This is a genomic window from Streptomyces sp. HNM0575 (genome assembly GCF_012726265.1).
Classification (GTDB): Bacteria; Actinomycetota; Actinomycetes; order Streptomycetales; family Streptomycetaceae; genus Streptomyces.
This window is the reverse complement of the sequence record NZ_JAASAG010000001.1, coordinates 171,133-228,803: the sequence shown is the minus strand read 5'-3', so window position 1 is coordinate 228,803 and position 57,671 is coordinate 171,133. Positions and strand designations below refer to the sequence as shown.

The window sequence follows — 57,671 nt, the reverse complement described above, 5'->3', positions numbered from 1 at the left end:
CGAGAAGAAGCGGTACTCCATGGAGACCTGGTTGCCGTCGGTCATCTGCGTCGGCTCGCTGCGACTGGGCTCTTCGTTGAGGTCGTAGCCGGAGGTGAAGAAGACCGTGGGCCGGTTCTCGTCCTTGTGCAGCAGGGAGATCCGCTGCTTGAAGGTGCCCTTCTCGGGGTGCCGGTGGTCCACCGGCTGTTCGTAGTTGAGGATGAAGAAGCGGTAGCCGTCGACCTTCTTCTCCTTGATGAAGCTCATCCCCTTGATTGCGAGGATGCGGTCCTTGATGTCGGTGTCGGCTGCTGTGGCGGCCGACATCGACGCACTGCCGGCGCCCGCGGTGCCTATGAGCACCGCCAGCGTCAGCGTCCATCTGAGCGTTCTTCGCATGCGCTCTCCCCTGGATCCGTCAAAGGTCGCAGCGAACCTACCGGCAGGGATGGCCCGCCGCCAGATCTGCCGAGGCCGCAGGAGATGTCGCATGCGTCATAGCCGTCGCCGCCCGCCCGATGTCCGGGACCGGTCCCCGGCACAGGTCATAGGCTGCCTGCCATGACCGACTGCCGCCCCCAGCCCCCTCCCCTGGTCACCGGACCGCGCGACATGGCGCTGCTCTCCTTCCACGACGCGGGGGAGCTGCCCGAGGACGCCGAGTTCGAGGACGCGCCCATGGGTTACGCGCTCGTCGTCCTCTGGCACGAGGGCCGGGTGCTGATGGTGTACGAGCGGGAGCGCGAGTGCTGGGAGCTGCCCGGCGGCGGCATCGAGCCCGGCGAGTCGAAACGTGACGCTGCCGTGCGCGAACTGCGGGAGGAGACGGGCCAGTTGCTGGAGCCCGGCGCGCTGCGGTTCGTCGGCCACACCCGTACGGCGCTGGGCGCGTCCCAACGGGTGCTGTACGGCGGGGTGTTCACGGCGCACACCGGCAGCCCCCGCGCGTTCACGCCCAACAGCGAGGTGTCCGCGGTGCATTGGCGCGAGGGCCTGGAGCCGCTGCCGGGCGGCGGCACGGTGCAGACGGTGGACGAGTACATCGTGGAGCTGTGCAGGGACTGAGCCCCGCCTCCCCACCTTCCCGCCGCCGCTCCCCGCAGCGCCGCAGCCCCGCCTCAACTCTCCCGCGGCCCGGCCGGCCCGTCACTCCTCGACCCTCAACTCCTCGATCCCCGCGGGCTTCTTCGCGTCGTCGGACGTGACCGAGACCCGCACATGACGGAACCGCCCGCCGCCACCCGGGGCGTGCCAGTGCCTGCCGTCCGCCGACACCTCGACCCGGTGCCCCGCGGGCTTGCCGCCGTCCCACTGCGGCTCGACGGAGGCGCCCTTCCCGGCCGTACGTCCCAGGTGCACGGTGAGCGAGCCCTTCTTGCCGTCCGGCGTCCACGACGTGGCCGAGTTGCCGTCGACGGCGGCGCCCGCGTACATCCCGGACTCCTCCGAGGTGGCCTCCGCCTTGCGGCACCTCGCCAGGTTCCGCGTCGGCTGCCGGTCGGGGCGGCGGGTCTTGAGCACCACGGGCGCGTCCCGGCTGACGACCTGCTCGCCGTGCGGCGTCTCCAGCGTGAAGGGCTCACCGCGGGTGAGCCGCACGGTGGTGTGCTGCGCGCCGAGTTCGACGTCGTACGTACGGCCCTGCCAGCGCTGCCCCTTGAGCGTGACGCCCCGGCCGAGCTGCGGCGGCAGCATCGGGTCGAGCTTCAGCTTCCCCTCGCGCAGCCGCTGCCCGGTCAGTCCGTGGGTGAAGACCTGGAGGAAGCCGCCCTTGCCGGTGACGAAGTCCTGCGCGGGCTGTCCCGAATGCGGGTCGGCCGCACCGGCCTTCTCGCCGCGCGCCTCGGAGAAGAGCGCGAACGGGCTGCGTACGAACGGCTCGATGGAGCGCTTGAGATACGTGTACGCCGAGCAGCCCGGCTCGTCGTTCTGCGCCGCGTCCACGGCGTGCACGGAGTCGGTCATCGCGGGCCCGTCGGGGTCGCTGCGGGAGGCGTAGTAGTCGAGGGTGCGGCGGGCGTCGCCCTTGGACATCGGCCACTGAAGGGGGTATTGGAGCAGCACCGTGTCGGCCTGCTTGATGGTGGAGCCGTCGTATCCGTCGTACTGCTCGAAGACCTTGTTCTTCTTGTCGTAGGGGATGCGCAGCTTCGAGGCGATCAGCTTCCAGCTCTCCGGTGCCTTCTCGCCGAGCAGGCGGGCGGCGCGGGTGGCCCGGCGGAGGGAGGTGGCGGCGCCGGCGTTGGTGAAGACGCCGTCGTCGACGCCGTTGCTGTACTCGTCGGGGCCGGCGACGTTCCTGACCGAGTAGCTGCCGTCGCCGTTCTCGTGCACGCGGCTCGCCCAGAACTCGGCGATGCCCCTGAGCACCGGCCAGCCGCGTGCGCGCAGCCACTTGGTGTCGCCGGTGGCCAGGTAGTGCTGCCACGTGGCGAGGGCGATGTCGCTCTGCAGGTGGTTCTGGGTGCGGCAGTGCGGCGGGTCCCAGCTGTGGCACTCCTTCCACAACTCGCCGTCCCTGCCGGTGTTCCAGCCGTAGAAGAGGCCGTCGTAGCCGAGCTTGCGCGCGTTGGCACGGGCGCCTGCGCGGGTGCGGTAGCGATAGTCCAGCACGGACTTGGCCAGGTCGGGGTGGCCGGAGAGCAGACCCGGGTACATCCACGTCTCGGCGTCCCAGAAGATGGAGCCCGCGTAGTTGTCGCTGGTCAGCCCGGCCGGGGCGATGCTGTCACCGCTGCCGCGCCTGGTGCTCGCCAGCAGCCCGTACTGGGACGAGCGGAGCCACTTCTGCAACTCGGGGCGTCCGGCGACCTGGACGTCGCTGCGCCACAGCCGCTGCCAGGCGGCGGTGTGCGCGGCGTGCGTACGGTCCCAGCCGCGGGCGGCGGCGCTGCGGGAGGCGGCGAGGGCGCTGCGCTCGGGCGCACGGGAGGTGTTCGCGGTGTCCACGCCGACGTGCTTGGTGAACTCGTACGTCCTGCCCCTGCGCGCGTCGAAGGAGAGGTCCTGCCTGGCCGTCAGCTTCCTCGCAGGCTTGGCCTTACGTTCACTTGTCACACGTACGCCCGGTCCGGGGCGGAGAGTCGAGGCCACGGCTCCGTCGGTCTTCGTGCCGTGGGTGCGGAAGGCGACGTCCATGGTGCGCTTGCCGTGCGCGCCGCCGCCGGTCCCGGAGACGCGGCGGGCACCGCGGCCGTCGAGGACGTCGGTGACGCGGGCTTCGCCGCTCCAGTGCGGGCGCATGGTGACGCGTACGGCGCCGGAGTGCGGGTGGTTGCGGTCGGCGAGTACCTCGTAGGAGAGGTCGGTGGCGCGTCCGTCGCGCGCGGTCCAGGTGAGCGAGGTGCGTACGACGCCGCGGCGCATGTCCATCGACTGCCGGTAGTGCGAGATGCGGCGGGCGGGGGTGCCGGAGGAGAAGGTCTCGCCCTTGGCGCCGCGGGTGGCCACGTTGAGCGTGGTCCAGGTGGGCAGTGCCGCGATGGCCTGCTTGTTGTCGGCGGTCTTCTGGTTGTGGGCGTAGAGCCCGGCTGCGAACGAGCCGTCGTAGCGCGGTGTGAACAGCGGCCAGCCGGACTTCTCGCCTCCCGCGCTGTAGCCCGAGCCCGACGGTGCGATGCGCTGGCCGAGATAGCCGTTGCCGACGTAGGCGCGGTAACTGCCCCCGGGGTCCGGCCGGTTGGAGGTGAGGACCCAGCCGCCCCGGCCACCGTGTCCGGACGGCGGGGCGGCGGCGGATCCGGCACCCGGGGGCGCGACGGACGACGCCTGCGGCACGGCGGCCACGAGGGTCAGGGCGAGCAGCGGCAGGGCCAGGCGCACAAGGCGGCGGTCGGGTCCGAACATGCAGCGAAACTAAAGTTGTGAATACATGCAGTCAACGCTGCACGCTTTACGTCAAACTTTTGAACTCGGGATGCCGTCCGTGCTTACGCCGCCCGCGTCCGTACCGCTCCCGCCGCCGGAGCCCGCGCCCCCGGGCGACCCCGCCGCCGCCTCCGTACCGCCCGCGAAGGTGCGCCACAGCCGCGCGTACTTCCCGTCCAGCGCGAGGAGTTCGTCGTGCGTGCCGTCCTCCACGACGCGTCCGTGGTCGAGTACGACGACCCTGTCGGCGCGCGCCGCCGTGGTCAGCCGGTGCGCGACGACGAGCGTGGTGCGCCGCACCGACAGCCGGTCGGTGGCCTGGTTCACCAGCGACTCCGTCGCCAGGTCCAGCGCCGCGGTGGCCTCGTCGAGCAGCAGGACGTCCGGGCGTACCAGTTCCGCGCGGGCGAGCGCGATGAGCTGCCGCTGCCCCGCGGAGAGGTTGCGGCCGCGCTCGGCGACCGGATGCAGATAGCCGCCGCTGAGGGTCGCGATCATCTCGTGCGCCCCGACGGCCCGCGCCGCGGCCTCGACCTCCGCGTCGCCCGCGTCGCTCCGCCCGTAGGCGATGGCGTCGCGCACCGTGCCCGGGAAGAGGTACGGCTCCTGCGGCACGACGCCCAGCCGGTGCCGGTACGCGGGCAGTTCGAGCGTCCGCAGGTCCGCGCCGTCCACGAGCACGGCGCCCGCCGTCGGGTCGTAGAACCGGGCCACCAGCTTCACGAGGGTGGACTTGCCCGCGCCCGTCTCACCGACGAAGGCGACGGTCTGCCCTGCCGGGACGGTCAGTTCGATGCCCGACAGGGCCTCCTCGTCGTGCTTGCCGCCGTCGGCCGCGGCGTAGCGGAAGTGCACGCTCTCGAAGGTGATCTCGCCGCGCAGCCCGCCCGGGTCGACGGGGCTCTCGGGCGCCGGCGTCGTGGTCTCCTCACGCAGCAGCTGCTGGATGCGGCCGAGCGCGACCGACGCCTGCTGATAGCCGTCGAAGACCTGCGAGAGCTGCTGCACGGGCGAGAAGAACAGCTCGATGTAGAGGAGGTAGGCGACCAGTCCGCCCGCCGTGAGCGTCCCCTCGTCGATGCGCCCCGCGCCCACCACGAGCACGCCTGCGGTGGCGAGCGACGCGAGCAGCTGCACGAAGGGGAAGTAGACCGAGATCAGCCACTGCCCGCGCACCCGCGCCTGCCGGTAGCCGTCGCTGCGCTCGGCGAACCGCGCGGAGCCGCGGCGCTCGCGCCGGAACGCCTGCACCATGCGCAGCCCCGCGACGGACTCCTGTAGGTCGGCGTTGACGACGCTGACCCGCTCCCGCGCCAGCTCGTACGCCCTGACGCTGTGCCGGCGGAAGTAGACCGTGCCGACGATCAGCACCGGCAGCGTCGCGAAGACGACCAGGGCCAGCTGCACGTCGAGCACGAACAGCGCGACGAGGATCCCGAGGAAGGTGAAGACGGAGACGACGGCGGTGACGAGGCCCGTCTGGAGGAACGTCGACAGCGCGTCCACGTCGGTGGTCATCCGCGTCATCACGGCGCCCGCGAGATGCCGCTCGTAGTAGTCGAGCCCGAGCCGCTGGAGCTGGGCGAAGATCTTCACGCGCAGCGCGTACAGGACCCGTTCGCCCGTGCGGCCCGTCAGCCGCATCGCGCCGAACTGCGCCGCCCACTGGAACACCACGACTGCGAGGGCCAGCGCCGACGCCGTCCAGACCGCGCCGAGCGCCCCCTTCTCCACGCCGTCGTCGATGCCGTCGCGGATCAGCACCGGCAGTGCCAGGCCGAAGGCCGCGTCGAACGCGGCGAAGAGCAGCGCCAGCGCGAGCACCGCACCGAAGCCGTGCAGCAGCCGGCGCAGCCCGTACGACTTCTCGGCGCGCTCGGCACGCTCCTCGTCGACCCCGGGCACGTCATCGGCGGGCGGCAACGCGGCCACGCGGGCGAGGAGTTCGGGACTGCCGGAATCCCCCAGAGCCTCCGGCCTGGGAGGTGCCCCCGAGCCCAGCTCGGTGGCGAAGCCTCCCGCGCGTCCGGCCTGGGCGCCGGCGAGGTCGCTGCGGCCCGGCGAGGGGACGCCGCCGGGCGAGGAGCCGTTCTCGCGCACCCACAGCTCGGGCGTGACGCCGCTTTCGGGCGCGGACACGGGGGCGGTCGGGGTCGCAGTCGTGACCGCGGCCGTGACATCGGCCGTCACCTCGGCGGTCACCTCGGCCGTCACCGCGGCGGTGTCCGTACGGGCGGCGACCGCCGCCCCGCCGTGCACTCGCCCCGCGGGGTCGCGCTCGACCTCGCCCAGCTCGTCCGGGTCGGTCAGCAGCCGGCGGTAGAGCGCGCAGCGCTCCGTCAGCTCCTCATGGGTGCCGACGTCGGCGAGCCGCCCGCGGTCCAGTACGGCGATCCGGTCGGCGAGGGCCAGCGTGGACTGCCGGTGCGCGATGAGCAGCGTCGTACGCCCCGCCATCACGCTGCGCAGCGCCTCGTGGATCTCGTACTCGACGTGCGCGTCCACGGCGGACGTCGCATCGTCCAGCAACAGCAGCCGCGGATCGGTCAGTACGGCACGTGCGAGGGCGATGCGCTGGCGCTGACCGCCGGAGAGGGTCAGGCCCTGCTCTCCGACGGCGGTGTCGTAGCCGTCGGGCAGCTCGGCGATGAAGCCGTCGGCCTGTGCGATGCGGGCAGCGGCGCGGATCTGCTCGTCGGTCGCGCAGGGTGCGCCGTAGGCGATGTTCTCGCGGACGGAGTCGGAGAAGAGAAAGCTGTTCTCCGGCACGAGCCCGATCGCGGAGCGCAGCGAACCGATCGTCAGGTCCCGCACGTCGTACCCGCCGACCCTCACGGCGCCGCTCGTCACGTCGTAGTAGCGCGGCAGCAGCATGGCCAGCGTCGACTTTCCGCTGCCGCTGGAGCCGACGACGGCGACCGTCTCGCCCGGCTCCACCCGCAGCCGGAAGCCGTCGAGCACGGTGCCGCGGCCCGCGCCGCCCGGCTGCTCGTCCCGCCGCCCTTCCGGCCCCGTCTCCGGTTCCGTGGCCCGTTCCGCGCCGGGTTCCGTGTCGGGTTCCGCGTCCGGCCCCGCATCCGACTGCTCGTCCCGACGCTCGTATCCGAAGCCGACGTCGTCGAACTCCACGGACGCCTCGGCGTCCGCGGGCAGTTCGTGCGCATCGGGCCGCTCGCTCATCTGCGGCTCGGTGTCGATGAGTTCGTAGACCCGCTCGACACCGGCCCGCGCCTGCTGCCCGACGGTGAGCATCATCGCCAGCATCCGTACGGGCCCGACGAGCTGGGCGAGATACGTGGAGAACGCCACGAACGTGCCGAGCGTGATCTCTCCCTGCGTCGCCATCCAGCCGCCCAGCGCCAGCATCCCGACCTGGCCCAGCGAGGGAACGCTCTGGAGGGCGGGCGTATAGCGGGAGTTGAGACGCACGGTGCGCAGCCGGGCCGCGAACAGCTCGCGGCCGATGTCCCGCAGCTTCCGCTTCTCCTGCTCCTCCTGCCCGAAGCCCTTCACCACGCGCACGCCCGTCACCGCGCCCTCCACGACGGATGCGACGGCACCGGCCTGCTGCTGCGCGTACCAGGTGGCGGGGAAGAGCCGGGTGCGGCTGCGGTCGGCGATCCACCACAGCGCGGGGAAGACGGCGAGCGAGACGACCGTGAGCAACGGGGAGAGCACGATCATCACGACGAGCGCCACCGCGAACAGCAGCACGTTGCCGATCATCATCGGCAGCATGAACAGCAGGCTCTGCACCAGCTGGAGGTCGCTCGTCCCGCGCCCTACGACCTGTCCCGTCGACAGCTCGTCCTGGCTGCGCCCGTCGAGGCGGATGATCGCGCGGTACATCTCCGTACGCAGGTCGTGCTGCACGTCGAGGGCGAGCCGGCCGCCGTAGTAGCGGCGCGCGTAGGTGAGGACGTAGACGGCCGCGGCGGCGAGCAGCAACAGCCCGATCCACAGGGCGAGTCCGCCCTCATCGGCGACGACGACGTCATCGATGATCACCTTGGTCAGCAGCGGCACGAGCGCCATGACGCCCATGCCGGCCAGCGAGGCGCCGATGGACAGCACGACGGAACGCCTGTAGCGCCAGCAGTACGCCGCGAGGCGCCGGGCCCAGCCCTGCGGAGGGCGGGCGGCGGAGGAGGCTGGCGGGGCGTCCGGGTCCGGTACGGGGGCTTCCGGGTCCGGTACGGGCGAGGCCTTCCGTTGCTGCGGCTGCCGCTCGTGCCGCGGGTCCCGCCCGTCCTGATCGCGCGTCCGCTCGCCGGCGGCCTCCGGATCCGCACCGGCGGTGCCGGTGCTCTCCGAGCCTGTGTCCGAGCCGGTGTCCGAGCCAGTCCCCGTCGTCACCCTGTGCCCTCGCTTTCCGTCCCCCGCCGCACTGGGTGCGCGGGGGTGCGTCCGTGAGCTTCTGCCGAAGGCTCCAACGTCCCGGGACCTGCCGTTTCATCCCACCGCAACATTTCCCGTCGAAGTCCGGACTTCAGTCCTAGGTCCATGGACCGGGAGCGAGTCGGGGGCCGGGCGCTCCCCGCGGCTGAAAGAAAGAACCGGGGCGGCCCGGAGAGCGGGGGGCTCTCCCGGCCGCCCCGGCGGGGACGTCCATGGAATGCTGACAGGTGGCACCCCCCACAGGGCCAGCGCTGTCGCTCGTCATGTGTCGTCCCCATCCCGCGGGACCGCAGTGGGGAGTCTGTCGTGAACTTTCACGAGATGCACATCGACCGACCAGATTCAGTAACGTTGTGTGTTAAACCACATCCGGACAGTTACCGCTTACCGAATGTGAGTGCGATCACACTCACCGCTTCCACCAGCCAGGTTCTCCCGGCCCGAAGTGGCCCTGACAGCCACGGTGTGCGAGCAAGCGCATACACACCGTCTCCAATACGGCTGGAAACAGTACGGTGTGCGTCTCTCGAACCACTTGTCGAGCCGTGGCCGCGAGCAAGCGTGCCCGCCCGTAGTGCGCAGGTCCGGTCCCGTCGCCCGCTACTCCCCGGCCGGCCCGCCCGCAGCCCGGCCCGCAGCCTGGTCCGCCTCCCGGCCCTCCGCGATCTGCCGGGCCATGACCGTCGTCAGTTCGTACGCCGTGTGCGAGGCCGCCACCGAGGTCATCTCCGCATGGTCGTAGGCGGGCGCGACCTCCACCAGGTCCGCGGAGACCAGACGGCAGCCGGCGAGACCGCGGATGATCTCCAGCAGTTCGCGTGAGGTCAGGCCGCCCGCCTCGGGCGTGCCCGTGCCCGGTGCGTGCGCCGGGTCCAGCACGTCGATGTCCACCGAGACGTAGAGGGGCCGGTCGCCGACGCGCTGCCGCAGCTGGTCCGTCACCTCGTCCACGCCGCGGCGCATCACGTCGGCCGAGGTGACGATGCCGAAGCCCATCCGCTCGTCCTCGTCCAGGTCCTTGCGGCCGTAGAGCGGGCCGCGCGTACCGACGTGCGAGACCGCCGAGGTGTCCAGCAGCCCCTCCTCGAAGGCCCGCCGGAACGGGGTGCCGTGCGTGTACGCCGCCCCGAAGTACGTGTCCCAGGTGTCCAGATGGGCGTCGAAGTGGAGCAGCGCGACAGGGCCGTGCTTGCGTACGACGGAACGCAGCAGCGGCAGCGCGATGGTGTGGTCGCCGCCGAGCGTCATCAGCCGGGCGCCGCCGTCGAGCAGTCCGTCGGCCGCCTCCTGCACGGTCTCCACGGCCTCGCCGATGTCGAACGGATTCGCCGGGATGTCCCCGGCGTCGGCGACCTGCGCGAGGGCGAAGGGCGAGGCCTCCTGTGCCGGGTTGTACGGGCGCAGCAGCCGGGACGCCTCGCGGATCGCGTTGCCGCCGAAGCGTGCGCCGGGACGGTAGGAGACACCGGTGTCGAAGGGGACGCCGACGACGGCGACGTCCGCGGTGCCGCCGGTCTCGTCGAGGCGCGGCAGCCGCGCGAAGGTGGCGGGCCCCGCGTAACGCGGTACGCGGGAGCTGTCCACCGGCCCGACGGGCCGCTGACGCTCTCCGGGCTCTCCGGGCTCTCCGGGCTCTCCGGGCTCTCCGGGCTCTCCGGGCGGGTCGGCTTGCTGGTCGGCTTGCTGGTCGGCTTGCTGGTCGGCTGTGCTCATGGCGCGAGATTAGACGGCGGGGAAGCCGCCCTTCGTTGGACGTAAGCGGGAGCGCGGGCCCCCGACTTGTCCGCCGCGTACAGGTGTGACGCGTACAGGTGGGAGGGGAGCCCGGCGGGAACGAGCGGGTGCGCTCCGGATCCTGGACGCCGCCGCCCGGCCGCCCTTCCAGGGGTGACAATGGCCGCATGCCGATATTCGCGCCCGCCGCGGCACCGTCCAGATCCGAGCTGACCGAGCATCTCGTGCGCACCCGTATCGCAGGCGATGTGGCCACACCCCGTGAGAACAACCTCTCCCACTACCGCAAACTCTCCAACGGCGACCGCCACTACTGGCTGGGCCTCGAACTCGGCGACCGCTGGGAGGACGAGCAGGACGTGCTCGCGGTGATGGCCGAGCGCTGCGGCGTCGTCGACGACCCGGACCACCGCAGCGGCCAGGACACCATCGACCCCGAGATGACCGCCGGCGCCCTGGACCGTGCCGCGGCGGAGCTGCGCAAGGCGGCAGAGGGGCGCAGTCGCGTGCTCTTCGCGACCGGGCACCCGGGTGCGCTGCTCGAAATGCACGGCGCGCTCGCGGAGTCGCTGCACGAGGCGGGCTGCGAGATCGTGCGCGTACCGCTGGGCACGTACACGGACGACGGCGTGGTGGTGCAGTTCGGCGGTGTGGCGGTGCTCGAGCGGGGCGCGTCGCTGTGGCACACCCACTCCCCCGCTCCGATGGCGGCCGTGCTGGACCAGCTGCGGCGGGCCGGCGAGCAGCCGCCGGACCTCGTCGTCGCCGACCACGGCTGGGCCGGGTACGCCGGTCAACAGGGCATCCCCACCGTGGGCTTCGCGGACTGCAACGATCCCGCCCTCTTCCTCGGCGAGGCCGAGGACACCCTCGCGGTGGCCGTTCCGCTCGACGACCACGTCACCGATCCCCGCTTCTACGAGCCGCTCACCGCATACCTTCTGGCGGGCGCACGACCCGATACGGAGTGACCGACGCGGCGGGGGCCGCAGCGGGGACCGGCCGCGCGAAAACCGATTGCCCCGCACCGGCCGTCCGCCTAGCGTCGTGACCATGTCCGCAGCCTTCCAGGCGATCATCAACGGTGTGCGCGCCGAGGCGCGGCTCTCGTGCTGGTCGCCCCAGCTCGTCGTACGCCCGCGCGCCCGGCGCCAGGCCCTGGCACTCCGCCAGGACGCCTGACGAGGCGCCCCCTCCGGCTTCGGTCCGGCAGCGGACCGTCTTCCTGCGGCTGACAACTCCGGGCCGCCGGCCTCCGGTTGACCCTCACGGTCATCGGCTTCCGGCCTGCGGCTTTCCGGCTTCCGGCTTCCGGCTTCCGGTCCCGAGCGGACCGTACGACCCGGCCCGTACGACCCGGCCCGGATCGCCTGCCTTCAGCCGCGGCTTGCGCAAGTCCCCGGCCCGCCTCCCCCTCGCGTCCCGGCATGTGCCCAGGGCCTCCGCTGTCCCCATCGACCGGACAGGCCCGGCAGACCACCGCGCACACGTGCGTCCGCACGCGTGTGTCCGCACGCGCGCACCGCCTTCGCAGGGCTCACGCCTGCCGCGCGTACCGCCGCGCCTGTCCTCGCACACCAGAGGACTTCGCCGTGGCACGCCGCCGCAAGACGCTCTCCCAGAACTTCCTCCACGACCCCGCAGCGGTACGGCGCATCCTCCGCGCCGCCGCGCTCGCCCCCGACTCCCTGATCGTCGAACCCGGCGCGGGCGAAGGGGTGTTGACGCGCCATCTGGCCACCGCGGGCCGCCGCGTCATCGCGTACGAGATCGACCCCCGTCTCGCCGCGAGGCTCGGCCGGCGGCTCGGCGGCCGGCCCGGACTCCGCCTGGTGCAGGGCGACTTCCTGCGGGCCCGCCCGCCGCGCGAGCCGTTCGCCGTCGTCGGGAACATCCCCTACTCCCGCACGACCGCCATCGTGCGCTGGTGCCTCGCCGCGCCGCAGCTGACGTCGGCGACGCTGCTCACACAGTTCGAGTACGCCGTCAAGTGCACCGGCGGCCGGGGATACAGGGCCGGTGCGCAGCGCCGAGGAGGAGGGCGCTGGCCCCTGACGACGGTGCGCACATGGCCCGAGTTCGAGTGGCGCCGGCTGTGCCGGGTGGGCCGCGGGTCGTTCACGCCGGTGCCGCGCACCGACTCGGCGGTGCTGCGCATCGACCGGCGCGAACGGCCGCTGCTGCCGCCCCAAGTGCTGCCCGCCTACCGGGAGTTCGTCGCCAACGGCTTCACCGGCGTCGGCGGTTCGCTCGCGGCGACGCTCTCGCGGCGGCACCGGACGTCACGCGTCCGGGCGGCCTTCGACCTCGCCGGCGCCGACCCGTCCGCGCCCGTCGGGCTGGTGACCCCGCAGCAGTGGCTGACGCTCTTCACGCGGCTGCACGGTCCGTACGCGGACTGAGCCCGCGAAGGGAACACCCGGTGGCGCGGCGGCAGATGGCGCCGGGGTCACCCGGGGCTCGGGGCCTCGGGGCCTCGGGGTCACCGGCGTCACCGGCGTCACCGGGGGGGGCACTGGATCAGCCGGATCGCTTCTCGTCTCGCGGCACCCGTACCACGCCCTCCTGGATCACCGACACCGCCAGCCGCCCGTCGCGCGTGAAGATGCGGCCGCTCCCGAGGCCGCGCCCGCCCTGCGAGGTCGGGCTGACCTGGTCGTAGAGCAGCCACTCGTCGGCACGGAACGGCCGGTGGAACCACATCGCGTGGTCCAGGCTCGCCCCGACCACGTCGCCGACCGCCCAGCCGCCGCGCCCGTGCGCCAGCAGCACCGAGTCCAGGAGGGTCATGTCGGAGACGTACGTGGCGAGGCAGATGTGCAGCATCGGGTCGTCGAGCTCGCCGTCCAGCTTGCCGTTCGTACGGAACCAGACCTGCGAGCGCGGCTCACGCGGCTCCCCCGCACTGGCGAACGGAGGCTCGCGCACGTACCGCAGATCGACGGCGGCACGCGCCTTCATCAGCCGCTGCGGCACGTCCGATCCGCGGAACAGCTCCTCGTACCGCGGCATCATGTCCTCGGCCGTCGGAAGCGTCCCGGGGTCGGGCGCCTCCGGCATCGGCACCTGGTGCTCCAGCCCCTCCTCGTACGTCTGGAACGAACCCGACAGATGGAAGATCGGCTGCCCGTGCTGGACGGCCACGACCCGGCGGGTGGTGAAGGAGCGTCCGTCGCGGATGCGGTCGACGGTGTAGACGATCGGCGCGCCCGGGTCGCCGGGGCGCAGGAAATAGGCGTGCAGGGAGTGCGGAAGACGCCCTTCGGGGACGGTGCGGCACGCGGCGACGAGCGCCTGCGCGGCGACCTGCCCGCCGAACACGCGGGGGACGACGGCCTCGCGGCTGTCGCCCCGGTAGATGTCCTGCTCGACGCGCTCCAGATCGAGCAGGCGGACCAGGGACGTCAGTTCATGGCTCATGGCCGCGATTGTGCCCGCCGTGAACTGCCTGCGGTTACGGCGCAGATCACAATCCGGAGCGAAGCGTTCCGGATCACACCGGCCCGGATCCCACCGGCCCGGAGCGCGGATCCGGAGACGGCAGGCGCCGGGAGCGCGGACGCCGGCGCCGCCGACCCCGGAGGCACGGTCACAGCCCCATCGACTTGGCCACGATCGAGCGCATGACCTCGCTCGTGCCGCCGTAGATGCGCGAGACGCGGGTGTCCGCGTACAGGCTCGCGATCGGGTACTCCAGCATGTAGCCGTAACCGCCGTGCAGCTGAAGGCACTTGTCGATGACGCGGGCCGCCAGCTCGGTGGTGAACAGCTTCGCCGACGCCGCGTCGGCCGCGGACAGCTCGTCCCCGTCCAGCGCCTCCAGCGCGCGGTCGCACACGGCCTGCATCGCGTCGACGTCCGACTTGCAGTCGGCCAGCACGAACTTGGTGTTCTGGAACGAGGAGACCTCACGGCCGAAGACGGTCCGCTCCTGCACGTACTCCTGCGCGAACCGCACGGCGGCGGCCGACATGGCGTACGCGCCGATGGCGATGCCCAGCCGCTCCTGCGGCAGGTTGTGCGTGAGGTACGTGAACGCCTTGCCCGGCTCCCCGAGCATGTCCTCGACCGGCACCTTGACGTCCGTGAAGGAGAGTTCGGCGGTGTCGGAGGCCCGCAGCCCCAGCTTGTCGAGCTTCCTGCCGACCGCGTAGCCCTCGCTCTCGGCGTCCACGACGAGGATGGATATCCCGCTGCGCCGGTCCTCGGGGTCGGGCGGCGACGTACGGCAGCACACCAGCACCCGGTCGGCCTGAACGCCGCCCGTGATGAAGGTCTTGGCACCGTTGAGCACGTAGTGCTGGCCGTCCTCGGACAGCCGCGCCGTGGTCTTCATGCCCGCGAGATCGGAGCCGGTGCCGGGCTCGGTCATGGCGATGGCGGTCATCATGTCGCCGGAGACGAAGGAGGGCAGCCAGCGCTGCTTCTGCTCGTCGTTGCCGTACTTGAGGATGTACGGGAGGCACAGCGCCGTGTGGACGCTGGAGCCGCCGAAGCTGACGCCGGCCCGCGCGCACTCCTCGGTGATCACCGCGTTGAACTTGAAGCTCTTCTCGCCGGCGCCGCCGTACTCCTCCGGGACCTCGATGCCGAAGACGCCCAGCTCGCCGAGCTTCTTGTAGAACTCCCGCGGGACGTAGCCCTGTTCGGCCCAGCCCTGATAGTGGGGCACGGCCTCGGCCTGGATGAAGTCCCGGATCGTCTGACGGAACGCCTCGTGATCCTCGTCGAACACCGTACGTCGCACCGGCACGCCTCCTCATCCTCGTCTTCCGCTCAAGTCCCGCTCTCCAGCGCGCCGGGCCGGAACCGTGTCCGTCCGGACCGTGCCCGCCAGCAAGCGTGCCCGCCCGGCGCCCTTGCGATGCGGAGCCCCCGTACGGAAACCGGAAGCGCCGGGCCGCGCGTGCGGACCGCGCCCGGCATTGGCTAAGCGCTTGCTCAGCCAACAAGCTACCCAGGAGTCAGCTGCGCTGTCCAGAGGTGCCGGCGGCGGGCTTTCCGGCGGACTCTCCGGTGGTGCCCGGACCGGTGCCGTCCGCACCCGCGGGGGCACCGCCGGGACGGCGGCCGGAAGCGGAACCGGGGGCGGAACCGCTGTCGGCGGAACCGGAGGCGGAACCGTCGTCGGCGCCGGCACCGGGAGCGGCAGCTGCCGGCGCCGCGGCGAGGGCCCCCCGCGCGAGCCGGTGCAGCAGGGCCGCCGTGGTCTCTCGGTCGGGCAGCGCGGACGAACCGCTCAGGTGCGGCGTGGAGTTGAGCAGCCCGAAGACGGTGTGCACCGCGACGCGGGCCTCCAGCGACGTCAGCTCCGGATAGAGGGCGCGCACGGCGTCCACCCACAGCTCGACGTACTGCCGCTGGAGCTTGCGCACCTGCTTGCGGTCGCTCTCGCGCAGCCTGTCCAGCTCACGGTCGTGGAGCGTGATCAACGGGCGGTCGTCGAGGGCGAAGTCGATGTGCCCGGCGATCAGCGCGTCGAGCGCGGCCTCCGGGGCGAGCCCGGCGGCGGCCGACTCCTCCAGCCGCATCCGGCCGCCTTCGTGCAGCCGCTCGCTGATGCCGACGAGAAGCTCGGCGAGCATGGCGTCCTTCCCGGCGAAGTGCCGGTAGAGACCGGGGCCGCTGATGCCGACGGCGGCTCCTATCTCGTCGACGCCGACGCCGTGGAAGCCGCGCTCGGCGAAGAGACGGGCAGCCTCCCGCAGGATCTGCTCGCGGCGGGTGGGGGCGGACCCCGTCTTCGTGCTCATGAGTTCATTCTAGACAGGAGGGTTAGCGAGCGTTAACCTGGGCGGCAGTGGTTAATGACCGTTAACCGGCCGGTCAGTCCACGGCGCGGGCGGCCGGTGCCGCCGGCCGAGCACCGGCCGGCGCCGGTGGGCCCTGTGCCGGGAGCGGGGCCGTTCACGACCGGCGCGAGCCGGAGACCGCGAGCCAAGACGAGGGGGCGCGAGGTGAGGCAGGAGCAGCCGCAGGCGGCGGGACGGGAGCCGGCCCCGGAGACCGGGGGGACGGCCCCGGCGCTGGGCAGCACGATCGACCCGGCGTCGGAGGCCTGCCGGGCGAACGAGGCGGCGCACCGTGAACTGGCCGCCGGACTGCGGGAGAAGCTGGCGGCCGCCCGGCTCGGCGGCGGTGCGCGGGCACGCGCGCGGCACACGGAGCGCGGCAAGCTCCTCCCCCGCGACCGGGTGGACTCGCTGCTCGACCCGGGCTCGCCCTTCCTCGAGATCGCGCCGCTCGCGGCGGACGGGATGTATGACGGTGCGGCGCCGGCCGCGGGCGTCATCGCGGGGATCGGCCGGGTCTCCGGGCGCGAGGTGGTCGTCGTCGCCAACGACGCCACGGTCAAGGGCGGCACGTACTACCCGATGACGGTGAAGAAGCATCTCCGCGCCCAGGAGATCGCGCTGGAGAACAGGCTGCCGTGCGTCTATCTCGTCGACTCGGGCGGCGCGTTCCTGCCGATGCAGGACGACGTCTTCCCGGACCGGGAGCACTTCGGCCGGATCTTCTACAACCAGGCGCGCATGTCGGGCGCGGGCATCCCGCAGATCGCGGCGGTGCTGGGCTCGTGCACGGCGGGCGGCGCGTATGTGCCCGCGATGAGCGACGAAGCGGTGATCGTGCGCGGTCAGGGCACGATCTTCCTCGGCGGCCCGCCGCTGGTGAAGGCCGCCACGGGAGAGGTCGTCACCGCCGAGGAGCTGGGCGGCGGCGAGGTGCACAGCAGGATCTCCGGCGTGACGGACCATCTCGCCGAGGACGACGCCCACGCGCTGCGCATCGTCCGGCACATCGCCGGCACCCTGCCGGAGCGCGGGCCGCTGCCCTGGTCGGTGCGGGCCGCGGAGCCGCCGTCCGTCGACCCCTCGGGGCTGTACGGCGCGGTGCCGGTCGATTCGCGCACGCCCTACGACGTGCGCGAGGTCATCGCCCGGGTCGTGGACGGCTCACGGTTCCAGGAGTTCAAGGCCGAGTTCGGCACGACGCTGGTCACCGGCTTCGCCAGGATCCACGGCCACCCCGTCGGAATCGTCGCGAACAACGGCATCCTCTTCTCCGAATCCGCCCAGAAGGGCGCCCACTTCATCGAGCTGTGCGACCAGCGCGGCATCCCCCTGCTCTTCCTTCAGAACATCTCCGGCTTCATGGTCGGGCGGGACTACGAGGCGGGAGGCATCGCCAAGCACGGCGCCAAGATGGTGACGGCCGTGGCGTGTACGAGGGTGCCGAAGCTGACCGTCGTCATAGGCGGTTCGTACGGCGCGGGGAACTACTCGATGTGCGGCCGGGCCTACGGCCCGCGCTTCCTGTGGATGTGGCCCAACGCGAAGATCTCCGTGATGGGCGGCGAGCAGGCCGCCGCCGTACTGGCGACCGTCAAGCGCGACCAGTTGGAGGCGCGCGGCGAGGAGTGGAGCGCGGAGGAGGAAGCGGAGTTCCGCGCCCCGGTCCGCGCGCAGTACGAGGCACAGGGCAACGCCTACTACGCGACGGCCAGGCTCTGGGACGACGGTGTGATCGACCCGCTGGAGACGCGGACGGTGCTGGGGCTCGCGCTCACCGCGTGCGCCAACGCCCCGCTGCCGGCGAAGGATCCGGCGGGGCCCGGCTTCGGCGTCTTCCGGATGTGACCGGTTGTGAGGGGCTGCATCGTGAAGGATGGGACGTGACCATGTTCGACACCGTGCTGGTGGCCAACCGCGGCGAGATCGCGGTGCGGGTGATCCGCACCCTGCGGCAGCTGGGCATCACCTCCGTCGCGGTCCACAGCGACGCGGACGCCGACGCCCGCCATGTGCGGGAGGCGGACAAGGCGGTGCGCATCGGGCCCGCGCAGGCGGCGCACAGCTATCTCTCGGCGGAGCGGCTGGTGGAGGCGGCGCACCGCAGCGGCGCCCAGGCGGTGCACCCGGGGTACGGCTTCCTCGCGGAGAACGCCCCCTTCGCACAGGCCTGTTCGGACGCGGGCCTGGTCTTCGTCGGCCCGCCGGCCGCTGCCATCGAGGTGATGGGCGACAAGATCCGCGCCAAGGAGACGGTGCGGGCCGCGGGCGTCCCGGTGGTGCCGGGCTCGTCCGGCTCGGGCCTCACCGACGCCGAACTGGCCGCCGCGGCACGGGAGATGGGCATGCCCGTGCTGCTGAAGCCGTCGGCGGGCGGCGGCGGCAAGGGCATGCGGCTGGTGCGGGACGAGGCGGCGCTGGCGGACGAGATCGCCGCCGCGAGGCGCGAGGCCCGAAGCTCCTTCGGTGACGACACGCTGCTGGTGGAGCGCTGGATCGACTCGCCGCGCCATATCGAGATCCAGGTCCTCGCGGACGGACACGGGCACGTCGTGCACCTGGGCGAGCGCGAGTGCTCACTTCAGCGCCGCCATCAGAAGATCATCGAGGAGGCGCCGAGCCCGCTGCTGGACGAGGCGACCCGCGCAGCGATGGGCGAGGCCGCCGTGGACGCCGCCCGCTCCTGCGGGTACCGCGGTGCGGGCACGGTCGAGTTCATCGTTCCGGGCGGCGAGCCGTCCGGTTCGCGGGCCGACGACGGCCCCCGCCCCTACTACTTCATGGAGATGAACACCCGCCTCCAAGTCGAGCATCCCGTCACGGAGTTGATCACGGGCGTGGATCTCGTCGAGTGGCAGCTGCGGGTCGCCGCGGGCGAGGCGCTCCCCTTCGACCAGTCCGGGATCTCGCTGAGCGGCCACGCGGTCGAGGCGCGCATCTGCGCCGAGACGGCGCTGCTGCGCCCCGGCGCTCCCGGCGCCGGCGCGGCCCAGGCATCCGGGAGCGCGTCCGCGTCCGGGAAGGCATCCGCGTCCGGCAGCGCTGCCGAAGACGGCTCCGACACCGCTTCCGAGGGCGGCAGGGTCGACTTCCTGCCCTCCGCCGGCACGGTGTTGCTGCTGCGGGAGCCCGAAGGCCGTGATGTGCGTACGGACTCGGGGCTGCTGCCGGGCACCGAAGTGGGCACCACATACGACCCGATGCTCGCCAAGGTCATCGCACACGGCCCGGACCGGCCGACCGCGCTGCGCAGGCTGCGTGCCGCCCTCGCGGAGACGGTGGTGCTCGGGGTGGAGACCAACACCGGTTTCCTGCGGCGGCTGCTGGCCCATCCCGACGTGGCGGCGGGCGCGCTGGACACCGGGCTGGTGGACCGCGCGGCGGCGTCACTGGTGCCCAGGCGGATCCCCGACGAGATCTACGCGGCTGCCGCGTTGCTTCGCCAGGCGGCGCTGGGCCCCGCGGCCATGGCCGGCGGTGCTTCCGGCGGCGGCTGGACCGACCCCTTCTCCGTGCCGTCGGGCTGGCGCCTGGGCGGCGAACCGGCGTGGACGGTCCACCACTTCCGCGTGCCGGGCCACGATCCGGTCGCCGTGCGCGTACGGGGACACGGAGGCTCGACGCAGGTCCGCGTCGGAGACGGCGAGCCCCACAAGGCCCGGCTCGCCGACGGGACGCGCCCCGGCGACGGCGATGCCATGCCCGAACTGCTCGTCGAGTGGGGCGGATTCACCGTCCGGCTGGCGCACGCCGCCTCCGGTGCGGGCCGCTGGCTCGGCCGCGACGGCGACAGCTGGCACATACAGGACCACGACCCGGTGGCCGCCGCGCTCCGGGGCGCCGCCGGAGCACACGGCGCCGACGCCCTGACGGCGCCCATGCCCGGGACGGTCACGGTGGTGAAGGCCACCACCGGGGAGAAGGTCACCGCGGGCCAGAGCCTGCTCGTCGTGGAGGCGATGAAGATGGAGCACGTCATCACCGCCCCATATGACGGCACGGTCACCGAGCTGGACGTCACCGCGGGGAGCACCGTCGCCATGGACCAGGTGCTGGCCGTGGTCGAGCCCCATCCCGAGACGGACGGCGCGGACCAGGACCCAGGCGAGAACGGCGAACGAGGTCACGTGCAGGAGGCGGAGGCATGATCGAGGGTCTGCCCATGCGGTTCACCGGCGAGGGCCTGCCGTCCCGGGTGCGCATCCACGAGGTCGGCCCGCGCGACGGCTTGCAGAACGAGCGGTCGACGGTGCCGGTCGAGGTGAAGTCCGAATTCATCCACCGGCTGCGCCACGCGGGTCTGGAGACCGTCGAGGCGACGAGTTTCGTCCACCCCAAGTGGGTGCCCCAACTCGCCGACGCCGAGGAGCTGATGCCGCTCCTCGCAGACCTGCCCGGCGACCTCCGGCTTCCCGTCCTGGTGCCCAACGCGCGCGGACTGGAGCGCGCCGTCGCACACGGCTGCCGCCACATCGCGGTCTTCGCGAGCGCCACCGAGTCCTTCGCGAGGGCCAATCTCAACCGTTCCCTGGACGAGTCCCTGGCGATGTTCGAGCCCGTGGTCACCCGCGCCAAGGCGGAGGAGCAGTGGGTCCGCGGCTATGTGTCGATGTGCTTCGGCGACCCGTGGGAGGGCGCCGTGCCCACCGCCCAGGTCGTGCGGGTCTGCCGTGTGCTGCTGGACATGGGCTGCGACGAGCTGAGCCTGGGCGACACCATCGGCGTCGCCACGCCCGGCCATGTCGCGGCGCTGCTCCGCGAGTTGGCCGCGGCGGAGGTCCCCGTGGACCGTACCGCCGTCCATTTCCACGACACCTACGGCCAGGCCCTCTCCAACACGCTCACCGCGCTCCAGCACGGCGTGACCACGGTCGACGCCTCCGCGGGCGGCCTCGGCGGCTGCCCGTACGCGAAGAGCGCCACCGGCAACCTCGCCACCGAGGACCTCGTCTGGATGCTCCAGGGCCTCGGCATCGAGACCGGCGTCGACCTCGCCCGCCTGACGGCCACAAGCGGCTGGATGGCGGACCGGCTGGGCCGCCCCAGCCCCTCCCGCACCGTGCGCGCGCTCACCGGCGCCGACACCGGTGCCGGCTCCCGTCCGAACTCCCACAAGGAGCAGTGACCGACATGTCCCTCGACCACCGTCTCTCCGCCGAGCACGAGGAACTCCGCCGCACCGTCGAGGAGTTCGCGCAGAAGGCCGTAGCGCCGAAGATCGGCGAGTTCTACGAGCGGCACGAGTTTCCCTACGAGATCGTCCGCCAGATGGGAGAGATGGGCCTCTTCGGGCTGCCCTTCCCCGAGGAGTACGGCGGGATGGGCGGCGACTATCTCGCGCTCTGCCTCGCCCTGGAGGAACTGGCCCGCGTCGACTCCTCGGTCGCCATCACCCTGGAGGCCGGAGTCTCCCTGGGCGCGATGCCCGTCTTCCGCTTCGGCACCGAGGAGCAGAAGCGCGAGTGGCTGCCGCGGCTGTGCTCGGGCGAGTTGCTGGGCGCGTTCGGCCTGACGGAGCCAGAGTGCGGTTCCGACGCGGGCGGGACCCGCACGACGGCGGAGCGCGACGAGAAGACCGGGGAGTGGGTGATCAACGGCTCGAAGTGCTTCATCACCAACTCCGGTACGGACATCACCGGCCTGGTCACCGTCACCGCCGTCACCGGCCGCAAGGACGACGGATCGCCGCGGATCTCGACGATCATCGTGCCCTCCGGCACTCCCGGTTTCACCGTCGCCGCCCCGTACTCGAAGGTCGGCTGGAACGCCTCGGACACCCGCGAGCTGTCCTTCTCCGACGTGCGGGTGCCCGCGGCGAACCTGCTCGGCGAAGAGGGCCGCGGCTACGCCCAGTTCCTGCGCATCCTCGACGAGGGCCGGATCGCGATCTCCGCGCTGGCCACGGGGCTCGCCCAGGGCTGCGTCGACGAATCCGTCAGCTACGCCAACACCAGACAGGCCTTCGGGAAGCCGATCGGGGCCAACCAGGCCATCCAGTTCAAGCTCGCCGACATGGAGATGCGGGCCCACACGGCACGGGTCGCGTGGCGCGACGCGGCGTCCCGGCTGATCCTCGGCGAGCCGTTCAAGAAGCAGGCGGCGCTGGCGAAGCTCTACTCCTCGGAGATCGCCGTCACCAACGCCCGCGAGGCCACCCAGATCCACGGCGGCTACGGCTTCATGAACGAATACCCGGTGGCCCGCATGTGGCGCGACTCCAAGATCCTCGAAATCGGCGAGGGCACGAGCGAGGTCCAGCGGATGCTCGTCGCCAGGGAGCTCGGCGTCGGATGACCACCGCGGGGCCGGAGTTCGTCCAGCGCCATCCGTCCTGGACGGCTTCTGACGCGCCCCGGACCCACGGTCCCGGCAGCGACTCCCCACGACGAGACGCTCTCGGGACCAGCGGACGGTAACCCCAACCCCACGGCGCGGGAGCGGGCGCGGGCCGCCGGCCTCGGGGGGCGGCGGCCACGCCTCGTCAGCTCGTGCGAGCCGACGCCCGCTCGGGTCAGCGGGTCAGCGGGTCCCGTTCAGCGGGCGGCGTCCGGCCACGGGACCTGTGGCGACCGCCAGTACGACATGCCCAACTGGTCCCAGCGCGGCCCCTGTCGGGCCAGCCGCTCCCGGTATCCGTCCCAGCCCAGCTTCGACGCGGGCGACCAGCCGAGCTCCGCGATCCCCGGCAGCCGCGGAAACGCCATGAACTCGATGTGCTCGCTCTTCTCCAGCGTCTCCGACCACAGCGGCGCCTCCACCCCCAGCACGGCGTCCTTCGGCGCGCCCTTGATATACGAGCCGGGCTCCCAGTCGTAGGACTGCTTCGCCTCCACATATCCGGCCCAGTGCAGCCCCAGCGGGGTGTCCTCGTCGTACTGCATGTCGAGGTAGGAGCGGTTGGCCGGCGAGAGGATCAGCCGCGTGCCCTTCTTCGCCGCGTCGACGACCTCGGGCTCGTCCTCGGCGCCGCTGGTGCCCCAGTACTGCGCCACCGCGCCCTCGGCGGGATTCGCTCCGGTGAGCTGATGCCAGCCGATCACCGTCTTCCCGTACTTCGCGACGGTCTTCTGCGCGCGCTCCATGAAGGCGACATAGTCCTCATGGCTGGTGGAGTGCGCCTCGTCGCCGCCGATGTGCAGATAGCGGCCGGGCGTCATGGCGGCCAGTTCCCGCACGACGTCGTCGATGAAGTCGTACGTCACGTCGAGCGGCACGCACAGCGAGCTGAAGCCGACCTCGGTACCGGTGTAGCGGGGCGGGGCGACGCCGTCGCAGTTGAGCTTCGCGTACGAGGCGAGCGCGGCGTTGGTGTGCCCCGGCATGTCGATCTCCGGTACGACGGTCAGCTCGTGCTCGCCGGCGTAGCGCAGGATCTCCCGGTAGTCGGCCTTGGTGTAGTGGCCGCCGGGGCCGCCGCCGACCTCGGTTCCGCCGCCGTACGCCGCCAGCCGCGGCCAGGAGTCGATGGCGATCCGCCAGCCCTGGTCGTCGGAGAGATGCAGATGCAGCTTGTTGATCTTGTACATGGCGAGCTGGTCGATGTAGCGCTTGACCTCGTCGACGCTGAAGAAGTGCCGCGAGACGTCGAGCATCGCGCTTCGGTACGCGTAGCGCGGACGGTCGGTGATCGTGCCGCCGGACACCTGCCACGGCCCGGGCTGTTCCGTATCCGACTCGACCGCCGGAGGCAGGAGTTGGCGGAGCGTCTGCACTCCGTGGAAGAGGCCCGCGCCGGTGGATGCGCTGATCACGGCCGCCCGCGAGGAGACCTTCAGCCGGTAACCCTCGGCGCCCGGCCCGGACTTGCCGAACGGGCCGCCGTCGAGCCGCAGTTGGATGCCGTCGGAGCCCGGCCGGGTGGTGACGGGCAGCGGGAACCCGGTGGACGGGCGCAGCAGCGCGGCCAGCTTGTCCCCCACGCGGCGTGCCTCGCCGGACGCGCGGTTCGGCGAGGCAGCCGTGCCGTCACCGGTGACGTCGCCCGGCGCCTCGCCGCCGGAGCCGCTCACGCGGATCACGGTCCGCTCGGTGAGGGTGAAGGGTCCGCCGCCCTTGCGTACGGACTCGGGCGCGGGGATCACCTGGTCCAGCGGCGTGGGCCTCTCCGCTCCGGCCCCACCGCCGCCGGGGGCGGGCGCGGTCGCGGCCGCCGCCTCGGTCGTGAGGGCGCCGGGCGGAACGGTGGCGAGGAGGGCGGCGCACAGCAGCAGCGGCCGGATTCGTCTCACGAGCGGTCCCTTCGGTGGGCGTCGTGCATGGGACATGGACATGGAGCCGGGCACGGGCATGTGCATGGAACAGACGAACTGGACACGTGTATCGCGCAGTTCACGCCGGGTCAAGGTGTAGACCACTCCTCGCGCGGGACCGCGGCGCCACGCACGGACCTCCCCGACCCCCACCGCGCCGCCCACTCCCGCCCCTGCCGCACCTCGCCCCGCTCGCCCACCCCGCGGAATGCGATCCGTGACCTTCCCATCACACGGAGTCGTATTCTCGACACGTGCCCGATATCGGGCAGGTTTCTTGCGTTCCCGGTCCCCAGCCCTCAATATCAAGGTGTGCTCGAAGTGCGTACGCCGGTCCACGACGACCTCATCGACCATCTGGTCCGCACGACTCCGCTCCAGCGCGGGGAGGCGGCCCGGATCGTCCTGGACGTCCTGGCGTACTTCGACGAGACGACCGAGGAGTTCGTACGCCGCCGTCACCGCGAGCTTCAGTCCAGGGGGAACAACAACCCGCAGATCTTCGAGCGCATCTTGTCCGAGCTGCCGCACCGCGCGGTGGCGCCCCCCGAGCTCTCCCTGCGGCAGCTCCGCCGCATCGTCTACGGATGAGACCCGGCGGCCCGGCCGGCTGACCCGGCCCGTACGACCCCAGCGGTCCCGGAGGCCCCGGCACCCACGGCGCCCCGGAACCCCGCCGGCCATCCCGGCACTCACAACAGCAACGACGGACGACCAGCCCACCACCACGTGGGAACCGACGAGGAGAGGCAACAGCCAGTATGTGCGGAATCGTGGGATACATCGGCCGGCGCGAGGTCGCCCCGCTCCTGCTGGAGGGTCTTCAGCGGCTGGAGTACCGGGGATACGACTCCGCCGGCATCGCCATCCACAGCAGCGGCACGGGCAAGAGCGCGGGTCTGAAGACGGCCAAGACCAAGGGGCGCGTCCGCGACCTGGAGGAGCGCATCCCGGCACGCTTCGCGGGCACCACCGGCATCGCCCACACCCGCTGGGCCACCCACGGCGCCCCCAACGACGTCAACGCCCACCCGCATCTGGACCCCGGCGCGAAGGTCGCCGTCGTACACAACGGCATCATCGACAACGCCTCCGAGCTGCGTGCCAAACTCACCGCCGACGGCGTCACGTTCGTGTCCGACACCGACACCGAGGTCCTCTCCCACCTCATCGCCCGCGCGCAGGCCGAGCGCCTGGAGGCGAAGGTCCAGGAGGCGCTGCGGATGGTCGAGGGCACGTACGGGATCGCGGTGCTGCACGCCGACTTCCCCGACCGCATCGTCGTGGCGCGCAACGGCTCGCCGGTGGTGCTGGGCATCGGCGAGCACGAGATGTTCGTCGCCTCCGACGTCGCCGCGCTCGTCTCCCACACGCGGCAGATCGTCACCCTCGACGACGGCGAGATGGCCACCATCAAGGCCGACGACTACCGCACGTACACCACCGAGGGCTCGCGCACCTCGACCTCGCCCGAGACCGTCGAATGGGCCGCCGAGTCCTACGACATGGGCGGCCACGACACGTACATGCACAAGGAGATCGCCGAGCAGGCCGACGCCGTCGACCGGGTGCTGCGCGGCCGCATCGACGAGCGCTTCGCGACCGTCCACCTCGGCGGTCTCAACCTCGACGCACGCGAAGCGCGCAGCATGCGCCGCGTGAAGATCCTCGGCTGCGGCTCGGCCTATCACGCGGGCATGATCGGCGCGCAGATGATCGAGGAGCTGGCGCGCGTGCCCGCGGACGCGGAGCCCGCCAGCGAGTTCCGCTACCGCAACGCGGTCGTCGACCCGGACACCCTCTACGTCGCGGTCAGCCAGTCCGGGGAGACCTACGACACCCTCGCCGCCGTGCAGGAGCTCAAGCGCAAGGGCGCACGCGTGCTGGGCGTGGTGAACGTCGTCGGTTCGGCGATCGCGCGCGAGACGGACGGCGGTGTGTACGTGCACGCCGGGCCGGAGGTCTGTGTCGTCTCGACCAAGTGCTTCACCAACACCGCTGTCGCCTTCGCCCTGTTGGCGCTGCACCTCGGCCGCATCCGCGACCTGTCGGTGGCCGACGGCAAGCGGATCATCGAGGGCCTGAAGCGTCTGCCGGAGCAGATCGACGAGATCATGCGCGCGGAGGACGACATCAAGAAGCTCGCGGAGGACTACGCGCGGGCGAAGAGCATGATGTTCGTCGGACGCGTACGGGGCTATCCGGTGGCGCGCGAGGCGTCGTTGAAGCTCAAGGAGGTCTCGTACATCCACGCCGAGGCCTACCCCGCCTCGGAGTTGAAGCACGGTCCGCTCGCGCTGATCGAGCCCGCCGTGCCGACCGTCGCGATCCTCCCGGACGACGAACTGCTGGACAAGAACAGGGCGACGCTGGAGGAGATCAAGGCCCGCAGCGGCAGGATCCTCGCCGTTGCGCACCAGGAGCAGGAGAAGGCGGACCACACGATCCTCGTGCCGCGCAACGAGGTCGAGCTGGACCCGGTTCTGATGGGCATTCCGCTGCAACTGCTCGCCTATCACACGGCGTTGGCGCTGGGCCGTGACATCGACAAGCCGCGGAACCTGGCGAAGTCCGTCACGGTCGAGTAGCGGCGGCGGGCCGGCAGGCGCCGACGACCGGCGACCGAGGGGGCGGGCGGAATCCCGCGCGGGCCACCAACCACGCGGGATTCCGCCTCCCCTTGCCGGCGTCGCCCATAACGCCGGCAGGTTGCCGTCCCACGGGACCGTCACCTCCCGTGCGACAGCGCGCTTTTCATATTCACGGTTGTCCCGTGCCCCCTATATGCCCCTCACAAGCGCACAATCCACATGCCGGGTTGAGGAGATTCAGCGTTGGACGAAAACACGAACTCCCCCCGCACACGGGGCTGTTGAGAAGCGTGAGGCCGAGGGGCCGTTACGGGATCACCACAACCGGGCGCTCCGCGCGCCGCGCCAGCCGTCCCGCCACCGAGCCGAAGATGCGCCCCGCGAGCCCGTGCGTGGACCCGACGACGATGGCGTCGGCCTCGTACTCGTGCCCCACCTCTTCGAGTTCGTGGCAGATGTCGCCACCGCGCTCCACGAGGATCCACGGAACCTCGGAAAGGTGCTCGGCACAGGCGAGTTCGAGCCCCAGCACCTCGGTGCGGTGGTCGGGGACGTCCACGAAGACGGGGGGCTCGCAGCCCGCCCACACCGTCGTCGGCAGCCTGTTGGCCACGTGGACGATGATCAGGCCCGAACCGGACCTGTAGGCCATGCCGATCGCATAGGCGAGGGCGCGCTCGCTCGACATCGATCCGTCGAAACCCACGACGACACCGTGCTGGAAGGCCGGATCGCAGCTGTGACGTGCCTCTTCCACCGCTTCATCGGTCGCGTTCGGATCTGCGACCTGCTTGCGGTCCGCTGGTTCGGGGATCTCGTGTCCGGCCATCAGTGTCTCGGCGAAGGGAGTCCTCTGTGCGGAGGGAGCGGCGGTTGACTGTGTGCTTCCTGTACGGGAGAGCAGGGATCGCTGTCGATAGCTGAGGGGCGTCGAGCACCCGGAAGGATCCGGCCAAAGATCCCACCAGGGGGCCCTCTCAGGCCTCTTACCCGTAAGGGTACGACCAGACTCCCCCCTTGCCCAGGGCGCTGGGAGGGCGTCAGCCGCGACAGGCTGACCCTGGAGCATGCCTGAGGGAGCGGCATGACGCAACGACCCGTCATGCCCCTTACCGGCAACTACCGTGCGAGCACAGACGGTTACTCTCTGCTCGTCTCCGCGTTATCAGTGCGTGCCGAACGAGAACCGTCTCTCCGGCGGCGGCCGTCGCCGTCTTCCGCCGTCGCGCTCCGCTTTCCCCTTCGACGTACGCGGTCTCGTGCGCGATGTGCGCGAGGCCCACGCCACTGTGCGCCCCGCCGTGCGCCCCACCGGGTGCGAGGACGTACGAGGCGAGGCACGGGGCGGGAGTTGGAGCGACCCGTACGACGGCGTGAGGGGCGACCGGCGCCGCGATCCGCTCACCGATCCGTGGCACGTCGCGGCCTGTCCGGATCCCGACGCGGAGAGCGCGGCGCGCGCCGCCGCCGCTGCGGCCGGCCTGCTGCGATGGGCCGCCGTGAGCTGCGCACTCGTACCGCTGACGCTGCTGGTGTGCGGCGTTCCGGTCGGCACCGCGCTCGGGTCGGCCGTGGGTCTCACCGCGGTCGCCGCGGTGTGCGCGGTGCTCCTGCGCCGTTCCGAATACGGGTACTTGAGGCAGCAGGGGCCCGAGAGTCTCACCGTCCTCAGACCGGGTCCGCATCGGGGCCGTCACGGCCGTACCGGAACGGGACTTCACAGGGGCGGGCGTTACTGGAGTGGGCCGGGACAACTGTAGGGGTCACGGCAGCGGCCGAATTCACACCGGCGTACGCCGGTTTGCGAAGGCGTGCACGACCCGGGTGTCCGAATTACACGCGCGGCCCCCTTCTTTTTCGGCCAAATTCGTTACAGGTCAAGGCAGTTGAGACGGCAACTTCGCCACCCCTCGCCACCTGCGAGGAAAGGACCGACGGGCACGTGTGGCTCCTACGGCGGCGGGGCAGGGACGGCATGCGCACTTCCCAGTGGCGTCACCGAATGGAACGCTTCGTGATCGAATGCTTCACGCCAAGTTGCCTTGTCGACATAGCGTCGAGTGTCGAACTTGTCCCGCCGGCATCGTCCGACACAGTAGATTCGATCTTGGCTTTCGCCGCGGGGGAGACGTGCAGGACCGAGAGGACGCGACGATTGAGGGGGGCTGACTTCCGGTGAGCGTTCCAAAGAGCCATCAGGACTCGACGAACGGCCCGGCGACGACCCGCAAGCTGGCCGCACGGCGGCGCCGCGAGATCGTGGCGGTGCTGCTCTTCAGCGGCGGACCCATCTTCGAGAGCTCCATACCGCTCTCCGTCTTCGGCATCGACCGCCAGGACGCCGGGGTCCCCCGCTATCGGCTTCTGGTGTGTGCGGGAGAGGACGGGCCGCTGCGTACGACCGGCGGGCTCCAACTGAGCGCTCCCTACGGACTCGACGCCCTCGCCCGGGCGGGCACGGTCGTCGTCCCGGCATGGAGGTCGATCACCCAGCCGCCGCCGGCGGCGGCACTCGACGCGCTGCGCAGGGCACATGAAGAAGGGGCGCGGCTGGTGGGGCTGTGCACGGGGGCTTTCGTCCTCGCCGCCGCCGGGCTGCTCGACGGACGGCCGGCGACGACCCACTGGATGTACGCGCCGACGCTCGCCAAGCGCTACCCCTCCGTCCACGTCGATCCCCGCGAACTCTTCGTGGACGACGGCGACATCCTCACCTCGGCGGGCACGGCCGCGGGCATCGACCTGTGCCTGCACGTCGTACGCAACGACCACGGCACCGAAGCCGCAGGCGCCCTCGCCCGCCGCCTCGTGGTGCCGCCCCGCAGGGGCAGCGGGGCGGAGACCGGAGGCCACCCCCGTCATCTGGACCGCTCTTTACCAGAGGAGATGGGCGCGGACCCGCTCGCCGAGGTCGTCGCGTGGGCGCTGGAGCATCTGCACGAGCAGTTCGACGTGGAGACGCTGGCCGCGCGCGCGTACATGTCCCGCAGGACCTTCGACCGGCGCTTCCGCTCGCTGACGGGCAGCGCACCGTTGCAGTGGCTGATCACGCAGCGGGTGCTCCAGGCGCAGCGGCTGCTGGAGACGTCCGACTACTCGGTCGACGAGGTCGCCGGCCGCTGCGGCTTCCGCTCCCCCGTCGCGCTGCGCGGCCACTTCCGGCGGCAGCTGGGCTCGTCGCCCGCGGCGTACCGGGCGGCGTACCGGGTGCGGCGGCCGGACGGTAACGCCGACGACGAGGCGGGCCCCGGCGGCATCGGGCCCGGCGGCACGGAGCCCGGCGCCCGTACGGGCGCGCACGGCGGCGGCCACGGCGACCCGGGGGTGCACGGCGGTGCCCCGGCGGGCACGGGCGGCGGCCACCCCGACGGCACCGGCGGCGACCACGGCGTGCTGCACTCGGCGGGCCCCTACGCGCCGCGCGATCTGCGGGACGCCGCACGGGCCCACCGCGACTCCCGCCACGACGGCATGGAGCCCGGGAAGCCCGAATCGGACGCGTGGGGCCCGAGAGTCCCCGGCCAGCGGGGCCGCGGCTGACGTTGTGGACGTAGGGTGAAGCGCATGAATGACCGCATGGTGTGGATCGACTGCGAGATGACGGGCCTCTCGCTGACCGACGACGCGCTCGTCGAGGTGGCCGCTCTGGTCACCGACTCCGAGCTGAACGTACTCGGGGAGGGCGTCGACGTCGTGATCCGCCCGCCGGCACGTGCGCTGGCCTCCATGCCGGACGTCGTCCGTGAGATGCACACCTCGTCGGGGCTGCTGGACGAGCTCGACGACGGCACGACGCTCGCCGACGCGGAGGAGCAGGTCCTGGCGTACGTACGGAAGTACGCGCCGGAGGCGGGAAGGGCCCCGCTCTGCGGCAACTCGGTCGCGACCGACCGCGGCTTCCTCTCCCGCGACATGCCGGACCTGGAGGCACACCTGCACTACCGGATCGTGGACGTCTCCTCGATAAAGGAGCTGGCCCGACGCTGGTATCAGCGCGCGTACTTCAACAGCCCGCCGAAGAACGGCAATCACCGTGCCCTCGCGGACATCCGCGAGTCGATCGCGGAGCTGCGCTACTACCGTGAGGCGGTGTTCGTCCCCGCTCCGGGTCCGGACTCGGACACCGCGAAGAAGATCGCGGCGAAGCACGTGGTGCCGCCCGCCTCGTGAGGCCGCTCGCGGCGCCCTCCGAGGTGCCGCACCGGGCGGGCCCCGGCCCGCCGGAACCCCGCCTGAACCCCGGCGCGAGCACCCTCGCCCACCCTGTACACTCTTATCCGGCCGCACGGAAGAGCGAGTCGGCCGTGGTGGATGTAGCTCAGCTGGTAGAGCACCTGGTTGTGGTCCAGGATGTCGCGGGTTCAAGTCCCGTCATTCACCCTCAGCGATCAAGGCCCTCACCCGGGAAGACCGGGCGGGGGTCTTTTTCGTGCTCCGGGGACCTGCGCGGGCCCGGACCCGGCCTCAACGGGCGTGTGCCGTGCGGGGGTTCGGCAGGCGGGCCGGGGCCGTGGGGCGGGTCGTCTACGGCCGCGCGGGTGAGCGGCGCCGTGCTGGGGATGCGGGGGCCGCGGGCCGGGACGAGCCTGGTGGGAGCGGACGGCGGTCCGGGGAGAGCCCAGGGAAGGACTCGATACCCATGGCAGGTCCACACGACCCTGACGGCCCTCAGGACCCTCGCAGTCCGCACGGGCGGTCCGGCGGACGGGAGCCCCACGGAGAGCCCGGTCGCGGAAGGCGGCACGGGGCCCACGAGGGCGGCGGCACGGCGGGGCCCACCGGGCCGGGCGGGGACTCGGGCCCCTTCAGGCGCTTCGAGCCGGAGCCTCCCGGTTACGGGCGGGCGGCCGGCTCTCCGGATCCGTACGACCGGCCCGGACCGTATGTGCGGGAGAAGCGGACCAACGGCTACAACCACGACCGGCCGCCCGGCCGTCCCGGCCCCGTCCGCTTCGTGCGGCTGTGGGCGGGCGGCGTCGTCGTGGCACTGGTCGCGGCGCTCGCCGCTGCGGTCGCGCTGCTGCTCGTACGCGGTGTGCTGGACATCCCCGTCTTCGCCCCGGCGCAGGAGGGCACGATGGAGCCGGGCTCCACGGGACGATTCGCGCTGGGTGCGGCGCTCGCCGCGCTGGCGGCCACCGCCGTGCTGCACCTGCTGATGCTGGCGACACCGCAGCCGGGGCGGTTCCTCGGGTGGATCGTCGCGCTGGGCACGGCCGCCGTGATGCTGCTGCCGTTCACGTCGGAGGCGAGCTGGGAGACGAAGGCGGGCACCGCGGGCGTCTGCCTGGTCGTCGGCGTCGTCATCGGCACCCTGCTGGCGACGGTCGCACGGACCGCGCGGGGCGACGGTGCGGAGGGGCGCGGCGGTGCCGGCGGGGAAGGCCGCTGACCGGGGTTCGTGCCCGCTTCCGTGCTTCGCGCCCGCGCCCGCGCCCGCGTCCGTGCTTCGTGCCCACTGTCCGTGCGGCTGGCGGCCCGCCCGTACGTACCGGGTGGGGCCTCGCCCCGTACCGGGTGGGGCCCCGCCCGTCCCCGTCGCATGTACCGGAGCATGGCCCGGAACATGGCAAGGCCCCCACCGGGACGCCTCTCCGGTGAGGGCCTCATGCTGGCCCGGGGGTCTCCGCGCAGTCCTCGCGCGCAGCCGTCGTCCTGCGTCGTCATGCTCCGCGGGTTCTGCTACGCGATGCGGACACCGTGACGGGCCAGGTAGGTGAGGGGGTCGACCTCGGTGCCGTAACCCCGCTCCTTGCGTACTTCGAAGTGCAGATGCGGGCCGGTCGTGCGGCCGGTGTTGCCGGATTCGCCGATCACGGTGTTCGCGCGCACGGCGCGGCCCAGCCGTACGGAGATCTTCGACAGGTGTGCGAAGAGGACGTGCTTGCCGTCCTTCATGTGAACGATCACGGCGTTGCCGTATGCGCCTGCGTCTCCGGCGAGTTCCACTCTGCCGGTGCCGACCGAGCGGACGGTGGTGCCTGGAGGGGCTGCGAAGTCGACGCCCGTGTGATGCCCTGCCGCCCAGTCGCCGGGCACTCCCCACCGTTCGGAGATGCGGGCCGATCTGGTTATGGGGCGGGCGTAGGAGGGGGCGGGTCTGCTGAGCGTGCGGCGTTCGTGGCTCTTGGCCTGGTGGCCGACGTCGTCGGACGCCGGTGCCAGATTGTGGGGCCTGCTGTTCATCGACGCCGAACCGGCGAAGCCGCATATGGAGACGGCCGCTGCGAGCCCGCCGGTCAATATCCTCCGGACGATGCCTGATTCACGTCGCGTCTGAGATGTCATACCTCGCAGCAAAGGCCACCGGCCGGTGGCCCGCACGCGGGAGTTGTCCGGTGGGGTGAAGGACGTGGCTCCCGGTCACCCTCAGGGGGGAGGCAGGCATGCGTGCGGGGCACCGTCTGGTCGGGACGGTGCCCCGCACGCTTCGGACGGGACCAGGGAACGGGGCCGGAACGCAGGCCCCGGGTGGGGGGAAGAAGAGTGGGGCGCAGCGGGGTGTGGGGGGAAGGTGCTGCGCCCCACCCTGGTCCGTGATGTCCGAGGGGGCCGGAGCCGGAGATCCGGGCAGAACCCGAGTCTCCGTGCTCCGCAGGGTCCTGGGCGGTCAGCCCGTGAAGCCCTTGGTGAAGGCGTCGGCGCCCTGCTCGATGCTCGAACAGGTCGGGTCCGCCTGGTCCTTGGTGCCGCCGGGGCAGGCCTTGTCCCGGGTGGCGGACCACATGGACAGCCAGGAGAGCTTCTTCTCGTCGGCGAACTTCTTCACCTCGGCGGCGTCGTCCGGCTTGAAGATCTCGACGTTGACATCGTTGACGCCGATCATCGGCGTCACGGCGACGGTGCTCCACGCCTTGGCGTCGTCGTCGATACCGAGGGAGGACTTGACCTGCTTCTGCGTGGCGGTCGCGGCGTCGATGGCGTACTTGCCCATGTCGCCGTCGTACTTGGGGCCGTAGTCCATCGCCATGATGTTGACGGCCGAGACCTTCACGTTGTTCTTCTTGGCGTTCTCCAGCAGGTTGGTGCCGTCCTGCGTCAGGCCCTCGGGGAGCACGGGCAGGGTGAAGGAGACGTCCAGGTCCTTGTGCTTCTGCTGGAGCTTGGCGATGGCCTGCGCACGGCGGGTGTTGGCCTCCGTGTTGGGCAGGGTCGCACCCTCGATGTCGAAGTCGACCTTCTTGAGGGCGAACGCCTCGACGACCTTTCCGTACGCCTCGGCGAGCTGGTCGGCGGAGGTGCAGGCGAGGGCGAGCTCCTGGCCGTTCGCACCGCCGAAGGAGACCCGCACGTCTCCGCCCTTGGCGCGGAAGTCCTCGATCTGCTTGGCGACGGCGTTCTCACCGAGGTCCTGGCCGCTGCCCCACTTCGGGGTGCACTCGCCGGCGGAGTTGATGAAGGCGAGGTTGAACTCCTTCACGCCGGTCTTCTCGGAGCTCTTCAGCAGGTCGAAGGAGGGCTCCAGCGAGGTGTCGACGTACGGCGCGAAGCCGCCCCCGGCCTTCGCCGTGCTGCCGTGGTGCTCCTCGCCGGCGCTCGCGTTCCCGGCGAATGCGAAGGCGGCGCCGGCCACCGTCACCGCCGCGGCGGCTGCCGCGGCGAGCTTCACTCGGCGGCTGGTCCGAGAGGGCTGCGCTTCAGGTGTGTTCGTCATCGTCTCGATGCCTCATCGGGGTGGGGGGTGGTTCGTGCGGACAAGCAGAAACTAGCGAGGCCGACTCGGACAATTGCCTTGTTGCGGGCGGGACTCGGAATACTTAGGGCGCACTTAAGGGAGCGCAATGGTCCGGTTATGGAAACGCTCTCAAGGCCTCACCATGGGCCCGACGGCCGTTGCCGGACGGGTCGTCGGGGCACGTAGGGGCGGCAGCTGTGGAGGTGCTGTGCGTACCGGCGGAAGAGCCCCGCGGGAAGAGCGCCGGATGCGTAGCGTGTGCGCACGATGACGGCCCGTCAGGAGGCGATCGTTCATGGGAAACGGAAACGCGAGCGGTATCGGGAAGGCGCACACGCACGCGCACACGCATGCACCGGCCCGGCGCACCTTCCTCACCGCCGCGGGCGCCGCCGGCGGCGGTCTCGCCCTCGGCCTGAACCCCCTCGCCGCCGCGCCGTCCTCCGCGTCCGCGCGCCGCACGGTCGCCGTGCTCGGCGGCGGCGTCTCCGGGCTGACGGCCGCACAGGAACTCGCCGAGCGCGGCTACGAAGTGACCGTCTACGAGTTCTACGACGCGCTCGGCGGCAAGGCCCGCAGCATGGACGTACCCGGCACGGGCGGCGGTGCCGGGCGCAGGCCGTTACCCGGCGAGCACGGCTTCCGCTTCTTCCCCGGCTTCTACCGGAACCTGCCGGACACGCTGCGGCGCATCCCGTTCCCGGGAAACCCGGACGGAGTCCACGGCAATCTGCGCAACGGCACCGACTCGCTGATGTCTCGCAGCGGCGGGCGGCCCGATCTCCACATCCCGCTGCGCGGAGCGACCACCCCGCCCGCGCCCGGCGACCTCACGGCACGGTTCCTGCGGGAGACCGTAACCTCCGCGCTGGACACCGCCCTCCACCTCCCGGCGCACGAACTCGCCTACTTCGCCGACCGGTTGCTCGTCCACCTCACCAGCTGCGACCGGCGGCGCGAGCAGCAGTGGGAGAAGGTCCCGTGGTGGGACTTCATCAGGGCCGGGGAGATGAGCCACGACTACCAGCGGCTGCTCGGGGTGGGCATGACCCGCAACCTGGTGGCGACGAAGGCCGAGGAGGCCAGCACCCGTACGGTCGCCCGTACCGTCATCGAGGCGTTCATCCTCTACGGCATTCTCGGCCTCGGCCAGGACGGCGAGCCGGACCGGGTGCTCAACGCCCCGACCAGCGAGGCCTGGATCGACCCGTGGGTCCGGCATCTGCGCTCCCTGGGCGTCACCTTCGAACTCGGCACCGAGGTACGGGAGTTGGTCTACGGCGACGGCCGTGTCACGGGGGTGCGGGTCGCCGCGCGGGACGGCGGGGACGCCCGCACGGTGACCGCCGGCCACTACGTCTCGGCGCTGCCGGTCGAGCACGCCCGCAAGACCTGGGGCCCCGCGCTGCGTGCGGCGGATCCGCGGCTGGCGCGCTGCGACGAGCTGAAGGTCGACTGGATGGTGGGCGTCCAGTTCTACCTGCGCGAGCCGGTGTCCGTCGTCCACGGTCACGCAGACTACATCGACTCCCCCTGGTCGCTGACGTCCATCCACCAGGCGCAGTTCTGGGACGGCCGCGACTTCCGCGCGGACTACGGCGACGGCCGGGCCGCTGACTGCCTGTCGGTGTGCGTCTCCGAGTGGGACGAGCCCGGGATCCTGTACGGCAAGACGGCCAAGGAATGCACCCGCGAGGAAGTGCGCGCGGAGACGTGGGCGCAGCTCAAGGCCGCGCTCAACGACGACGGCAAGAAGGTGCTCGACGACGCCAACGTGCACACCTGGTTCATGGACCCGGCGGTCACCGGCATCGGCGGACCGCACCCGGCCAACCGCGAGCAGCTCCTCGTCCACCCGACGGGCACCCTCCACAACCGCCCCCCGGCGGCCACCGCCGTCCCCAACCTCTTCCTCGCGGGGGACTACGTGCGTACGGACGTGGACCTGGCCACGATGGAGGGCGCCAACGAGTCGGCGCGCCGGGCGGTCAACGCGCTGCTGGACGCGGACGGTTCGGGCGCCGAGCGCTGCCGTATCCAACTGCTGTACCAGCCCCCGGAGTTGGAGCCGCTCAAGCGCGTGGACGAGACCCGCTTCCGGCTCGGCCTGCCGAACACCTTCGACGTGGGGTGAGGCGGGACGGGGTCAAGTCGAGGCGGGGCTAGGCGGGGTGGGGCGAGTCGGGGTGGGGTGAGAGCGACGCGGGCGCGGGGCGCGTCACCCGCGACCGCAGGGGGCGCGCGTCACGCGCGCCGTAACGGCCTGCGAGTTCGGCTGCGGTTGCGGCGTTCGCGGTCGGTGCGGCGGCGTCCGAGGCGCCGGCGATCCGCCTCGCCGCCGTCCAGCGTCAGCCACACCCGTATCTCGGTACCGCCGAGCACCGACGGCCCGATGCGCACATCGCCGCCGGTGGACTCGGCGACCCTGCGAACGATGTCCAGCCCCAGGCCCGTTGAGCCCGGCTTGCCGTCGCCGTGCCCGCGGCGCAGGGCCGCGTCGGGGTCGGCTATGCCCGGGCCCGCATCGGAGACGAGCACGATCACCGAGTTGCTCGCCGGTCCTCCGTGGTGGACGTCCACGGAGAACGCGGTGCCCTCCGGGGTGTGCCGGAAGACGTTGCCGAGCATCGCGTCGAGCGCCGCGGCGAACTCGGTGCGGGCGACGGGCACCCGCACCGGCCGGTCCACGCCGGCCAGCCGCGCCTCACGGCCCTCGTCCTCCGCGAGCGCCGACCAGAACGCCATGCGTTCACGTATCACCTCTGCCGCGTCGCAGGCCGCGGACTCCAGGTTGCCCGTCGTCTGTGCCCGCTGCTCGCGCTGCTCGCGCGCGGTGCTGATGATGTGGTCGACCTCGCTCTCCAGCGTGGCCACCGCCTCACGGGTGTGCTCGGCGGCGTCGCCGTTGCCCAGCGAGGCGGCGTTCAGGCGCAGCACGGTCAGCGGCGTACGCAGCCGGTGCGACAGGTCGGCGGCCAACTCCCGTTCATTCGCGAGGAGTTGTACGACCTGATCGGCCATGGCGTTGAACGCGACGGCCGCGGAGCGCAGTTCGCTCGGCCCGTCCTCCGGCACCCTCACGCCCAGCTTGCCCTCGCCCAGGGAGTGCGCGGCGGCGGCCAGCCGTCCCGCCGGGCGCACCATGAGCGTCCCCAGCCGGTCGGCTACGGCCACCGAGCCGAGGATCAGCGCGATGCCGACCCCGGCGAGGATGAGCCAGGAGGTCGTGACGTTGTGGGTGACCTCGTCGTTCGGGATGAAGACCTCGACGACGGCGAACTCGCCGCTGGCGACGGCCGTCGGCCGCAGCAGCGTGTAGCCGCCGGGAACCGTGACCGTGGAGGCGCGGCCCTGACGGCGCGCCGCGGCCAGCTCCTCACGGGTGGCCCGCTGCCTGCCGACCTCGACGGGGCTGTCCGGCCCGGCGCTGCGCCCCGCCTTCGACGACGAGCCGGAGGCCTGCGGCACGTGCACGGCGAGCCGTCCCTCACCGCCCGCCTGCGTGCTGACGACGGCCTTCTCCAGCTGCTGCCGGTCGGTCGTGATGGCCAGCACCGGACCCACGGTGGCGGCCTGGCGCTCGGCGTTGGAGAACGCCCTGTCCCGAGCCGTCTCCTTCACGACCAGCCCCAGGGGCACGGCGAAGGCGATCACCACCATGACCGTCACGGCGAGGCACACCTTCACCAGTGCCCATCTCATGCCCGTATTTCCTTTCTCAGGGCCGCTTCCGCGGCCACTTCCGCGGCCGTCGCGGCGGCCTCACCGGCTGCCGCTCTCACGCCCGCGCCTCCCCCGGCGCCTCCAGCTTCACCCCGACACCCCGGATGGTGTGCAGGTAGCGCGGCCTGGCCGCGGTCTCGCCCAACTTCCGCCGCAGCCACGACAGATGGACGTCGATGGTCTGGTCGTCCCCGTAGGACTGCTGCCACACCTCGGCCAGCAGCTCCTTGCGCGCCACCACCACACCGGGCCTCCCCGCGAGGAAGGCCAGCAGGTCGAACTCGCGCCTGGTCAGGTCCAGCACCATGCCGTCCAGCTCGGCCTGCCGCCGCAGCGGATCGATGGCCAGGCCGCCGACCTTCAGCACCCTCTCCGTGACCGTGCCGGATCCGCCGCCACCGCCCGTACCGCTCTGCGCACGGCGCAGCACGGCGGACATGCGGGCCGAAAGGTGCTCCACGGAGAAGGGTTTGACCAGATAGTCGTCCGCGCCGTCGTTGAGCAGCCGGACGATCTCGTTCTCGTTGTCACGGGCCGTGGCGATGATCACCGGCACGTCGGTGATGCCGCGCAGCATCTTGAGCGCCTCGGCGCCGTCCAGGTCCGGAAGGCCCAAGTCGAGGATCACGACGTCGAATCCGTACTGCGCGACTTCTCTCAGCGCCTCCAGCGCGGTACCGACGCTGCGCACCACATGCGAGGCGTCCTTGAGGTGCCGGATCAGGGCGGAACGTACGAACTGGTCGTCCTCGACCACGAGCACACGAGCCATGTGCGCACGTTAGTCCATACCGAGACGCGAGTGAGCTGGTTGCAGCTATGGTGACAGGGATGGGACGACGAGGAATCGTGCACGCGGCCGCTTGGGCATCGGCCACAAGCGCCGCAGTCACGCTGTCATGGTTCGGGGTTCACACCGTGCTGGCCAGCACGGAGTACGACCCGCCACGCTCGCTGCCCATCGCCGACGGCGATACGCCGACGACCGGTCCCGGATCGCCGTCCCCGCAGCAGCCCGAGCCGACGCCGTCGCCGACGAAGACCGCACCCTCGGTGCCGGAGAAGCCGCGTCCGACGAAATCCGCACCCGCGCCCGGCGGCGGCGACCGTACGACGAAGCCGCCGTCCGGTCCCCGGCCGAGCGAACCCGACGAATCGGGGCGGGTGCAGGGCGCCAGCGTCGCGGGCGGCCGGGCGGTATTCGACATGCGCGACGACTACGCGACGCTGGTCTCGGCGACGCCCAACGACGGCTGGGAGACGCAGGTCTGGAAGGACACCACCTGGATCCGGGTGACCTTCTCCAAGGACGGCGCGTCCTCGTCGATCTTCTGCCGCTGGGACGGCGCACCGCCGCGCATCGAGTCCTACGACAACGGCTAGGGCCGACGGCCGACGGCCGGGCGTACGACGGCTGCCGCTGTACGGCGACGGCCGGAGACCCCGGGCCGTGCCGCAACCGCCCATACTCTCCGCTCACTTGAAGGCGTCGTCCGGCGGCATCGGCGAAGGCCGTGCCGTCGCATCCGTGACCGGCGGTGCGCCGCCCGTGAAGGCGGCCAGGGAGTCGCCGGACTCCACGCGGCCCGGATGAGGATCGCCCGCCGAGCGCCTGGACAGCTCCGCGACGGGCAACTCCCCGTCGGTGGCGGCCAGTACGGCGTTGCCGAAGCGTCTGCCGCGCAGCACGGCCGGGTCGGCGGTGAGCGCCGCCGTGCCGAACACCTCGCGCACGGTGGCGACTTGGGAACGGAGATGGTCCAACGGGCGGCGCCTGCCGCGGTGATCGGGATCGGCACCGTCACCGGCATCGCCTGAGCCGTCTCCGACGCCGGCGCCTCGGCCGCTCCCGGGCCCGTCCGCGATGTTCGCCGCGTAGATCCCGCCGGTACGCAGCACCCGCCGTACCTCGTGCAGGAATTCGGTGCTGGTCAGGTGCGCGGGCGTACGGGCGCCGGCGAAGACGTCCGCGATGACGAGGTCCGCCCACTGCGAAGGGAGCCTGCCCAGGCCCTCCCGTGCGTCGCCGCCGCGCACCCGGATGCGCCAGCCGCGCTCCAACGGCAGTTCCCTGCGTATCCATTCGGACAGCGCCGTGTCCTTCTCGACGACCTGCTGCGTGGAACGGGGCCGGGTGGCGGCGACATAGCGCGCGAGGCTCAGCGCCCCGCCGCCGAGGTGCAGCACGTGCAGCGGGCGTCCCGGCGGTGCGGCCAGGTCGACGACGTGACCGAGCCTGCGCTGGTACTCGAAGCCGAGGTGGGAGGGGTCGTCCAGGTCGACGTAGGACTGCGGTGCGCCGTCCAGCAGCAGCGACCATCCGTGCGCGCGGTCCGGATCGGGTACGAGCTGCGCGCTGCCGCCCTCGACCTCGGCGCTCAGCACCCGGCGTGAGCGGCGGCCGCCGCCGCGTACGCCCCGCGAGCCGCGGGCGCTCACGGCACCTCCGGCACCTCCGGCGTCTTCGCCGTCGCCGCCGCCGCGTTCGCTCTTCGCGCCGCCGCCGCGCCGCCGTCCGCCCTTCGCCACCCGTCCAGTATCGCCGGGGACCGGCCTTAGCCGGTCACGCGCAACCGGTGACGCCGCAACCCCTCACGCCGCAGCGGGTCGCCTCTCCCGGCGGCCCGTCACTGACAGCGGTCGACGGCCTCGATCGTGCGCGCGGCCTCGCCCAGCGCAGCCCGCAGCATCGACGCGTCGGTGGCCACCCCGAACGCCCACTCCGGCGGCACGAGCCAGCCCGTACCCGCAAGTGGCGGCTCCTGCACGACCGTTCGGGGCCGTCCCGGGGTCTGGGTGCACGCACTGCCCGGCAGGTCCCAGCACGCCGCCGTGCCCGGCGGCACGAGAAAACCCACCTCGTCGCCTTCCCCGTCGCACAGCAGAACCGGACCGAGTCCGTCGCGCAGACGCAGGATGTCGACGGCCTCCAGGCCCTGCCGGGCGGGCACCGTCACCAAGTCGCAGGGCACACCGCCGGAAACGGTGCGGACTCCCAGACCGGTGTCCATCCGGACCCCTCCTCCGAGCTCCTCCGCAGTGGTCATGCAGAGTTCAACGGCCGGGGGCGTCAACGGGCTACGGCACACCACGCCACAAAGGATGGCACTTCATGGCAGATGATGGGTGAGATATCCGTTTTGTAGCGGAACCCAGCGTGGCGGTCACGTCACAGCCGGTACCGTCCGGCCATGGCGTCGTCATCATCCGCGTCGCAGGGCCCGCACCCCGTGCCCAACGAGGCGTTCCGGCAGCTGCGCGGCACGCTGTCGCCTGCCGAATTCGCCGCGGCCGTACGGCGGTCCGGGCGCGAGATCGGTGAACACGTCGCCTGCGACGCGCGCTACATCGGCCGGGTGGAGGCCGGCGAGATCCGCTGCCCCAACTACGCCTACGAGCGCGTCCTTCTGCACATGTTCCCGGGCCGCACGCTCGCCGACATGGGCTTCGCCAGCCGTGAGGCCGTACGCGGCCGGTCGGGCCGCCGCACCCGAGAGGCTTACGGAGGTGACAATTCGCCCCCGTATGCGGCCGCGCTGACCGCCGTATCCCGTACGCTCAACGGTCACCACATCAGCCCCGACAGCCCCAACAACCCCGCAAATCCCAGTAGTCACAGTAATCACAGTGGTCACAGCGACCCTGGAGACCCCGAAAGCCCCAGCAGCTCGGGCAGTTCACCGGCCTGTCCCGACTCCCGTACCTGCACCTTCTGTTCAGACTGTTCCGAGATTCACGAGGAGAGCGACGTGCTACGTCGCGCGTTCATGATCGGCGGCCCGGCGGCCGCCATGACCGTCATGCCGCCACTGGGCGCCGTGGCGACGGCCGCGGACGCCCGCACCGCGTCCGTGCACCCGCACCGGCGCGTCGGCGAGGCCGAAGCCGAGGCGCTGGAGAAGGCCGTGCGGCGCATCCGGCTGCTGGACGACAGACACGGCGCCGACACGCTCTACCGGCGCGCGGGCGACTCCCTCCGCAGCGCATACGAACTCCTCGACTCGGGCACCGCCCAACGCCAGTCCGTCACCGACCGCCTGCACAACGGCGCCGGCGAACTCGCCATCTCCGTGGGCTGGTTGGCCCACGACTCCGAGCACTTCGGCGACGCGCGCTCGCACTACGCGGAGGCACTCGCCACCGCCCGCGTCGCCGCCGACCCGGCGCTGGAGGCGCACGCCTTCTGCAACACCGCGTTCCTCGCCCGGGACGCCGGCCGCCCCCGGGAGGCCGTGCGTGCCGCCCAGGCCGGGCAGCAGGCGGCCAAACACCTGGGCTCCGCACGGCTGTTGTCCCTGCTCAGCATGCGGGAGGCGGGCGGCTGGGCCGGGCTCGGCGACCGTACGGCCTGCGAGCAGGCGCTCGGCAGGGCCCACGCCCTCTTCGCACGCGGGCCCGCCGACCCCGACCCGGCGTGGATGAGCTTCTTCGGCGAGGCGGAACTCGCGGGTCTGGAGGCGCAGTGCTGGTCGGCGCTGCACGACTGGGAGCGGGCCGCCGACCGGGCCAGGCGCGCGGTCGCGCTCCAGGACCCGCACTTCGTACGGAACAGGGCGCTGTTCACGGCCGAACTGGCGGGCGACCTCGCGGCGTTGAAGCGCCCCGAGGAGGCCGCGGAGGCGGGCGGCAAGGCCCTGGCGCTGCTGGGGCCCGTACAGTCCACGCGCATCCGCGGGATGCTGGGCACGACGGCGAGGCGGCTGCGTCCGTACGCGGGCGACGGCACCGTCGACGCGTTCCTGGCCGAGCAGGACAGGGCGCTGCCGCGGGCTCGCACGGCGTGAACTGAGCACCTTGTGAACGACGTACGGGCGTGAACTGGGCGCGACGTGGGCTGCGTACGGCGTGAGCTGAGCGCTGTATGAGGTGCGCCCGACCCCTGGGCCAAGCCGGGCGTGGGACCCCGCGCGGCCCGAACCGCCTTGCGGGGGCGGCCCGTTCGGGGCCCGTTCGGGTCGCGTGCCCAGCCGGGTGCCGCGCTCAGTCCAGGTGCCCGGTGTCGTTCCAGCGCCCGACGGCGGGGCTGCCGTACGCCCAGCCCAGCACGGAGAAGGAGGCCGCCGCCAGCGAGAGGCACGCCCCGAACGGAACCTCCTGCCCCAGCCAGCGCGCACCCAGGACGCGCAGGAAGTGGCCGTGCGCGAAGAGCAGCACGTCTCGGTCGGCCGATCGCGCCCACTCCACGACGCCGTCGGCGCGCGCGGCGACCTCGCGCATGCTCTCGCCGTCGACGACGCCGTCGCGCCACACGAACCAGTCCGTCCCGCTGTCCTTCCGGATCTGTTCCGTCGTCAGGCCCTCGTACGCGCCGTAGTCCCACTCCTTCAGGGCGTCCCACTCGCGCGCCCGTTCGCCGAAGCCCGCGATCTCGCACGTCTCCCGGGCGCGGGAGAGCGGGCTGGTGCGCACCTCGGCGCCGGGCAGCCCGTTCCACGGCTCGCGCGCCAGGCGCTCGCCGAGCAGGCGGGCGGCGCGGCGGCCCTCGTCGAGGAGGGGGACGTCGGTGCGGCTGGTGTGCCGTCCGGCGGCCGACCACTCGGTCTTGCCGTGCCGTACGAGCAGGATGCGCGCTGCCATGGGGAACCTCTCAGCCGTCGGGGACGGACTCTCGCGGACTCGGGATTCGGGACCCGGTACTCCGGCCCCGGGAATCCGGACTCGGAAAACCGGACCGGGAACTGCGGACCGGGAACTGCGAACCGGGGGGCCATCTCTGCCCTTCCCGGCCCATGTTGGCCCGCCGGACCGCCGTAAGCTGCATGAGGCACGCGGGCGGAGGCAGCCCGTCTGTCAGTCACGGATGCCACACTTCCGCAGGTAATGCAGTCTTCCGCGAGGCGACGCCGATGACCCACTCCGACGGCAGCGCGAGCTCCCTGCGCGGGCGCCTCGCCGAGCTGCGCGGCGGCCCCGACGTACCACCGCGCCCGCTGGACGCCCGCGCCCTCGCCGCTCTCGCCGCGAATCCGGGCTGCCGCCGGCGCGCGCTGCTGGACGGTGCGGGCGTCGACAAGGCCGCGCTGGCGCAGGCGTTGGGGGCTCCGGCTCCCTTCGGGCAGTCGCAGTTCGCCTTCGCCCGCGGCAACTCCTTCGAGGCGAAGGTCAAGGCGGACGGCGGCGCCGAGCTGGTCCGGCTGCTGTGCGCCCGTACGGGAGAGACACCGCCGGAGCCGGACGAGGTCGTCCTCCCGGACCTCGCCGCCGACGGGCCCGCTGGCCGTACGGCTCGTACGAGACTGGCCCTGCGGCCCCCGGAGGACGGCGGGCGGGCACGCTGGGCGCTGCTCTTCCATCCGATGCTCGCGCTCGAAGTGGCCGGTTCGACGGCCTTTCTGGAGCCGGACGCGATCGCCGTGCATCCGGACGGCCGCTGGACGGTCGCGGAGATCAAGTCCTTTCCGGTGCTGGACGGTTCGGCCGACGCGGCGAAGGTCGGGGCCGCCGCCCGGCAGGCGGCGGTGTATGCGCTCGCGCTCGAAGAGGCGGGCGTGGAGGGGACGGTGCGCGAGCAGGCGCTGCTGGTGTGCCCTAAGGACTTCTCCAACCTGCCCACTGCTCACGGCGTCGACATCCGCAAGCAGCGCGCCAGCACCCGGCGTCAACTCGCGCGTCTCACCCGCCTGGAGGAGATCGCGGCGGAGCTTCCGGCGGGGACGGTCTTCGATCCGGCCCTGCCCGCGCCCGAGTTGACCGCCGCGGTCGAGTCGGTGCCCGCCGCCTACGCGCCGGAGTGCCTCGCCACCTGCGAGCTGGCCTTCCACTGCCGCGACCGTGCGCGCGCCGCCGGCGCGGTGGAGTCGCTGGGCCGGTCGGTGCGCGGTGAGCTGGGCGGCTTCACGACGATCGACTCGGTGCTGCGGGCGGCGGGTGTACGGACGGACACGCGTGAGGACCCGGGTGCTGCGACGCATACGCCCGCCCCCGCCGAGGCGGGCACGGCCACGCCAGCGGACGCAGATACGGACTCCCGTGCAGACGCCCATACGGACCCCGACGGGCCCGCGGTCGCCGCGCTGCGGCGGGCCGCGAGCCTCCGCGCGGAAGCCCTGGGAGGCGCCCCGTGCTGACCGCCGCCCCGGCCCGTACCGTCCGTGCGGATCCGCCCGACTGCCGGGAGACGCCGTGTCGTTGATGTCCGCGCTCGCCCGGATGGAGGCCGCGGCGGCCGGGCGGGCACAGCCCAGGACGACCGTGCGCCACCGGCATCTCGCCGAACGGCCCCTGGTCTTCGTCCCGTTGACGACCGCGGGTGAGGCGGGAGCCCCGCTCGGGGCCCTGGTCGGCACCGAGCGGGAGCGGCCCGAGCTGCTGATCGTGCCGCAGCCGCGGGACCGCGATCTGCGCTTCGCCTTCCTCGCCCGCCTCGCCGAAGTCGTCCTGCCGCACGTGGAGTCGGCGGAGGACGACGTCGAGTGGGAGGAGCGCAAGGAGACCGACCCGGAGTCCGGCAAGAAGGTCACGGTCCAGGTCGAACTCTGCGCGGACGCACCCCAGTTGATCGTCCCCAACGGTCCCGGCGCCGACTTCGTGCGGCTGCTCGGCCGGTCCATGCGCTTCCGCCGTACGGCCGAGGAGGACCCGGAGGCGCCCTATCCGGCTCCGCCGCGCGTGCCGCTGCTCGGCCGGTGGCTGACGCAGTACGGTGAACGGGCCCGCGTGCCCGGCTCCTCGCTGCTGCTGTCGATGACCGACCTGCTGACGCGCCACTGGGCCACGGGCCAGAGCTCGCTGGAGGACCAGCACCTGGGCGCGCTGCTGGCGTGGATCGACCCGCCGGACGGTCTGAGCGGCGGCGAGGCGGCGCTGCGCGCGGAGGTCGAGCGGGACGCGGCGGGGCAGTTGGTGTGCCCGCCCGCGGGCCCGGCCACCGACCCGGCGTTCGACAACAGGCTGCTGGCACCGGCGATCGACCGCTTCGACGCGGGCCTGCCCGGTGCCGAGGACGAGGTGCGCGAGCTGATCGCCTCCCAGCTCCGCCCCTCCTGGGACGCGGTGTGGCGCGGCATCGGCCTGCTGCGGACGCTGCCCGAGGGCGGGCATGTGGCGGAGCGGTTCAAGCGCGACCGCTGGTCCTATACGGCGCACCGCGACCGGGTGCGCGGCGGGGAGCCGCCGCAGCCCCGCCGCGACGACGCCGTGACGGCCGCCGCGAAGCTCGCACAGCGCGAGCGCGAACAGGCGCGGCTGGAGGCGCAGGAAGCGCTGGACGATCCGCTCGTGATGGCCGAACGGCGGTTCGCGGGTGAGGCGTTCGCGGGAGAGGTCACGGCCGTGGAACCGGCGTACTCGGAAGGCAAGCGCCAGATGCCCCGCCCCCTGGTCACGTTGCGCACGGACGACCGTCCGCATCTCGTCCCCGGTGCCAAGGCGCACCGGACGCTGGACGAAGGCGCCCGCCAGAGCGCCGAGTTCGTGGCGGCGGACGAGCACGAGCCGGGCCTGCTGACGCTGCGGCTGACCGGGGGCATGGGGCGCGGCAAGGAGCCCGCGCCCGGCACGGTGCCGGAGAAGGGCGACCGGCTGTGCTGGACGCTCTTCGAGCACTCGCCGCGCGGCGGCCCGGACCTGCCGGAGATGGAGGACACGCCCTGGACGCACGGCGGCCCGCCGGCGGTCGCCCCGCCCACGGGAACAGCGGACGGTACGGGCACGACGGGCGGCACGGGCACGGCGGGCGGCACGGGCACGGCAGACGGATCTGTCACGCCGGGCGGCACCGGATCCGCAGCCGCACAGCCGGCGCTCCCCCACCCCGACCCCGACCCCGACCCCGTGACCAGTGAGGACCTGCTGTGAGCGCGCCCGCACGCCCGCACGCCCCCAGTGCCGATGCCGGTGAGGGTGCCGATGAGGGTGCCGATGAGGGTGCCGCCGAAGGCGACCAGGGCGTCCCGCCCGGCGACGCCGCCGCCCGCGCCACCGACGCGATCCTCCACGACACGCTCCACGGCACCGGCCGCGGCGTCGTCGTCGACTCCCCTCCGGGCGCGGGCAAGTCGACCCTCGTCGTACGCGCCGCACGCGAACTGGCCGCGGCCGGACGGCCGTTGATCGTGATCGCCCAGACCAACGCACAGGTCGACGACCTCACCGCCCGGCTGGCCGCCGCCGACCCCGAGCTCCCGGTCGGACGGCTGCACAGCAGCGAGTCGCACCCATACGATCCCGCGCTCGACGACCACCCGTCCGTCGTCCCCTCCGCGAAGATCGGCGACCTCGCGTCGCTGCCGGTCGTGCTCTCCACGGCGGCCAAGTGGGCCTGGGTGAAGCGGGATCCGGAGAAGGCGCCGTGGGCGCACGCGATCGTGGACGAGGCGTACCAGATGCGTTCCGACGCCCTGCTCGCCGTCGCCGGTCTCTTCGAGCGCGCGCTCTTCGTCGGCGATCCGGGCCAGCTCGACCCGTTCAGCCAGGTCGGTGCGGAGCAGTGGGCGGGGCTCACGCACGATCCGTCCGCGAGCGCCGTGACGACGCTGCTGTCCCACAACCCGGATCTGCCGCAGCACCGGCTGCCCGTCTCGTGGCGGCTCCCCGCGTCGGCGGCGCCGCCGGTCTCGGACGCGTTCTATCCGTACACGCCGTTCCGCAGCGGCAGCGGCCCCGGAGACCGGCGGCTCGTCTTCGACTCCGAGGGGGACGGCTCCGCGGCGGACCGGGTGATCGACGAGGCGGCGGGCTCCGGCTGGGGCCTGCTGGAGCTTCCGGCACGTCTGACGCCGCGTACGGACCCGGAGGCCGTCGCCGCCGTCGCACACGTCGTGGGCCGGCTGCTCACCCGCGGCGGCGCCACCACCGACGAACGCTCCACGGCCGCGGCCCCGCTGACCGCCGCCCGCGTGGCCGTCGGCACAGCGCACCGCGACCAGGCCGCGGCGGTACGGGCCGCGCTGGCGGGGCTCGGCCTCCCCGAGGAGCTGCACGCCGCGGACGTCACCGTCGACACCGCGAACCGGCTCCAGGGCCGGGAGTTCGACGTGACGGTCGTGCTCCACCCGCTCTCCGGCCGCCCCGACGCGACGGCGTTCCACCTGGAGACGGGCAGGCTGTGCGTGCTGACCTCGCGGCACAGGCACGCGTGCGTCGTGGTCTGCCGCGCGGGCGTTCCACGGCTGCTCGACGACCACCCCGCCACGGAGCCGGTCCAGCTCGGCGTCACCGTGAAGTTCCCGGACGGCTGGGAGGCCAATCACGCGGTCCTGGCGCATCTGTCGGCCCACGCGGTGCCGTGGGACGGGTGAGCCCGCCGCCCCGGAGCCCCGCCGCCCCGGTGTGCCGTAGTACGCACACGTGCGACCTGGCACAACGGGCGGCCGTAGCGGGACAATGGCTGACGACCGCGATGACATATGGAGGTAGGCACATGCCCGAGCCGAATTCGGCTCCGGATCCGCGCGGGAGCGCCCCGCGCTTCCGCCGCCCGGCTCCCCTGCTCTTCGAGCCCTCCGAGCCCAGGGAGGACTCCGAGCAGTTCTTCGACCTGGACACCATCACGGACCCGCACGAGCTGCTGGAGCGCTCGACGGAGCTGGCGCTCGCCTTCCGTGCGGCGGCCGACCGTGCCGTGGAGTTCCAGGCGATGGCGGCGGCGCAGCTCGCCGACCCCAAGCGGTTCGACCGGCTCTCGGACGCGGCCGTCGCCGAGCGGGGCGACTGGTCGGAGGACTACGCACGCAAGATGATCGAGTTCGGCCGCGAGCTTCTCGAGGACCGCGGGCCGCAGTAGGGGCGGCGGGCACACGAGGAAGCGGTGAGCGGCGGCGCCCGGCGCCGTGCGGCGCGGACGCCCGGTTCCGGCGTAGTACGGCAGCGGCCCGGCGGCCGGAAAGAAAAGCGCCCCTTGCCTGCCCTTTCCGCCCCTTGCTCCGCGTCTCGCGGTGTCTCGCGGTCGCATCCCGTCATCGGGCGCATGCCGGGCGTGCACAGTACGCCACTCCGAAACCGCTTGCCCCATTTTCTGCGCAAGGTACAAAAGAGCACAGCATGTCCTGTACATCTGTCTTCATGAGTGACTGGCAGCGGGACACCGCCCCGCAGCACATCCGTTCCGCCGGTGTCACCGGCGTCCCCGGCACCCCGGGCGTACGCGGTCTCACCGGCACTCCCGGCAGCACCGGCGATCCCGCCTGCCGCACCGTCACCGAAGACCACGGCAGCCCCGGCCCCGGCAGCACCCTCGACTTATCCTCCGGCCAGGTCCCGCCCCGTACGAACAACTCCGCGGTCCCCGACGCGTCCCGCGTGACCCCGGCCGGAGCCGACTGGCTCGCCTCCGCCTGCACCCTGACCGCGAGCGTGCACGCGCTCTGGCTGCACCGGCCCGAGTCCCCCAGCGTCCTGCCGTGCGGCACGGCCTTCGACGTGGTGAGCGCGCCTCCCCTCGCGGGCCGTCTGATCCTTGAGCGCTTATGGGCCAGCGGGCCCGGCAGCGGGCCCGTCGCCGTGCACCGCGGCCGGTTGCTGCTCTTCGCCGCCGTGGGCACGGCCCAGCGCCTGCCCGCCCTTCTGAACTGGGGAGAGTGGCGGCGGCCCGGTGCGGCCGCCGCTGCGGAAACGTTCCCCTCGCTGATCTGCCTCGACCGCGGCGACTCCGTGACCATCCCCGCCCTCCACGGCGACCACGAGGGCCGACCGCCCAGCCCGTCCCGCTGGCTCGTCGCCCCCGACGTCCGCCACCCCTGGCTGCCCGGCCCCGCGGTCCTGCTCCGCGCCTGCCTGCGCTCCGGCGGGCGGCGCCGTGCCCCGTATCCACACGCTTCCGTACGTGCAGGTCGGGGGCCCGCGAGCGCCGAAGAACCGATTTCCGGAACTGCGGACCGTGATGCTAGGGTCTATGACGTCACCAGGCGCCGTTAGCTCAGTTGGTTAGAGCAGCTGACTCTTAATCAGCGGGTCCGGGGTTCGAGTCCCTGACGGCGTACGTGCACATCGAAGGCCCTCTCGCCCGAGGCGAGGGGGCCTTCGGCGTGTGCCGCGAGCCCGCGCACCGGCCTCCCGAATCCGTTCAGGCCCGGTCTTCGGGTCCCGCCCTCATGTCTCGCGGCCCTTGCGCGTCACCTTCACCCGCCACCCGTCGCCCGCCGTGCGCCCCGTCACCTCGACCCGCACCCCGCCCCCGTGCCCGGTCTCATACGAGTCGCCCTGCCCCAGCGGCGCGTCCGCCAGCGACGGATAGACCGAGCCGTCCGAGCAGCCGTGGGTGCCCGGATGCCCGTCGACCACCTTCACGGGCCCGTAGGTGGAGGCCTTGTCGCTGCGCACCCAGTACAGCAGCACGCCCTCGGCGCACAGCCCCCGGTCGTTGCCCTCTGAATCGCGGGCCTCTATCGCCAGCGCCTCGTACTGCCCCGTGCGTACGACTGCCAGCCGCCGGTCCCCGCGGCTCCCCAGCGGATTCATCCCCAGCGGGCGGAGCGTCTGCGTGGTGGTTCCGGCGCCGGACGGCACGCAGCCGACGTTGTGCCGGGTCAGCCAGCCGAGCTTCCACTTCTCCCACGCGAAGAGATCGGGGGCGAGCCCGAACTGGCTGCCCATGAGGTCCCAGTCGCCGACATACGTGTCCCAGTCGGCCATCCCCGAGGCCGGCCGCTGGTACAGGTCCGGCAGGTCGAAGGCGTGCCCGGTCTCGTGTGCGAGCACGTGCCGGTCGGGCGGGCTCTGCTCGAAGACCGTTACGAGGCGCCGCAGTTCGGTGCCGTCGGCCTCGATGGGAGTGTCGAAGTTCACGACCTTCGTCGCGTCGGAGTCGACGCCCTGGGCGTCCGGGTCGGCCACGAGGTAGACCAGGTCGTATCTGCTGAAGTCGACGTCGGGATCCGCCGCCGCGACGGCGTCGCGCAGATAGTCGCTGCGCTGCTTCTCGTCCCAGTCGCGCCTTATCCCGTACGAGCGGGAGCTGGAGGGCATCCGGATCCAGTGCTTCCCGGGATGGGCGTGGAGCCGGAACTTGCCGTAGGACGCGCGTCTGTAGAAGTCGGACGTGGCCGGGAAGTGGTCGGCGGCCAGCTCGCGGGGCGTGGTGAGCGGACGGGAGTCCGGAAAGGACAGGAAGAGCATCGCGGCGTCTATGCGGTGCCGGGGCCGCGGATAGGCCGGGTCCCAGCTGTCCACGCCGAGGGAGTGGTGGGCTGCGGTACGGGGCAGGGCGCACGGGGCCGCGACGGCGACGGCGGTGATCGGCCCCGCGAAGAGCCCCATCCCTATGAAGGCCGTCAGTGCCATGAGGACCGCTCCGGCACGGCGCCATCCGCGTCGCACGGAGGGGAGTCTCCGCAGTCCGTGCCTCGTCGAACGCGCCACGTGTGGACCTCACCGGGACGGGAATCAGGGTCCCTTCAACCCTTGCCCGTAATGTCCGCTAAGTCCTGTTCCGTTAGACCAAGCGCGTGAGCGGCAATATGGCTACTGTGTGTGATGCGCAGCCTTACGCGATCGAGCCCGTTCCCGCACTCCTGCCGGAGCGGTCACCCTCGCGTTCACACTTACGTCCCACGCGCACCAACGCCCCGGTGGGACGCCGTGGTTGCTGGCTCCGCTCGCGCCCGAACCTCTATGATCGGCACATTTCCAGCGCGGATCGCCATGCAGCAACTCGGGCCGACCGCCCGGCCGATCCGCACGCGACGAGCCCCCCGGCGGGAGCGATTGGTGAACGGACCCATCGAAGGACCGGGCAGGAACTCCGGCGAGACCACCGGGACTTCACCGCAGAAAATCACTCACCGTAGCCGCGTCCGAGGCGGCAGGCACGGCAGAGCGGAGTGGCGGGGCCGGAAGCGGGACAGCGACTTCCGGGCCGCGTTCAACGCCGCCCGCCTCGCGATGGCGATCGTCGACCGCGACGGCAGGGTGGTCAGCGCCAACGACGCGCTCGGCGCGCTGCTGGGCGCCGCGCCCGAATCGCTCGTCGCCACGTCCGTGACGGATCTGCCCTCGCTCGGCCTCGACGGGAGCGTGGTACGCAAGGGGCTCGCCGGAGCCGCCGCACCGTACCCGCTGGCACCCCGCAGGAGCGACGACGACGACGGCGCGGGCGCGAACTCCGGGACGGGGACGGCGAGTTCGGGCGCCGCGGGCGCGGGTGGCGCGAGCACGGGCGCCGCGGGCAACGGCACGGGTACGAGCGCGGCCCCGGGCCAGGGCGCCGGTCCGGGCGGCGGCCCGGCTGCCGGTCCGGGCGGAGGTCCGGGCGGTGGCGCGGGCACGGGCACGTGCGCCGTGCGCGAGATCCCCCACGTCAGCTGCACCCGGCGGCTGAAGAACCCCGACGGGCACACCCTGTGGGCCGAGATCTCGCTGGTGCCCACCGCGCACGACGGCGAGACGCTGCTGTCGGTGGCCGACGTCAGCGAGCAGCGCGATCTGCGCGAGCGATTGCGACACCTCCAGATGCACGACCCGGTGACCCGGCTCCCCAACCGCACCCTGTTCTTCGAGCGGCTGGCGACCGCGCTCTCCGACACGGCGACCGGCCGCGTCGGCATCTGCTACATCGACCTGGACGGCTTCAAGGCCGTCAACGACACCCTGGGCCACCGCGTCGGCGACGAACTGCTCGATGCCGTGGCCCGCCGCCTCATCCAGTGCGCGGAGGACGGCGGCCAGCGGCATCTCGCGGCGAGGCTCGGCGGCGACGAGTTCGCGCTGCTCGTGGACGGCTCGACCGGTACGGAGCAGCTGACCGCCCTGGCCGACTCCGCGCTGAGATCCCTTCAGCAGCCCTTCGACCTGGGCGGGCAGCGGCTCACCGTCTCCGCGAGCATCGGCGTCGTCGAGCGTGAGGCCGAGGGCACGGGTCCGACGGAGCTGATGCAGGCCGCCGATACGACGCTGTACTGGGCGAAGGCCGACGGCAAGGCCCGCTGGACCCTCTTCGACCCCGAGCGCAACGCGCACCGGATGACCCGTCAGGCGCTGTCGTCGGCTCTGCGCGGGGCCGTCGAGCGGGGCGAGTTCGTGCTGGACTACCAGCCGATCGTGGGTCTTTGCGACGACCGGCTCGTGGGCGTCGAGGCGCTGGTGCGCTGGCAGCATCCGCAGTTCGGCAAGCTCGGACCGAACCGTTTCATCGGTCTCGCCGAGGAGGACGGCGCGATCGTGCCGCTGGGCCGCTGGGTCCTTGAGGAGTCGTGCCGCCAGGCGCGCAGCTGGATGCTCGGCCACCCGGGCCCGCCGGTGTACGTGAGCGTCAACGTGGCCGTGCGGCAGATGTGGGACTCCGACCTCGTCGCGGACGTGCGCCGAGTGCTGGAGGAGACCGGGCTGCCCTCGGGGCTGCTCCAGCTGGAGTTGACGGAGTCCGCGGTGATGGGCTCCGCCGGGCGCCCGCTCCAGGCGCTTCAGGCACTGAGCGAGATGGGTGTGCGCATCGCCATCGACGACTTCGGCACCGGCTATTCGAACCTGGCGTATCTCAGCCGGCTCCCCGTGCGGGTGCTGAAGCTCGACGGCACCTTCGTGTCGGGCTTCCGCGCGGCGAAGCATCCCAACCCGGCGGACGAGACGATCGTCACGGCGCTGGTACAGCTCGCGCACCAGCTCGGCCTGACCGTGACCGCGGAGTGCGTCGAGAGTCCCGTGCAGGCCGACCGGCTGCGCCGCATCGGCTGCGACACCGGGCAGGGCTGGCACTACGCCAAGCCGATGCCGGCGCACTGCGTCGCGGCGCTGCTGCACTGAGACTGAGCGCACTCTGCGCTGAGCGGCACCGCCGCACAGAGCGGGCCGCCGCCGCTTCCCCTTCCGGCGGCGGCCGTACGGGGGCCGTACGGACGGGCGCGGCCCGGGCACGGGGTTCCGGTAAGGACCGGGCCCGGCCGGGGCGCCCGTCCCCGCGGTCACGGCAACTCGTAGGCGTCCGCGATCAGTTCGTAGGAACGGACACGGGCCGCGGGCGTGTGCACATTGGCCGTGAGCATCAGCTCGTCCGCGCCGGTGCGCTTGACGAGGGCGTCGAGCCCGTCGCGTACGGCATCCGGCGTGCCGTGGGTGACGTTGGCCAGCCAGCTGTCCACGAAGTCGCGCTCGGCCGAGCTGAAGGGGTACGCCTCCGCCTCCTCCGGCGTGGGCACCAGACCGGGCCGTCCCGTGCGCAGCCGCAGCATGGCCAGGGCACCGCTGAGCACCTGCCGGCGGGCCTGCGCCTCGTCGTCGGCGGCGAGGGCGGCGGCGCCGATCAGCGCGTACGGCTCGTCCAGTACGGCGGAGGGGGTGAAGCTCTCGCGGTAGAGGTCCAGCGCGGGCAGGGTGTTGCGGGAAGAGAAGTGGTGTGCGAAAGCGAACGGCAGGCCCAGCCGGCCCGCGAGTTCGGCGCTGAAACCGGACGAGCCGAGCAGCCACACCGGCGGCCTGGAGACCTCGCCCTGCACCGGGCCCGGCACCGCGTGGATACGGGAGTAGCGGTGTCCGTCGGGAAAACTGCCGTCGAGGAAGCGGATCAACTCGGCGAGCTGCTGCGGGAATTCGTCCGCGCCCTCGCGGAGGTGGTCCGTACGGCGCAGCGCCGCGGCCGTCGCGCCGTCGGTGCCGGGCGCACGTCCGAGCCCGAGGTCGACTCGGCCGGGGGCCAGCGCCTCCAGGGTGCCGAACTGCTCGGCGACGACGAGCGGTGCGTGGTTGGGCAGCATCACGCCGCCCGAGCCGAGCCGGATGCGGTCGGTACGGGCGGCGAGGTGGGAGAGGATCACGGCCGGCGAGGAGCTGGCGACGCCCGGCATGGAGTGGTGCTCGGCGACCCAGTAGCGGGTGAAGCCGCGCCGCTCGGCGAGGCGCGCGGTCTCGACGGTGGCGAGCAGCGCGTCACGCGAGGTGAAGCCGGTGCCGACGTTCGCCAGGTCCAGGACCGACAGCGGTACGGGGGCGGAGCCCCTCGTCTCGCCGCGGATACCGTCGCCGGGGCCGTGCTCCGTGTATCCTGCGCCGTTCCCGGCACCGGCCCGGGTGCCGTCGCCGGTCCCGTCGCTCGCCGCGCTGCCGCCTGTGGCGTTGCCCTCGTTCACGGGTGCCGCCCTCCGCTCGCTGGTGGTACGTCCAGCGGCGTCAACGGCGGGCGGCACCTTTCTCTTCCCGTTCTCTTCCCGGACTGCCGGTTCTGGCGCGGCGCCCCGGGCCGGATCAGGCCGTGATCAGGCCGTGAAGAGCGTGCCCAGCGCCGGGCAGCGCACCGAGACGTCCAGCAGCCGCAGGCCCTCCCAGGCGGTGACCTGGTTCGCGGTGAGCACCGGCTTGCCCAGGGCGTCCTCGACGTCCTCGATCCACGCGGCGCTGTGCAGCGCGGTGTCCGGCAGCAGCACGGCCTGCGCCTCGGGGTGGTCGCCGCCGCGGGCGAGGGCCAGCACCTCGTCCTTGCCCCAGGTGCCCACCTCGGCGGCGGTGATGATGCCGCTGCCGCGCATCGAGACGACCTCGCTTCCGGCCGCCTTGAGGAAGGCGGTGAACAGCTCGCCGACGTCCTCCGGGTAGGTCGCGGCGATGGCGACGCGCTCCGCGGCCAGCGCCCGTACGGCATGGGCGAAGGCGAAGGACGTGCTGGACGCGGGCAGCCCGGCCGTGGCGGACAGCTCGCGCACCTGCTCGTGCGCGCCCTCCCAGCCGAAGACGAAGCTGGCGCTGGTGCACGCCCACACGACGGCCTGGACGCCGTACTCCTTGACCTCTTCGACCTTCGCGGCGAGACGCTTCGCCGAGCCCATCTCCAGCAGGGCGTCAGCACGGTGGGCGTCCTCGCCGATGTCGGTGTGCACGAGCGGCAGCCGGACGTCCGCGCCGGCGTCCGAGAGGATTCGCTCAAGCCGCGGGTAGTCGTCCTCCGCCGAGAAGCCCGGGTAGAGGAATCCCACCGCCTGCGACTGTGCTGCCGCGTCTGCCATCTACGCCTCCTGAAGCGTCGTCGGATGTGCTGGGGTCCGGTTCTGGTTCTGGTTCTGGGTCTGGTCTCGGGCTCTCGATCCCAGCCGGGGCGGGGCCGGTCCGGAACTCGGGGCGGAGCGCTTCGTACGTGCCGTATATGCCCGTTGGTGTGCCGCCCGGCGCCGTTCGTCCCACGCCCTGCCGAGTGTGGCTCACGCCCCCGGCCGTGTATCCGTGCGCGCGATCACGCACGGACGTACGGGAAGGGGCCGCGGGCACGGAACGGCGCCGGACTCTCCGCCCGGCGCCTGGTTGTCGGTAGTGCACCCCGCGGAGGCGGGGTGCCGCATCTCACACGGGCGGAGATCACACCGGCGGCTGGCTGCCGCCGCCCCACTCGTCCGTATGGCCGGAGGCGAAGCCCTGGTCGTACCCCTCCAGCGGCTCGCCGCTCTCGGTGCCCGCGCTCGCCAGCGCAGCCTCCGGCTCGACGGGCAGCACCGCCGGCTCCGCGGGCTCCAGCGACTCGACCGATTCGACGGGCCCGGCCGCAGCGGCCGGTTCCGCCGGCTCCTCGGGCCTGCTGACCGGCAGCGTCGACGACGCGGCCATCGCCGCGGGACCGCGGCGGGCCACCGGGTCGACCAGCGCCTGGTACGGGCCCACCGCCTCCTTGCCGATGCGGCGCAGCGCTTCCCAGAGCGTGACCTGGTTCGCCGAGAGCACCGGCATGCGCAGCTCCGCCTCCAGCTGCGGGATGACGTCGTACGTCGGCAGGTTGGTGCAGCTGATGAACAGGGCGTCCGGGGCGTCGCCGGCGACGGCGTCGCGGGCCATGTCCACGACGTCCCGGTAGGGCACCCGCCAGATCTCCCGCGTCAGCCCGAGATAGCTGCGACCGGTGACCGCGATGCCCGCCTCGCCGAGGAAGTCCTCCAGCGAGTCGGTGACCGACTTCGTATAGGGGGTGACGACGGCAACGCGCCGGGCGCCGATCTCCTGAAGCGCCGCCAGCAGCGCTCCGGAGGTGGTCAGCGAGGGCATCTCGCCGGCGTCCTCCATGGCCGCGGTCATGGAGGACTCGCCGACGGTGCCGCCGACGAAACTGCCCGACGTGCACGCGTAGGCCACCACTTCGGGGGCCACGGCGCACAGGGCCTGGACGCCCTCGCGGAGCGTCGCGTGCTCACTGACGAGGCGGGCCTGATCGAGACTCACCTCGACCGGCACAAAAGGGGTTCGGGTGAGGTGCAGAGACACATCGTCCGGCACCCAACGCCACAGCTCGCGGTCGAGTGCGAAGTCGAACGGGGCGACGATTCCGACACCGCGTTGTGGCTGCGGTCCGCCGAGGAAGGAGACATCCATGGGTGAGCCCCAAAGAACGGAGGGGTGGCCTACGGCCAAAAGGAAAAATGAAAGCCGGTCATTAGCCGGAACGCCGGGACAGATGCCTTCATTGACGACCGTAGTTCGCGCTACCTACCGTGGTCAATCCTTGCATCTACGCCAACTTGGCGCCCTGGATTCGAGCCGTTCCGCACAGTCCACCGCACCGCCGTTACGAAGTGGTTTCCTGCCGATGACCCAGCCCGTACTCCTCGTCCTCGACGACGATCCACTGCCCCGGCTCGACCGGCTCGCGGGCCGTGCCCGCGTGGTGCACACAGATGAGAAAGGCCTGGTGGAGAGGCTACCCGAGGCCGACGTACTGCTCGTGTGGGACTTCCTCTCGGACGCCGTCCGGCACGCGTGGCCGGGGCCCGGAAGGCGGCCCGGCTGGGTGCACACCCCGAGCGCCGGAGTCGACCGTCTG

The 57,671-nt window shown here is 72.3% G+C and carries 44 protein-coding genes, 2 tRNA genes and 1 pseudogene (2 of these 47 only partly in view); 26 read left to right on the top strand and 21 right to left on the bottom strand.

Annotated features, from left to right (window positions below; translation table 11 throughout):
* Positions 1-381, bottom strand: the start of a protein-coding gene (locus tag HCC61_RS00980) for a S28 family serine protease (protein ID WP_169133286.1). It extends 1,029 nt beyond the left edge of the window; the window shows 381 of its 1,410 coding nt (coding positions 1-381); the start codon lies at positions 379-381; the stop codon falls past the left edge of the window.
* A 162-nt stretch (positions 382-543) separates the two neighbouring features.
* On the opposite strand from HCC61_RS00980, the gene HCC61_RS00975 reads away from it, so the two are divergent.
* Positions 544-1,047, top strand: coding sequence for an NUDIX domain-containing protein (locus tag HCC61_RS00975; RefSeq protein ID WP_169133285.1), 504 nt, complete (start codon positions 544-546; stop codon positions 1,045-1,047).
* Positions 1,048-1,128: 81 nt separating this feature from the next.
* Here HCC61_RS00975 and HCC61_RS00970 read toward each other — a convergent pair whose 3' ends face one another.
* The 3 genes from HCC61_RS00970 to speB all read right to left on the bottom strand — a co-directional run bounded on the left by HCC61_RS00970 (position 1,129) and on the right by speB (position 9,960).
* Entirely contained in the window at positions 1,129-3,828 is a 2,700-nt protein-coding gene (locus HCC61_RS00970; protein ID WP_169133284.1) for a glycosyl hydrolase family 65 protein, read from the bottom strand.
* A gap of 51 nt (positions 3,829-3,879) precedes the next feature.
* Entirely contained in the window at positions 3,880-7,923 is a 4,044-nt protein-coding gene (locus tag HCC61_RS00965; RefSeq protein WP_169133801.1) for an ABC transporter ATP-binding protein, read from the bottom strand.
* 924 nt (positions 7,924-8,847) lie between these two features.
* On the bottom strand, positions 8,848-9,960 hold the full coding sequence (gene speB, locus HCC61_RS00960; protein WP_240968338.1) for an agmatinase: 1,113 nt from the start codon (positions 9,958-9,960) through the stop codon (positions 8,848-8,850).
* A gap of 188 nt (positions 9,961-10,148) precedes the next feature.
* Between speB and HCC61_RS00955 the strand changes: the two genes are divergently transcribed.
* From HCC61_RS00955 to erm, 3 genes are all read left to right on the top strand, one after another.
* Positions 10,149-10,952 carry a phosphatase gene (locus tag HCC61_RS00955; protein WP_169133283.1) on the top strand — a complete coding sequence of 268 codons (804 nt, stop codon included), beginning with the start codon at positions 10,149-10,151 and terminating at the stop codon, positions 10,950-10,952.
* An 82-nt stretch (positions 10,953-11,034) separates the two neighbouring features.
* A complete protein-coding gene (locus HCC61_RS31125; protein WP_277349007.1) occupies positions 11,035-11,163 on the top strand; it encodes a hypothetical protein in 129 nt (42 codons plus the stop codon).
* A 410-nt stretch (positions 11,164-11,573) separates the two neighbouring features.
* On the top strand, positions 11,574-12,383 hold the full coding sequence (gene erm / locus HCC61_RS00950; protein WP_346776958.1) for a 23S ribosomal RNA methyltransferase Erm: 810 nt from the start codon (positions 11,574-11,576) through the stop codon (positions 12,381-12,383).
* A 118-nt stretch (positions 12,384-12,501) separates the two neighbouring features.
* On the opposite strand, the gene HCC61_RS00945 is transcribed toward erm, so the two are convergent.
* The 3 genes and pseudogenes from HCC61_RS00945 to HCC61_RS00935 form a co-directional block, all read right to left on the bottom strand.
* Positions 12,502-13,401 carry an acyl-CoA thioesterase II gene (locus HCC61_RS00945; protein WP_169133281.1) on the bottom strand — a complete coding sequence of 300 codons (900 nt, stop codon included), beginning with the start codon at positions 13,399-13,401 and terminating at the stop codon, positions 12,502-12,504.
* A 169-nt stretch (positions 13,402-13,570) separates the two neighbouring features.
* Positions 13,571-14,728: an acyl-CoA dehydrogenase family protein gene (locus HCC61_RS00940; RefSeq protein ID WP_169133280.1), complete on the bottom strand. Its 1,158-nt coding sequence runs from the start codon at positions 14,726-14,728 to the stop codon at positions 13,571-13,573.
* A 406-nt stretch (positions 14,729-15,134) separates the two neighbouring features.
* Positions 15,135-15,734, bottom strand: a pseudogene (locus HCC61_RS00935) (TetR/AcrR family transcriptional regulator); the annotation flags it as partial.
* Positions 15,735-16,007: 273 nt separating this feature from the next.
* Between HCC61_RS00935 and HCC61_RS00930 the strand changes: the two are divergent.
* Genes HCC61_RS00930 through HCC61_RS00915 form a run of 4 tightly spaced genes read left to right on the top strand, consistent with a single transcriptional unit; the run spans position 16,008 to position 22,067 of the window.
* Positions 16,008-17,621: a carboxyl transferase domain-containing protein gene (locus tag HCC61_RS00930; RefSeq protein WP_169133799.1), complete on the top strand. Its 1,614-nt coding sequence runs from the start codon at positions 16,008-16,010 to the stop codon at positions 17,619-17,621.
* Between the two features lie 41 nt (positions 17,622-17,662).
* Positions 17,663-19,921: a biotin carboxylase N-terminal domain-containing protein gene (locus HCC61_RS00925; RefSeq protein ID WP_169133798.1), complete on the top strand. Its 2,259-nt coding sequence runs from the start codon at positions 17,663-17,665 to the stop codon at positions 19,919-19,921.
* On the top strand, positions 19,918-20,898 hold the full coding sequence (locus HCC61_RS00920; protein WP_169133278.1) for a hydroxymethylglutaryl-CoA lyase: 981 nt from the start codon (positions 19,918-19,920) through the stop codon (positions 20,896-20,898). Before HCC61_RS00925 ends, HCC61_RS00920 begins: the two co-directional genes overlap by 4 nt.
* A gap of 5 nt (positions 20,899-20,903) precedes the next feature.
* Entirely contained in the window at positions 20,904-22,067 is a 1,164-nt protein-coding gene (locus HCC61_RS00915) for an acyl-CoA dehydrogenase family protein (RefSeq protein ID WP_169133797.1), read from the top strand.
* Positions 22,068-22,306: 239 nt separating this feature from the next.
* On the opposite strand, the gene HCC61_RS00910 is transcribed toward HCC61_RS00915, so the two are convergent.
* Positions 22,307-24,037: a beta-N-acetylhexosaminidase gene (locus HCC61_RS00910; protein WP_169133277.1), complete on the bottom strand. Its 1,731-nt coding sequence runs from the start codon at positions 24,035-24,037 to the stop codon at positions 22,307-22,309.
* A 297-nt stretch (positions 24,038-24,334) separates the two neighbouring features.
* Between HCC61_RS00910 and HCC61_RS00905 the strand changes: the two genes are divergently transcribed.
* Positions 24,335-24,613: a hypothetical protein gene (locus HCC61_RS00905; RefSeq protein WP_169133276.1), complete on the top strand. Its 279-nt coding sequence runs from the start codon at positions 24,335-24,337 to the stop codon at positions 24,611-24,613.
* Positions 24,614-24,783: 170 nt separating this feature from the next.
* Entirely contained in the window at positions 24,784-26,610 is a 1,827-nt protein-coding gene (glmS, locus tag HCC61_RS00900) for a glutamine--fructose-6-phosphate transaminase (isomerizing) (RefSeq protein ID WP_169133275.1), read from the top strand.
* A 310-nt stretch (positions 26,611-26,920) separates the two neighbouring features.
* On the opposite strand, the gene HCC61_RS00895 is transcribed toward glmS, so the two are convergent.
* Positions 26,921-27,442, bottom strand: coding sequence for a universal stress protein (locus tag HCC61_RS00895; protein WP_169133274.1), 522 nt, complete (start codon positions 27,440-27,442; stop codon positions 26,921-26,923).
* 343 nt (positions 27,443-27,785) lie between these two features.
* Between HCC61_RS00895 and HCC61_RS30390 the strand changes: the two genes are divergently transcribed.
* The 5 genes from HCC61_RS30390 to HCC61_RS00870 all read left to right on the top strand — a co-directional run bounded on the left by HCC61_RS30390 (position 27,786) and on the right by HCC61_RS00870 (position 32,005).
* Positions 27,786-28,373 (top strand): hypothetical protein, encoded by a 588-nt coding sequence (locus HCC61_RS30390; protein WP_240968337.1) that lies wholly within the window; start codon positions 27,786-27,788, stop codon positions 28,371-28,373.
* A 415-nt stretch (positions 28,374-28,788) separates the two neighbouring features.
* Positions 28,789-30,153, top strand: coding sequence for a helix-turn-helix domain-containing protein (locus HCC61_RS00885; protein ID WP_169133273.1), 1,365 nt, complete (start codon positions 28,789-28,791; stop codon positions 30,151-30,153).
* Positions 30,154-30,177: 24 nt separating this feature from the next.
* The gene (gene orn, locus HCC61_RS00880; RefSeq protein ID WP_169133272.1) at positions 30,178-30,783 is read left to right on the top strand and encodes an oligoribonuclease; all 606 of its coding nucleotides are present in this window, start codon (positions 30,178-30,180) and stop codon (positions 30,781-30,783) included.
* A 137-nt stretch (positions 30,784-30,920) separates the two neighbouring features.
* Positions 30,921-30,993 (top strand) — tRNA-His (locus HCC61_RS00875).
* A gap of 505 nt (positions 30,994-31,498) precedes the next feature.
* On the top strand, positions 31,499-32,005 hold the full coding sequence (locus HCC61_RS00870) for a DUF6069 family protein (RefSeq protein ID WP_169133271.1): 507 nt from the start codon (positions 31,499-31,501) through the stop codon (positions 32,003-32,005).
* A gap of 290 nt (positions 32,006-32,295) precedes the next feature.
* On the opposite strand, the gene HCC61_RS00865 is transcribed toward HCC61_RS00870, so the two are convergent.
* A complete protein-coding gene (locus HCC61_RS00865; protein WP_169133270.1) occupies positions 32,296-32,799 on the bottom strand; it encodes a M23 family metallopeptidase in 504 nt (167 codons plus the stop codon).
* A 424-nt stretch (positions 32,800-33,223) separates the two neighbouring features.
* Entirely contained in the window at positions 33,224-34,267 is a 1,044-nt protein-coding gene (locus HCC61_RS00860; protein ID WP_169133269.1) for a chitinase, read from the bottom strand.
* 316 nt (positions 34,268-34,583) lie between these two features.
* On the opposite strand from HCC61_RS00860, the gene HCC61_RS00855 reads away from it, so the two are divergent.
* Positions 34,584-36,422: an FAD-dependent oxidoreductase gene (locus HCC61_RS00855; RefSeq protein WP_169133268.1), complete on the top strand. Its 1,839-nt coding sequence runs from the start codon at positions 34,584-34,586 to the stop codon at positions 36,420-36,422.
* Positions 36,423-36,532: 110 nt separating this feature from the next.
* Here HCC61_RS00855 and HCC61_RS00850 read toward each other — a convergent pair whose 3' ends face one another.
* The 3 genes from HCC61_RS00850 to HCC61_RS31395 form a co-directional block, all read right to left on the bottom strand.
* Positions 36,533-37,990, bottom strand: coding sequence for a HAMP domain-containing sensor histidine kinase (locus HCC61_RS00850; RefSeq protein ID WP_169133267.1), 1,458 nt, complete (start codon positions 37,988-37,990; stop codon positions 36,533-36,535).
* 76 nt (positions 37,991-38,066) lie between these two features.
* Complete coding sequence (locus HCC61_RS00845) at positions 38,067-38,783, bottom strand: response regulator transcription factor (protein ID WP_169133266.1); 717 nt, start codon at positions 38,781-38,783, stop codon at positions 38,067-38,069.
* 139 nt (positions 38,784-38,922) lie between these two features.
* Complete coding sequence (locus tag HCC61_RS31395; protein ID WP_346776957.1) at positions 38,923-39,219, bottom strand: hypothetical protein; 297 nt, start codon at positions 39,217-39,219, stop codon at positions 38,923-38,925.
* Between HCC61_RS31395 and HCC61_RS31390 the strand changes: the two genes are divergently transcribed.
* A complete protein-coding gene (locus HCC61_RS31390; RefSeq protein WP_346776956.1) occupies positions 39,218-39,394 on the top strand; it encodes a hypothetical protein in 177 nt (58 codons plus the stop codon). The genes HCC61_RS31395 and HCC61_RS31390 overlap by 2 nt on opposite strands.
* Positions 39,395-39,487: 93 nt before the next feature.
* Here HCC61_RS31390 and HCC61_RS00835 read toward each other — a convergent pair whose 3' ends face one another.
* Positions 39,488-40,396 (bottom strand): fused MFS/spermidine synthase, encoded by a 909-nt coding sequence (locus tag HCC61_RS00835; RefSeq protein ID WP_346777010.1) that lies wholly within the window; start codon positions 40,394-40,396, stop codon positions 39,488-39,490.
* Positions 40,397-40,638: 242 nt separating this feature from the next.
* On the bottom strand, positions 40,639-41,022 hold the full coding sequence (locus HCC61_RS00830) for a hypothetical protein (RefSeq protein ID WP_169133263.1): 384 nt from the start codon (positions 41,020-41,022) through the stop codon (positions 40,639-40,641).
* Positions 41,023-41,202: 180 nt separating this feature from the next.
* Between HCC61_RS00830 and HCC61_RS00825 the strand changes: the two genes are divergently transcribed.
* Positions 41,203-42,795: a tetratricopeptide repeat protein gene (locus HCC61_RS00825; RefSeq protein WP_169133262.1), complete on the top strand. Its 1,593-nt coding sequence runs from the start codon at positions 41,203-41,205 to the stop codon at positions 42,793-42,795.
* Between the two features lie 196 nt (positions 42,796-42,991).
* Here HCC61_RS00825 and HCC61_RS00820 read toward each other — a convergent pair whose 3' ends face one another.
* Complete coding sequence (locus HCC61_RS00820; protein ID WP_169133261.1) at positions 42,992-43,588, bottom strand: histidine phosphatase family protein; 597 nt, start codon at positions 43,586-43,588, stop codon at positions 42,992-42,994.
* 269 nt (positions 43,589-43,857) lie between these two features.
* Here HCC61_RS00820 and HCC61_RS00815 point away from each other — a divergent pair, with 269 nt between their 5' ends.
* The 6 genes from HCC61_RS00815 to HCC61_RS00790 all read left to right on the top strand — a co-directional run bounded on the left by HCC61_RS00815 (position 43,858) and on the right by HCC61_RS00790 (position 49,928).
* Positions 43,858-45,078 carry a hypothetical protein gene (locus HCC61_RS00815; RefSeq protein WP_169133260.1) on the top strand — a complete coding sequence of 407 codons (1,221 nt, stop codon included), beginning with the start codon at positions 43,858-43,860 and terminating at the stop codon, positions 45,076-45,078.
* A gap of 55 nt (positions 45,079-45,133) precedes the next feature.
* Positions 45,134-46,807, top strand: coding sequence for a hypothetical protein (locus tag HCC61_RS00810; RefSeq protein WP_346776955.1), 1,674 nt, complete (start codon positions 45,134-45,136; stop codon positions 46,805-46,807).
* Between the two features lie 131 nt (positions 46,808-46,938).
* Positions 46,939-48,249 (top strand): AAA family ATPase, encoded by a 1,311-nt coding sequence (locus HCC61_RS00805; RefSeq protein ID WP_346777009.1) that lies wholly within the window; start codon positions 46,939-46,941, stop codon positions 48,247-48,249.
* Positions 48,250-48,371: 122 nt separating this feature from the next.
* Entirely contained in the window at positions 48,372-48,734 is a 363-nt protein-coding gene (locus tag HCC61_RS00800; RefSeq protein ID WP_169133258.1) for a hypothetical protein, read from the top strand.
* 278 nt (positions 48,735-49,012) lie between these two features.
* The gene (locus HCC61_RS00795) at positions 49,013-49,864 is read left to right on the top strand and encodes a hypothetical protein (protein WP_346776954.1); all 852 of its coding nucleotides are present in this window, start codon (positions 49,013-49,015) and stop codon (positions 49,862-49,864) included.
* A tRNA-Lys gene (locus HCC61_RS00790) sits at positions 49,855-49,928 on the top strand. Before HCC61_RS00795 ends, HCC61_RS00790 begins: the two co-directional genes overlap by 10 nt.
* 110 nt (positions 49,929-50,038) lie before the next feature.
* Here HCC61_RS00790 and HCC61_RS00785 read toward each other — a convergent pair.
* The gene (locus HCC61_RS00785) at positions 50,039-51,205 is read right to left on the bottom strand and encodes a M6 family metalloprotease domain-containing protein (protein WP_240968388.1); all 1,167 of its coding nucleotides are present in this window, start codon (positions 51,203-51,205) and stop codon (positions 50,039-50,041) included.
* Between the two features lie 450 nt (positions 51,206-51,655).
* Here HCC61_RS00785 and HCC61_RS00775 point away from each other — a divergent pair, with 450 nt between their 5' ends.
* Positions 51,656-53,686, top strand: a complete 2,031-nt coding sequence (locus HCC61_RS00775; protein ID WP_346776953.1) for an EAL domain-containing protein — start codon at positions 51,656-51,658, stop codon at positions 53,684-53,686.
* 158 nt (positions 53,687-53,844) lie between these two features.
* On the opposite strand, the gene HCC61_RS00770 is transcribed toward HCC61_RS00775, so the two are convergent.
* The 3 genes from HCC61_RS00770 to HCC61_RS00760 form a co-directional block, all read right to left on the bottom strand.
* The gene (locus tag HCC61_RS00770; protein ID WP_346777008.1) at positions 53,845-54,891 is read right to left on the bottom strand and encodes an LLM class flavin-dependent oxidoreductase; all 1,047 of its coding nucleotides are present in this window, start codon (positions 54,889-54,891) and stop codon (positions 53,845-53,847) included.
* A 240-nt stretch (positions 54,892-55,131) separates the two neighbouring features.
* The gene (locus tag HCC61_RS00765; RefSeq protein WP_169133255.1) at positions 55,132-55,875 is read right to left on the bottom strand and encodes a decarboxylase; all 744 of its coding nucleotides are present in this window, start codon (positions 55,873-55,875) and stop codon (positions 55,132-55,134) included.
* Between the two features lie 346 nt (positions 55,876-56,221).
* Positions 56,222-57,223 carry a decarboxylase gene (locus tag HCC61_RS00760; protein WP_169133254.1) on the bottom strand — a complete coding sequence of 334 codons (1,002 nt, stop codon included), beginning with the start codon at positions 57,221-57,223 and terminating at the stop codon, positions 56,222-56,224.
* A 214-nt stretch (positions 57,224-57,437) separates the two neighbouring features.
* Between HCC61_RS00760 and HCC61_RS00755 the strand changes: the two genes are divergently transcribed.
* On the top strand, positions 57,438-57,671 hold the start of the coding sequence (locus tag HCC61_RS00755) for a D-2-hydroxyacid dehydrogenase (protein WP_169133253.1). The gene runs 732 nt beyond the window's last position; the window shows 234 of its 966 coding nt (coding positions 1-234); its start codon is at positions 57,438-57,440; its stop codon lies off the right edge, out of view.

Coding starts and splice junctions, on each gene's coding strand:
- HCC61_RS00820 (WP_169133261.1), bottom strand. CDS start 43,588: ATGGCAGCGCGCATCCTGCTCGTACGGCACGGCAAGACCGAGTGGTCG.
- HCC61_RS31390 (WP_346776956.1), top strand. CDS start 39,218: ATGCGCGACGACTACGCGACGCTGGTCTCGGCGACGCCCAACGACGGC.
- HCC61_RS00975 (WP_169133285.1), top strand. CDS start 544: ATGACCGACTGCCGCCCCCAGCCCCCTCCCCTGGTCACCGGACCGCGC.
- HCC61_RS00815 (WP_169133260.1), top strand. CDS start 43,858: ATGACCCACTCCGACGGCAGCGCGAGCTCCCTGCGCGGGCGCCTCGCC.
- HCC61_RS00955 (WP_169133283.1), top strand. CDS start 10,149: ATGCCGATATTCGCGCCCGCCGCGGCACCGTCCAGATCCGAGCTGACC.
- HCC61_RS31125 (WP_277349007.1), top strand. CDS start 11,035: ATGTCCGCAGCCTTCCAGGCGATCATCAACGGTGTGCGCGCCGAGGCG.
- orn (WP_169133272.1), top strand. CDS start 30,178: ATGAATGACCGCATGGTGTGGATCGACTGCGAGATGACGGGCCTCTCG.
- HCC61_RS00800 (WP_169133258.1), top strand. CDS start 48,372: ATGCCCGAGCCGAATTCGGCTCCGGATCCGCGCGGGAGCGCCCCGCGC.
- HCC61_RS31395 (WP_346776957.1), bottom strand. CDS start 39,219: ATGTCGAATACCGCCCGGCCGCCCGCGACGCTGGCGCCCTGCACCCGC.
- HCC61_RS00795 (WP_346776954.1), top strand. CDS start 49,013: ATGAGTGACTGGCAGCGGGACACCGCCCCGCAGCACATCCGTTCCGCC.
- HCC61_RS00850 (WP_169133267.1), bottom strand. CDS start 37,990: ATGAGATGGGCACTGGTGAAGGTGTGCCTCGCCGTGACGGTCATGGTG.
- HCC61_RS00945 (WP_169133281.1), bottom strand. CDS start 13,401: ATGAGCCATGAACTGACGTCCCTGGTCCGCCTGCTCGATCTGGAGCGC.
- glmS (WP_169133275.1), top strand. CDS start 24,784: ATGTGCGGAATCGTGGGATACATCGGCCGGCGCGAGGTCGCCCCGCTC.
- HCC61_RS00920 (WP_169133278.1), top strand. CDS start 19,918: ATGATCGAGGGTCTGCCCATGCGGTTCACCGGCGAGGGCCTGCCGTCC.
- HCC61_RS00865 (WP_169133270.1), bottom strand. CDS start 32,799: ATGAACAGCAGGCCCCACAATCTGGCACCGGCGTCCGACGACGTCGGC.
- HCC61_RS00830 (WP_169133263.1), bottom strand. CDS start 41,022: ATGGACACCGGTCTGGGAGTCCGCACCGTTTCCGGCGGTGTGCCCTGC.
- HCC61_RS00895 (WP_169133274.1), bottom strand. CDS start 27,442: ATGGCCGGACACGAGATCCCCGAACCAGCGGACCGCAAGCAGGTCGCA.
- HCC61_RS00845 (WP_169133266.1), bottom strand. CDS start 38,783: ATGGCTCGTGTGCTCGTGGTCGAGGACGACCAGTTCGTACGTTCCGCC.
- HCC61_RS00855 (WP_169133268.1), top strand. CDS start 34,584: ATGGGAAACGGAAACGCGAGCGGTATCGGGAAGGCGCACACGCACGCG.
- HCC61_RS00785 (WP_240968388.1), bottom strand. CDS start 51,205: ATGGGGCTCTTCGCGGGGCCGATCACCGCCGTCGCCGTCGCGGCCCCG.
- HCC61_RS00915 (WP_169133797.1), top strand. CDS start 20,904: ATGTCCCTCGACCACCGTCTCTCCGCCGAGCACGAGGAACTCCGCCGC.
- HCC61_RS00970 (WP_169133284.1), bottom strand. CDS start 3,828: ATGTTCGGACCCGACCGCCGCCTTGTGCGCCTGGCCCTGCCGCTGCTC.
- HCC61_RS00825 (WP_169133262.1), top strand. CDS start 41,203: ATGGCGTCGTCATCATCCGCGTCGCAGGGCCCGCACCCCGTGCCCAAC.
- HCC61_RS00910 (WP_169133277.1), bottom strand. CDS start 24,037: ATGTCCCATGCACGACGCCCACCGAAGGGACCGCTCGTGAGACGAATC.
- speB (WP_240968338.1), bottom strand. CDS start 9,960: ATGAGCACAGCCGACCAGCAAGCCGACCAGCAAGCCGACCAGCAAGCC.
- HCC61_RS00925 (WP_169133798.1), top strand. CDS start 17,663: ATGTTCGACACCGTGCTGGTGGCCAACCGCGGCGAGATCGCGGTGCGG.
- HCC61_RS00765 (WP_169133255.1), bottom strand. CDS start 55,875: ATGGCAGACGCGGCAGCACAGTCGCAGGCGGTGGGATTCCTCTACCCG.
- HCC61_RS00860 (WP_169133269.1), bottom strand. CDS start 34,267: ATGACGAACACACCTGAAGCGCAGCCCTCTCGGACCAGCCGCCGAGTG.
- HCC61_RS00760 (WP_169133254.1), bottom strand. CDS start 57,223: ATGGATGTCTCCTTCCTCGGCGGACCGCAGCCACAACGCGGTGTCGGA.